Origin of the sequence: Streptomyces sp. BV286 (assembly GCF_019090165.1) — a bacterium.
Lineage (GTDB): Bacteria > Actinomycetota > Actinomycetes > Streptomycetales > Streptomycetaceae > Streptomyces.
Genome location: NZ_JAHRIB010000079.1, coordinates 1 through 57671, shown reverse-complemented (window position 1 = coordinate 57671; position 57671 = coordinate 1). Strand labels below are relative to the sequence as shown.

The following is a 57671-nucleotide window of genomic DNA, read 5'->3' as shown; positions in this document are numbered from 1 at the left end:
CAGCTCCGCGATGTCGTCGTCGCGTCGGTAGACCCGTTCCGTGGCCGTCGCCCGGTCGCCCGCGAACAGTTCCAGCAGGGAGCCGTCCACGAGGATCCGTACGGTGAGGGTCTCGGCCGGCGGGGTCGGCAGGAACAGGGGGGCCGTGCCGTCCGGGCGGGCGCGTGGCCAGGCCGTGCGGTCCAGGGTCACCGTGCCGGACGCCGGATCGAGCCGTACGGTCAGTTCGGCCCCGGACGCGGCCCGCAGCAGACTCACGGTCGCCGCTGAACGGGCGGTCACCAGCAGGTCGTACGCGTGGGGGAGCGGCCGGTGCGGTCCTGGTGCGGCCGTGAACGGGACGGCCGCTCGCAGGAGTTCGAGTTCCGGAGCCGGTACGACCCGTAGCGTGCCGTCCTCGTGGGTGTCCATCAGGCGTGGTGCGGTGAGGACTCCCGACCAGCCCGCGCGGGCCACCTCTTCCGGCGGGCGTGACTCCCAGGACCAGCCCCAGAGCAGGGCGCGGCCGGACACCGTGTCCTGGAGGACGGAGGGGGCGTAGAAGTCACGGCCGAGGTCCAGCGGGCCGCCGCCCGGACCGGCCGCGAACCTCGGTCCACCGTCCGGCTCCTCCACCAGATGACCCGTCAGGTACGCGGTGCTCAGCGGGTCGCCGTCCCACAGGGCCACCGCCAGCACCCAGTCGCCCCCGGCCGTCTCCCACAGCTGCGGACACTCCCAGCCGATCGCCCGCGTACCGAAGGCGCGGGCCGCCGCCGCGTCCCGGCCGTCCAGCAGGACCCCGGCGAACCGCCAGTCGTACAGGTCCTCGCAGTCGTACACCAGGACGGACGGGGTGCCGTCGGCGTGGCCGGCGCCCATCAGTGCCCAGCGGCGGCCGGCGAAGCGGAAGACGAACGGGTCCCGGAACATCGTCACGTCCAGGCCGGGGGGTGGGGCGGCGACCACCGGGACCGGCAGTTGCTTCCACTGCTGGAGGTCGTCGTCCTCCGCCACGGCGAGGCAGACCGCGCTCAGGCCCTGGTGGTCGCGGTCGATCCCGGAGTACACGGCTGTCGGTACGCCCTGGTCGTCCACCACGCAGCCGGACCAGCAGCCCGCCTCGTCCGGGCCGCCGGGCGTCGGCCGCAGGGCGATCCCGTGGTCGTCCCAGTGGGCGAGGTCGGGGCTGGAGGCGTGGCCCCAGTGGATGTTCGCGTGGACGGGTGCGTCGGGGTTGTGCTGGTAGAAGAGGTGGTACCGACCGCCCCAGCGCACGGGGCCGTTCGGGTCGTTCATCCAGTTGGACGGCGGCCGGACCCGGAAGCGCGGGCTGTGGGCGTCGGTCGGCCGGCTCACGGAACTCAACGATTGACTCCTGCGGATGTGATGCCCTCGCGCAGAGGGCGCTGGCCGACGACGAAGACGAGGACGGCGGGGAGCATGGAGAGGACGACTCCGGCGAGGACCACGGAGATCGAGCCGGTGCCGAGATTGCCCTGGAGGGAGACCAGGCCCAGGGGCAGCGTCAGGTTCTCGGTGGAGGTTTCGAGGATCAGCGGCCGGAAGAACTCGTTCCAGTGGTAGTTGAAGGCCAGGACGCCGACGATGGCGAGACCGGGGGCCGCCAAGGGGGCGTACACCGACCGGAAGACGCGCCACGGGCCCGCGCCGTCGATCATCGCCGCCTCGCCCAGGTCCTTCGGCATGCCCAGGAAGTACTGGCGCATCAGGAAGGTGCCGAAGGCCGTCGGGAAGGCGGGGATGATGAGGCCGAGGAGGGTGTCGGTCAGGCCCAACGTCTTCAGTTCCAGGAAGACCGGGACCATCGTGACCTGCAACGGCACCATCATCGTGGCCAGGACCAGCGCGAACAGCGGCTTCTTGAAGCGGAATTCCAGGCGGGCGAAGGCATAGCCCGCCAGGCCCGCGGTGATCATCTGGCCGGCCGCGATCAGCGCGGTCACCAGCGTGGAGTTCAGCGCGTACAGCCAGACGTCGATCTGGTCGAAGACCCCGCGGTAGGCGTCGACGGTGGGGTCCGTGGGGATGATCCTCGGCGGCAGGTCGAAGGACTCCGCCGGTGTGCGCAGCGATGTCGACACCGTCCAGATGACCGGGCCGAGCGTCAGCAGGGCGCACAGCGCCAGGCCCGCGATCCGGCCCCAGGGTGCCAGGCCGTGCCGTACGCGTGACGCGGTGGGGCTCGTGCGGGGACCCGGCATCGCACCCGGTGCCGAACCCGGCAGGGATTTCGAGAGGGAACTCGTACTCAACTGACTCACCCGGCTCACTGGTAGTGGACGTAACGCCGGCTGAGCCGGAACTGGAGTGCGGTGACCGCCATGATCAGAACGAACAGCAGGACGCCCACGGCGGACGCCTCGCCGAAGCGGAGCTGCTCGAAGGCCGTCTCGTAGATGACCATCACGACCGTGCGGGTGGAGTCGCCGGGGCCGCCCGCCGTGAGGACGTACGGCTGCTCGAAGACCTGGAGGGCGTTGATGATGCCGACCACGGACGCCACAAGGAGCGTGGGCGACAGCAGTGGCAGGGTGACGGCGAGGTGCTTGCGCACCCCGCTCGCGCCGTCCAGGGCGGCCGCCTCGTGCACCTCCTTCGGGATGTTGTTCAGGCCGCCGACGAACAGCAGGAACGAGAAGCCGAACTGCTGCCAGACGTACGCCAGGACCACGGCCGCCATCGCCCCGTTCTCCGAGGTCAGCCAGGGGACCGAGGGGATGCCGACCGTGCCAAGCAGCCAGTTCACGGGGCCGAAGTCCTGGTTGAACAGGTACTTCATCACCACCGAGATGGACGCGGCGGACAGCACCAGCGGGAAGAAGAACGCCGAACGGAACACGGACCGCAGCCACTTGGGCATCCGGCCGTTCACCGCGATCGCCAGCACGAGCGCGATCAGCAGCTGGAGTGCGACCGCGAGCACCATGAAGACGAGCGTGTTGCGGAAGGAGACGAGGACTGTTGAGTCAGTAAGGATTTCACGGTAGTTGGCCGCTCCGGCCCAGCGCGGGTCGTCGATCACGTCCCATTGGAAGAGGCTGAGGACGACCGAGCCGACGATCGGTACGACCGTGAAGACGACGATGCCGACGACGGTGGGCGCGAGGAACAGTACGGCGAGCAGACGGGTGCCCCGGGTGCGGGCGGTCGTGGCCGCGGGCCCGGATGCCTTACGGGCGCCGCGGGCCCTGCGGGGACGGGCGGGCTCCGGCCGGGCAGGCCTGATCTCGGTGTTCGTCACACTTCACGCTCCATGGCCTTCTCCAGGTCCCCCTGCAGCCGGCGCAGCGCGGGGCGCACCGCGCCGGGGCTCGCGAGGGCGGTTCCGGTGTGCTTGATCAGCAGCTGCTCGACTTCGTTGACCTGCGGCGGGGCCGGGATCGGGCCGGTGGAGGGGATCTTGTCGAGGGTGTCGTAGAAGACCTGCCAGTGGGCCGGTCCTGTCTCCCGGTAGCGGGCCTCGTCGACCATGGAACGGCGGGCAGGAGTGGTCTGGTTGGCTGCGAAGAGCTGGGTCATCACGTCCTTGCGGGCGGCGTACTTGATGAACTCCCAGGCCTCGTCCCGCATCTTCGACGTGCGCAGCATCGCGTACCCGGCGGCGCCGAACTGGTGACGCCGGGTACGCCAGCGGGGGAAGTGCCGCACGTCGTAGTCGGCCGGTTTCATGCCCGCCTCGTGCAGGCCGCCCGCCCAGAAGCCGCCCGCGGGTGTGACACCGACGCGGCCGGTGGAGAACACGCCGACGAGGTTGCGGCCGTCGCCGCCCTCCGGCCGGGTGCACAGGTCCTCCTGGATGAGGGAGGCGAGATAGTCGTAGACCTCCGCGACGCGGTCGGAGTCGGCCTGGGGTGTCGTCCACCGGTAGCCGCCGCCCCGGCCGCGCCGTTGTGCCTCGGGGTAGAAGGAGTTCCAGAGCCAGTCGCCCCCGGGAGCCCTGGACTCGGCGAGGAGGTTGGTGCCGCCCGCGAACAGCCAGGGGACCACGCCGCCCCACAGCCGGTTGGTCCAGAAGTACGGGGTGAATCCGGCGCCGTTGCTGCGTTTCATCGCGCGCAGCAGCGTCGTGAAGTCGTCGTGGGTCCAGTCGTTGTCGGGGAGGCCGGCGCCGGCGCGTTCCAGGACCCGGGTGTTGAGGTACATGTCGGCCGCGTTGAACTCGACCGGCAGCTGGTAGAGGCTTCCCTCGTACATCATCGACTCGACCAGTGAGGGATGGACGTCGGCGAAGTACGAGCGCAGCTCGGCTGCGTCCCGCTTCGCCCACCGGTCCAGCGGTACGCCGAGCCGCTGGGCGAAGAGCTGCACGCCCTCGGTGGCGACGTACACGAGGTCGGGCGCCGTGCCCGCGGCGATCTGGGTGAGGATCTTGGAGAAGAAGTCCGACCAGTCGTAGGCCTGTACGGGGTTGATACGGATCCTGATGTCGGGGTGGACTTCGCGGAACCCGTCGCGCAGGGCGCGTTGGGCGTCGGGGTTGAAGGCGGAGCCCAGGGTGGCGATGACGAGCGAGCCGTCGTCGCGACCGGGGATGTCGGCGGCGGTGAGGCGGTCCCAGCCGGCCGCGACACCGGCGACAGCGGCGGCTCCGGCGCCGTACGCGCCGTAGCGCATCAGGCCCCGGCGGGAGAGGAGCGAGTCGGTCATCGGCGAGCCTAACTCGTGTTAGTCGAGGTTGATTCCCCGATGATGAGAATCCCGTTGTGGCTCTGTCAAGGGGTGGGGACGGATGGGGAGTCACGTGAACGGAATGTGTGTGAAGGGTTGACCTTTAACGAGTTAGGTATACGGTTCCGGCCACCTGAGTCACACGAGCCGCGTCCCGACGGCGATGTCGGGGAAGGGAGCCGCACGATGCGTGACATGCCGAGGAGTTCGCTGAGTCCGTGGGGGACTCTGTCCAGGAGGTCGCTGCTGGCGGCCTCGGCCGCCGGTGCCGCCGGTGCTCTGCTTCCGGACTTCGTGAGACCGGCGATGGCGGCGCCCGCCGGGGCCACGGCGGCCGCGTGCACGGGCAGCTACCGCGCCGCGTACCACTTCACGGTCCCCGACCAGTGGATGAACGACCCGCAGCGTCCGGTCTGGATCGACGGCGAGTACCACTACTACTACCTCTACAACCCCGACTACTCGACGGGCGGCACGGCGGCCGGCACCGCCTGGCGCCTGGCCACCAGCACCGACCTCGTCTCCTTCACCGACCGGGGCGTCGCCGTGCCGAAGAACACGACCCCGAACGGCGATGTCTGGTCGGGTTCGGCGGTCATCGACACGGACGACACGGCGGGCTTCGGCGCGGGCGCGGTGATCGTCCTCGCGACCATGGCGCCCGACGACGTCACCCAGGCCCAGTACCTGTACTACTCGACGGACAACGGCCGCACCTTCACGCACCACGGCACCGCCCCGGTCCTCGCCAACCCCGGCGTACGGGACTTCCGCGACCCCAAGGTGATCCGCGACGAGGAGCGCGGGCGGTGGGTGATGCTGCTCGCCGAGAACGACAAGGTCGGCTTCTACCACTCCGCCGACCTCAAGGCGTGGACGTACGTCGGCGGCTTCATCAGGGGCGGCATCGGCGTCCTGGAGTGCCCCGACCTGTTCCGCATCCGGGCGCAGGACGGGACCTGGAAGTGGGTCCTGGGCGTCAGCGCCAACGGCAAGGGCTCCGGGCGGCCGAGCACGTTCGCGTACTGGACGGGTTCCTTCGACGGCACGGCCTTCACCGCCGACGTGTCCGATCCCCAGTGGCTGGACCACGGCTGGGACTGGTACGCGGCGGTCACCTTCGACAAGCGCGACACGAACGGAGTCCTGGACCCGGCCGCACGGTACGCGATCGGGTGGATGAACCACTGGGACTACGCGGGCACCACCCCCACGATGGAGTGCGACGGCTTCAACGGCACCGACTCGATCGTCCGCGAGATACGGCTGCGGCGCGCGTCATCGGGTGCGTACTACCTGGCGTCCCAGCCGGTGGCGGCCCTGGACGACCACGTCTCGCGCACGGTGGACCTCGGCGACCTCACGGTCGACGGCACGCGGCTGCTCGCGTACACGGGCACCGCGTACGAGCTGACCTGTGACATCACCTGGGACCAACTGACCGGTGCGGGGCTCCAGTTGCGGCGGTCGTCGGACGGCGGGCGGCACATCGACGCGGGGGTCTACGGCGACTACGCCTTCGTCAACCGCGGCTACACCGTGAGCCCCGACACCTCCGGCCGCTGGCAGGAGAGCCGGACGCCCTTCGACCTGTCCGCCCGCACGGTCCGCCTGCGCATCCTCGTCGACCGCACGTCCGTCGAGATGTTCGTCGGCGACGGCCGGTACGTGCACTCGACCGAGGCCTTCCCCGACCCGTCCGACACGGGGCTGGCACTGTTCACCATCGACGGGCAGGCGGTGTTCCGGAACACGGTGATCCGGGAGTTCACGGTCTGATCCGACGTGGGGCGGGCGGGGCGTTCGGGGCCGTCGGCGACGCCCGGCGTGCCAGGGCTCTTTGCCCGAGGCGGGCGAGACGTCTGCACCGCGGAAACAGGCCCGAGGCGTCACCTTGGGACGTGGGGTGGAGCCTCGCCCGTCTACAGGGGAGACACCCACGTCATCGTGTCCTTGGCCCGGGCGTCGCCGTCCGGGGTTCCGTTGTCGGACACCGTGAGCCGTACGCCGGGGCGGCCGTCCGGGAGTGTTGCCGTCGCGTCGACCGTGACCGCGACCCGCGTCGTGCCGGGGCGCCGGGACATGGTGGTGAGGGCGCCCCGGAGGGCGGTGAGGAGGTGCCCGGCCACCGTGTCCGTCACACGGGTGTCGACCGGACCGGTGAAGTGGACCGACGGCTGGGCGCCGAGGACCGGCGCGGCGCCCGCCGTCTCGCGGAGCACCCTGCCCCTGAAGCTGGTCGGGGCGTCGGCGGGCGGCTGCTGCAGGGCGAAGATCGCGGTACGGACCTCCTGGACGGTCGACCGGAGTTCGTCGACGGCCCGGCCGAGCGTCGCGTGGACCCCGGCGTCCTGCTCCTCCGCGGCCGCGCGGCGCAGTGTGGACTCCAGCATCATGCCGGTGGCGAAGAGCCGTTGGACGACCAGATCGTGCAGGTCACGGGCGATCCGGTCGCGGTCCTCGAAGACGGCGAGCCGCTCCCGGCGCTGCTGTGCGTCGGCCAGCACCAGCGCCAGCGCGGCCTGGGAGGCGAACTGCGTGGCCAGCAGCTTCTCGGCGGGGGTGTACGGAGGGTCGCCGCGCCGGCGCGGGAGGGCGAGGGTGCCGATGAGCCGGCCCGCGGTCTGCAACGGCAGCAGCATGCTCGGCCCGAAGCGGTGCCGTACGGGGGTCGTCATACGCGGGTCGGTCGCCGAGTCCTCGACGAACACCGGTTCCCCGCCGAGGAGTTGTTCCAGCACGGAGCTGCCCGGCGCGATGGTGGTGCCGACCAGGCCGCCCCGGCCGTCCGGCGCCGACGCGGTGACGATCTCCATACCGCCCTCGTCGGTGGGCTGGAGGATCACGCCGGCCGCCGCGCCGGCGAGGACACGGGCACGCTCGGCGACCGTCATCAGCGCGTCGGCCGCCGCCTCACCGGTGAGCAGCGCCGTCGTCACGGCCGCCGCACCCTCGATCCAGCGTTCCCGCCGGCGGGCCGTCTCGTACAGGCGGGCGTTGCCGATGGCGATGCCCGCCTGGGTGGCGAGCAGGCGTGCCACCTGCTCGTCCTCGGCGGTGAACGGGCCGCCGCGCTTCTCGGTGAGATAGAGGTTGCCGTACACCTCGTCCTCCACGCGCACCGGAACGCCGAGGAAGCTGTGCATCCTGGGGTGCCCGGACGGCATGCCGCACGAGCGCGGGTCGGCGGTCAGGTCGGTGAGCCTGAGCGGAGCGGGCTCGCGGACGAGCACGCCGAGCAGGCCCCGGCGTCCGTCCGGCGGATGCTCGATGCGTGCCCGCTCGGCATCCGGCAGCCCGGTCGTGCAGAACTCCGCCAGGCCGTGGTCCCCGGGGGCGAGTACCCCCAGGGCCGCGTACCGGGCGTCGGTCAGTCCGGCCGCGTTGTCGACGATGCGCTGGAGCGTGGCGCGCAGTTCCAGATCGCTGCCGACACCGAGGACGGCTTCGAGGAGGCGGGGGAGGGCGAGGGAGGGACGGGGAGCCGGCGCCTGGGCGGGGCGCTCGGCGGGGCCGGTGGGGCCAGTAGGGCCGGTGGGTTCCGTCATGCGGGGCGGCGGGGGCGGGCTCTGCGCGTACCGATCCGTACGGGCGCTCAGGCGGTCGACGTGTCGAGGACCAGCGGCTCGATCCTGCCCTCCAGCATCGCGCCCAGGCCGAGGACGGCGCACACGTCGGGCCGTTCGGCGATGTGTACCGGCATGCCCGTCGCGTGCCGCAGCATCTGGTCGAGGCCCGGCAGCAGGGCGCTGCCGCCGACCATCATGATCCCGCGGTCGGCGAGGTCGGCCACCAGGTCCGGCGGGCAGACGCGCAGCACCTTGCCGATGCCGTCGAGTACCGCGGTCAGCGGCGTCTGGATCGCGTCGCGCACGGCGGCCGTGTCGACCTGCACGGAACGGGCGAGGCCGGTGGCCACGTCCCGGCCGTGGATCTCGGTGGAGGCGGGGCCGTGCGGGGTGAGCCCGTTCCCGGAGAGGGCGAGCTGCAGCGGGCGTACCGACTGTGAGGGGAGCATCAACTCGTGCTGGTGGCGCAGGTGTTGGACGATGGCGTGGTCGATTGCCTCGCCGCCGACGGGGATGCGTGCGGCGGTCACGATCGAGCCGAGGGACAGCACCGCGACCTGGGTGGCGGCGGCCCCGCACACCATGATCATGGTGGCCTCGGGCCGTTCCACGGGCAGTCCGCAGCCCACACCGGCGGCGATGAGCGTGTCGACGAGTTCGACGCGCCGCGCCCCGAGTCCGACGAGCGTCTCGACGGCGGCGCGCTCCGCGAGCGGGTCGGCGTCGTGCGGGGTGCAGATGGCGGCCCGCAGCCGGGGCTTGCGGCGCAGGGCGCGGCGGACCTTGTCGCCGAGCAGCTGGCGCAGCATGCGCTGGGCCATCTCGATGTCGACGACCGTGCCGCCGGAGACGGGCCGCACGACGCGGATGTAGTCGGGCGTACGGCCCGTCATCTTCTCCGCGAACTCGCCGACGGCGATCAGGGCGCCGGTCTTCGTGTTCACGGCGGCGACGCTCGGCTGGTCCACGACGAGCCCGGCGCCCTTCACGAAGACACGTGTCCTCGCCGCCCCCATGTCTACGGCGAAATGGCAGCGGCGCAACTGCTCCAGGCTGGCGGTCATCGTGGGTCCTCCCGAGAGCACGGACGGTGGGACTCGGCCGGGCGGCGGTCCTCCTACGCATCGTGCGGGACCTGACGGGGTGTCGCCTTTCGGGGTGGGCCGGGCGGGGTGCCGCTGGATGGGTGGTCTTCGGAGGCGACGGGCGATCAGGTGACGGGCCGGCTCGGGTGGTGGCGCCCGGGGCCCGGGCGGAGGGCCGGAGGCCGGGTGGTGCCGGGACCCGGGTGATGACGGGCTCCGCGAGTGGTGACGGGCTCCGCGAGTGGTGGTGGCCGGGGCGGCAGGCGTCGCCCCTGACCGCCTACCCGGGGTACCTCACCGGTTGCACGATGCCGCGTACGACACCGAGGTCCACCAGGTCCTGTGGGCGGATGCGGAGCTGGTCAGCGGTGGCGCGCACCTCCTGCGGCGGTCGCTTGAGGATGGCGGCCGCCAGCTCCGGGGCGATGACGGAGAAGTAGCTGTCCGGCGTGGCCCACGTGTTGTCCGGTGCCGCGAGGGCCAGCGCGCCGCCCGAGCCGCCCTCACCGATCAGCAACGTGGTGACCGGGGTCTCCGCTGCCGCCACGGCTCCGAACAGGTCCGCGATGGCCGCGCCCGCGCCCTGCCGCTCCGCCTCCGCGTCGTTGGCGGCCCCCGGAGTGTCCACGAGTGTCAGGACGGGGATACGGAGCCGGTCCGCGAGCCGGATCAGCCGGGCGGCGGTGCGGTAGCCCGCGGGGCGGGTCGCCGTGCCCGTCTGGGCGGCGTAGGCGACCACCCGGCCGTCCTCCGCCCGTACGCCGACACCGCAGAGCATGCCGTCGTCGGTGCCGCCGCAGCGGTCGCCGCTGATCGGGGCACGCTCGGCGAAGTACGCGTCCAAGTAGGCCTGCGCCCGGGGTCGTTGGGGAGACCGCGCGTTGTGCACCGCCTGCCAGCCGGTGTCGGGGAGCGCGGTGCCGGCCAGGGCCGGGGGAGGGGGGACGGGGTCGGCCGACGGGTGGCTCAGCAGGCGCAGCCAGAGTGCCAGCGTCCCCGGCAGCTCCTGCTCGGGCACCACCGCGTCGACCGCTCCTGCCGCCAGTTGCGCCTGCGCGGTGTACGCGGCCGGGTCCGCGTCGGGCGGGCGGACCCGTGAGCCCGCGAAACCCACCTGTGCTCCGGGCAGCGCGAGGATCACGTCGGCTCCCGCGCCCAGGGTGGCCCAGCCGCCGCCCGTCGTCGGGTCGCGCAGCACGGCGACCTGGGGCAGGCGGGCCGCCCGGGTGAGCGCCGACTGACGTGCCACGCGCTGGAGTTGGACCAGGGCGCGCATGCCCTCCTGCATCCGGCTGCCGCCCGTCGCGACGAGGGAGACGACCGGCAGGCGGTGTGCACGCGCGTACGTGTACGCGGCCTGCAGGCGGTCACCCGTCCGCTCGCCCAGCGAGCCGCCGAGGAAGCCGAACTCGAAGGAGATCAGCACGGCGGGAGCCGTACCGACGGTGCCGGTACCGCAGACGACGGACTCCTCCTCGCCGGTGCGGTCCGCGGCCCGGGCGCGCGAGGCGTCGTACCCCTGCCAGGACAGCGGGCCGTCCGGCCGGTGCGTGCCCGCGGGAACGGGCAGGTCGGTGAAGTCGGCGGTGAGGAGACCGATCGCCTCTCGGGCCGTGAACCGCCGGGAGGCCTCAGTCATGAGTCAGCGCACGCTTCATGATCTTGCCCATGTCGTTGCGGGGCAGGGCGCCGAGACAGTGGACGACCCGGGGCCGTTTGTGGGGCGCGAGACGGACGGCCACGTGGTCGGCCAGCTCCGCGAGCAGCGGGGGGTTCTCGGCGTCGGCGGGGACGATCCACGCCACGATCCGCTCCCCGAGGTCGGGGTCCGGCTCGCCCGTGACCGCGGCCTCCCGCACGCCGGGGTGCTCCAGGAGGGCGTTCTCGATCTCACCCGCCCCGATCTTGTATCCGCCGCTCTTGATGAGGTCGGTGGCCTTGCGGCCGACGATGCGCACGTACCCGTCGGGGTCGCGCACCGCCATGTCGCCGGTGCGGAACCAGCCGTCCTCGGTGAAGGCCGCCGCCGTCGCGTCGGGCCGGTTCAGGTACTCGGTGAAGAGGTTCGGCCCGCGGACCTGGATCTCGCCCACGGTCTCCCCGTCGTACGCCGCCAGGGCCGTCGTCCCGTCCTCCTCCGTCAGCCGCAGTTCGACGCCGGGCAGCGGGACGCCGACCGTGCCGGCCCGGGGCTCGCCGTCCGCACGGACGCTGGTGTTCATCAGCGTCTCCGTCATCCCGTACCGCTCGATGACCCGCCGGCCCGTCGCCTCCGCGATCCGCTCGTGGTCGTGCACCGGCAGGGCCGCCGATCCCGACACGAGCAGCCGCGCCCGCGCCAGCGCCTTCGCGAGAGCCGGGTCGTCGGGCAGGGTCTCGGCGATCCGGTGGTACATGGTCGGGACCCCGAACAGCATCGTGGCGCCCGCACTCAACTCCCTGGTCACGCCCGTGACGTCGAAGCGCCCGAGATGCCGTACGGAGCCGCCGCGGCGCAACGGGCCGAGGATGCCCAGGATCAGGCCGTGCACATGGAAGAGGGGGAGGCCGTGTACGAGGACGTCGTCGCCGGTCCACTGCCAGGCGTCCGCGAGGGCGTCCAGGGTGGTGGCGACGGCCCGGTGGGGGATGACGGCGCCCTTCGGAGGGCCGGTGGTGCCGGAGGTGTAGACGACGAGGGCGGGGGCCTCCGGGGAGAAGCCGGGGGCGAGGACCTCGGCGGCGGCTGCCGCCGCCCGCGCGGCACGTACGTCGACGTCCACGTCGACACGCTCCAACGCAGAGAGGGCGGACGGCAGTTGGTCGCCCGCCGATGCGAGCACCAGCGTCGGCGCGCTGTCCGCCACGATGTGTCCCAGCTCGCTCCCGCCCGACTTCGGGTTGAGCGGCACGGCGGGGACACCGGCCAGCAGCGCGGCGACCACGGCGACCGCCGTCTCCAGGGTGGGAGTGGCCCAGACGGCGATCCGGCCCGCCTCCCCGATACGGGCGGCCAGCGGGGCGGCGGCCGTCGCGAGTTCGCCGTAGGTCAGGGAGCGGTCGCCGAAGCGCAGGGCCGACCGGTGCGCGGCGGTGCCGTCCGGGTCCGCCAGTGCCTCGGTCAGGGCCGGGAAGAGAGGGGACACGCGAGCGTACTCCTTGGTCGTCGGACGTGGTCGTCGGTCGTCGTTCGTCGACTGTCAGTTTCACTGGTCATCAGGGGCGGCGGGCGCCTGGGGCGGGGTGTCGGGGCATGGCGCCGTCCCGGGCGTCGTGCCGGGCGTCGTGCCGTGGGACGGGTCGCGGGCGTCGGTGTCACCCCCAGCCGGGTACCACCAGGGCGAGCCACACCACGGCCGGGACCACGGCCACCACGACCCCTCCGTACATCATCAGCTGCCGGAAGAAGCGTTCCCGGTCGACGTCGGGCGCCGCCGCCAGGACCAGGGCGCCGTTCGTCGAGAACGGGCTCACGTCCACCACGGTCGCCGACACCGCGAGCGCCGCGACCATGCCGACCGCCCCGATCTCACCCTGCGCGAGGAACGGCACGGCCAGCGGGATCAGCGCCCCCATGATGCCGACCGAGGAGGCGAACGCGGAGACCAGCGCGCCGATGTAGCAGAGCAGCACGGCGGAGAGCAGCGGGACGCCGATGTCGCTGACCCCCTCACCCGCCCAGTCGATCGTGCCCATCTGGTCGAGGACACCGACGTACGTCAGCACACCGCAGATCAGCAGGACCGTCGGCCAGGCGATCTGGGTGACGGCGTTGCGGCTGTCCTCGGGCCAGCAGGTGCTGAGCAGGACGGCAAGCGTGATGGAGGTGAGACCGGCGTCCAGGTCGAAGGCGAGCACGGCGACGACGAGGGCGACGAGCGCGGCGAGGGTGGCCGTGCGGGCCGGGTTGAGACGGGAGGTGTCCTCGTCGGTCTCCTCGTCGGTCTCCTCGGACGTGCCCTTCCCGCGCTCCCGCTCGCGCGCGTTCTCATCGGTGCCGGTGCCGGTGCCGGTGCCGGTGCCGGTGGTGGTGGCGGCGGCGGAACCAGCTCCGGCGCCCGAGCCGTTCGCGACCCTGCCCGCCTTCCCCGATGCCGTGGCCGTCTCCACGAGGACGCCGTCACCCCTCAGCTTCAGCCCTCCGAACAGGACGAACACCACGCCCGCGATCACGAGGTTGACGATGAGCGAGGCGAGGAAGAGGGCGACCTCGTTGCCGGGCAGACCCTCGCGCTCGACGATGCCGTTGACGATCGACCCGTAGATGCTGATGGGGGAGAAGCCGCCGCCCTGCGCGCCGTGCACCACCATGGCGCCCATCAGCAGTGGGCTGATGGAGTACCGCGCGGCGAAGCTCAGGGCGATCGGCGCCACGATGGCGACGGCGGCCGGGCTCACCGCACCGATCGCGGTCAGCGCGCCGGTCAGTACGAACATCACCCACGGGATCAGCACCACCCGTCCGCGCACGAGCCGGATGGAGGCGTGCACCAGCCAGTCGGTCGTGCCGTTGGCGCGGGCGATCGCGAACAGGTACGTCACACCGACGAGGACGACGAAGAGGTCCCCGGGGAAGCCGGCGAAGATCTTGTCGGCGTCGAGGTCCGCGACGAGTTCGCCGACTCCGAAGGCGGCGGCGAAGGCGAGGGCGCCCATGTTGATGGAGCGGGTGGTGGCGATCACGAACACCACGACGAGCACGAGGATCGATATCAGTTCGGCGGACATGCGGGCTCCCGTCTTTGGGTCCCTTGTCGAGCGGGCGGGCGGATGGGGAGGAGCTGGGGACGGAGAGAAGTGGCTGAGTGGCTGAGCCACTCGGAACCGGATCGCGGATTGGCCAAGTGGCTGGACCACATTGGGTCGTGGGGATAGGGAGCGTCAAGGGATCAGACGTAAATTGGCTCAGCCACTCATCCACTGGGCCACTTGTCCACTGGCCGCCTGGCTCGGGCGTCCCCGGTGTTACGCTGCGGCGGCGGGGGACGAACACCGCGCAAGAGGGGACAAGGGGGACGGGCATGAGCGACGCGCTGCGCCCGATGGCGGCCAAGCCCCGCCTGTACGAGCAGGTCCTCGACCGGCTGCGCAGTTACGCGGCCGAGGGCGGCCTGGGCGCGGGCGACCGGCTCCCGCCCGAGCGCGACCTGGCGACCCGGCTCGGCGTCAGCCGCGCCTCCGTGAAGCAGGCCATAGTGGTCCTGGAGGTCCAGGGTCTGGTCGAGGTCCGCCACGGCGGCGGCACCTACCTGGTCCGCGACACCCTCGACGCCGAACCGGTGGAGCAGCTCGTCGAGCGCCGCCGCAGGCTGCCCGACGTGCTCGACGCCCGCGAGGCCCTGGAGACCAAGCTCGCCGAACTGGCCGCCGAGCGGCGCACCGACGAGGACGTGGCGGCCATGGACTCCGCCCTCGTCCGGATGCAGGCCGAGATCGCGGAGGGCGGGCACGGCGTGGAGGGCGACCGCCTCTTCCACGCGGCGGTCACGGCGGCGGCCCACAGCACCATCCTCGCCGAGTTCATGCGTTCCATCGCCGACCAGATCACCGAGAGCCGCCACGAGTCGCTGCGCCAGCCGAGCCGCCCCACCCGCTCCCTGACGCAGCACCGCGCGATCTTCGACGCGATCGTCGCCCGGCAGCCGGGCCGGGCGGCCGCCGCGATGCGCAGGCACGTACAGACGGTGGCGAAGGTACGGCTGCTGGCCTGGGACCCGGACGGGAACGACGAACAGGGCGGGTGACAGGGCTCGTTAGGATCCCGTGCCATGAGCCCGCACACCCCCGCGCCGACCACGTCCCCGCCGCCGCTCCCGTCCCCGGCAGGCGGGCGGGAGCCGACCGTGCTCGCCACCTCCGGCGGTCACCGTGCCGGAGGCCGGACCATGGTGATGTTCGACGCCCTCGTGCACCATGCGGTCGAGCTGTCCGGTGCCCACGGCCGCCGCCCTCGCGTGATGTACGTGGGCACGGCGATAGGCGACGCGGAACACTTCACGGCACGTATGGGCGAGGCCGCCCGCGTGGCGGGTTTCGACCTCACACCCCTCCAGCTCTTCCCGATGCCCAACCTCGAGGACATCGAGGGCACCGTCCTCGACCAGGACGTCGTCTGGGTCATGGGCGGCTCGGTGGCCAACCTGCTCGCGGTCTGGCGGGTGCACGGCCTCGACGACATCCTCCGCAGGGCCTGGCACTCCGGGGTGGTCCTCAGCGGTGTCAGCGCGGGCTCGATCTGCTGGTTCCAGGGCGGCACCACGGACTCCTTCGGCCCCGAACTGCGGCCCGTGACCAACGCGTTGGGCCTTCTCCCCTACGGCAACGGCGTCCACTACGACACCGATGAGGGCCGCCGCCCCCTGATCCACGACCTCGTGGCCGACGGCACCCTCCCCACCACCCACTGCACGGACGACGGGGTGGGCCTCGTCTACCGCGGCACCGACCTCGTCGAGGCCGTCACCGAGATCCCCGGCAAGGGCGCGTACATCGTGACCCGCGACGGCGACGCGGCCACGGAGGAACGCGTGGAGCCGCGCCGCCTGCCGGGGATCTAGGACGCGTCCTCCGCCGGCCCCGTCCCCACCACGTCCGCCACCACGCAGCTCACGTTGTCCGGGCCGCCACGGTCGTTCGCCGCCGCGATCAGGGTGCGGGCCGCCTCGGCCGGTTCCGGGGCCGAGGACAGGAGTTCCTTGACGGTGGCCTCCGGCACCACCGCGGACAGACCGTCGGAGCACAGGAGGTAGCGGTCGCCGGCGCGGGCGTCGTGGAGACGCAGGTCGGGGGCCGTACCGGAGCCGCCGCCCGGCAACGCCTTGAGGAGAAGGGCGCGTTGGGGGTGGGCGGCGGCCTCCTCCGGCGTCAGGCGGCCCTCGTCGAGCAGCGACTGGACCATCGTGTGGTCGTGGGTGATCCGGAAGAGCTCGCCGTCGCGGAGCAGATGGGCGCGGGAGTCCCCGATGTGGACCAGGGCCAGCTGGGAGCCGGTCCACACCATCGCGGTGAGGGTCGTGCCGATGTCGTCCGCCGGGCCGGCCACCTCCCGGACGGCCGCGGTGGCGCCCTGGACCGCGTCCTCCAGGAGGTTGAGGACGCTGCCGGCGGGGAGCGGCTCGTCGTCCAGGAACTTCAGGGCCTCGACGGCGGCGACGCTCGCGGGGGCGCCCCCGGATCCGAAGCCGTCCGCGACGGCCAGGACGCGGGTGCCCGCGTACGCGGTGTCCTGGTTGACGGGGCGGACGAGGCCGGTGTCGGAGAGTGCGGCATAGCGGAGTTCCAGCATGGTGGTCTCCCTGCTCGGGGTGGATCTCGTGAGGTGGTCGACGAGGAAGGCAGCCAGGTCGCGGCGGGACGCGGTCTCCGCCTCGACCCGTGACCAGAAGGCGCGGATCTCCCGCGCCGCGGCCTGTGGACCGAGTGCGCGGACCTCGCGGATCTCGGCCAGCGGCATGCCCAGCCGGCGCAGCCACGCCACCAGGCGCGCCTGCTCCAGCTGCTCGGGCGCGTAGTAGCGGTAGCCCGTCTCCGGGTCCACCCGCGCGGGGCGCAGCAACTCCAGCTCGTCGTACAGCCGAAGCGCCTTCGGTGAGAGCCGGCACGCCTTCGAGAAGGCTCCGATCGTCAGCATCTCCATGCGCGCACCCCCGTGAGCGGCCGGCCGGTCGGTCGGCCGGTCAGTCGGTCTGCCGTTCCCTGTCGTGCCACCGATGCTGTGGCCTCACCGAAGGTGAAGGTCAAGCGGCCCGTTCCGGTTCCCGGGCCGGTTGTTAACCTGCGAGCGGGACCACCGGAGCCGACACACCCTGAGGAGCCTGCCGTGGCACGCACCACCGCCCGCATCGCACTGGTCACCTGCCGGGAGGTGCGGGAGTCCGGCTACGACCGTGACCTGCCCGTCCTCGCGGACGCGGTGCGGCGGGCGGGCGCGGACACCTCCGTGGTGTGCTGGGACGACCCGGGCGTCGAGTGGGGCGGCTTCGACCTCGCCGTGATCCGGTCCACCTGGGACTACAGCTGGCGGGCCGCCGAGTTCCTGGCGTGGGCCGACCGCTGCGGGGCCGCGACGACGCTGGCCAACCCGCCTCAGGTCGTGCGGTGGAACGCGGACAAGCGGTACCTGGGCGACCTGGCGGCCGCCGGGGTGCCCGTCGTCGAGACCCGCTACCTCGCTCCGGGCGACCCGGCCGACCTGCCCGCCGACGGCGAGTACGTCGTCAAGCCGACCTCGGGGGCCGGCGCCCGGTACGCGGCCCGCTACACCTCCGAGGACCACGAGGGCGCCGTACGGCACCTGGAGCGGATGCACGCCGAAGGGCTGACCGCGATGGTGCAGCCGTACGTACGGAGCATCGACACGGCGGGCGAACGGGCCCTCCAGTTCTTCGGCGGGCGCTTCCTCCACGCCATCCGCAAGGGCGCCGTCCTCGAACCGGGCACCGCGTACGACGACGACAAGGTCCCGCACCCGAACCTGCGGACCTGGGAGCCGAGCGCCGCCGAACTCGCCGTCGCCGAGCGGGCGTTGGCCGCCGTGCCCGGTGCGCCGGAGCTGCTCTACGCCCGCGTGGACCTGGTGGACGGCGACGACGGGGCGCCGCGCGTCATGGAGCTGGAACTCGTCGAGCCCAACCTCTTCCTCTTCCTGCACGAGGCCTCCGTGCCGGTCGTCGCCGAGACGGTCGTCAAAGCCGCCGCCCGGTGACGGTCCGGGGTCACGGCCCGGCGACCGTCACCCGCTGAAGCAGCCCCCAGGCGAACTCCGCCACGCAGTCCCGCCGCACGCCCGAGCCGTCCGGCGCCGTGAACGCAAGCCCCCACCGCGTCGGCGCCGTCCCCTCCAGCGGCCGCGCCGGTGCGAAGGCGCGGGCGGCCTCGTCGACCGTGCAGGACCAGGGCGTCAGGTCCTCCAGCGTGCGCATCCCGGGACCGGCGGCACCGGGCGCGCGGACCAGCCACTCGTTCCAGGCGACGCCGCCCGGGGCCACCAGCACCTCGAAGCGCAGGTCCGGCCAGAGGGGCACCGGCCACAGGAACGCCTCGCAGGACAGGTCGCCGATCCGCCGGGGCGCCACCGACTCCGCCTCGCCCAGGATCGAGCGGTACCGGGAGACCGCGCCCCGGCTCCGCGGCGCGTGCCGCATGGCCTGCCAACGACGGTTGGCCTCACGCATCTGCGCCACGGAGACGCCCAGCGCGTGACGGGCGTCCTCCACGAGGTCCGGGTTGTGGTCGGCCATGCGGCGCAGCAGGACGAGCTGGAAGTCGAGCGGGGTGAACGGGCCAGGGCTAGCCGGTCGCTTCGCGGGGGGCATGCGCCCCATCGTGTCGTACCCGCCATGCGTGCCGCTCGCCCGGGCGCCGGCCGTCCGGGAGGAACAGCACCGAGTTCACGTACCGGACGTATCCGGAGCCCCGGAAGGGCAGCACCCTGCGCAGCAGGCCATGCGTCACCACGTGCGAGGTACGCGCCTGGTGGGCCTCCAGGTCGAAGGAGGACAGCGGCACCCAGGTGTCGCCGGGCAGCACCCAGCCCTCGTAACCCCGCTCGGCGAGGTGGGACACCACCGGGTCGATGGGCTGGATGCGCGCCTCCAGCTCGATGAACAGGGCCGGGCGGTCGCGGGTGAGCAGGTTTCTCGCCCCGCGCAGCACCGCGAGCTCGTTGCCGTCCACGTCGATCTTGATGAATCCGACGTCGTGGAGGTTCAGGCTGTCCAGGGTCAGGCAGGGGACGTCCACGGACTGGGCGTGGATGTCCCGCCGGACGAGGGACGAGACGCCCCGGTCGCCCTGGTCACCGGCCGGCAGCCACAGGTGGGCCGTGCCGGACCGGTCGCTCGCGGCCGCGTGGACGACCCGGACGTTCCCGGGGGTCGCGGCGGCGAGCAGCCGGGCCAGGTGCGGGACCGGCTCGACCGTCACCACGCGGCGGGCCCGGTCCGACAGACGGCGTGTCCAGGGGCCGTACCAGCCGCCCACGTCCACCGCGGTACCGCAGCCGGGCGGGCAGAGGTCGCTGAGCCGGGCCAGTTCGGGCTCGAAGCGCGGATAGACGAAGCGGGCGGCCGCGGCGACCAGGCGCACCGGCACGAAGGGGGCCACGCGGGCTGCCAGGGTCATGGGGTCACCATCCCGGGGCTCTGGGGGTCGCGGGGGGAGCCGCTGACGTCGCCGTCCCCGGTGATGCGCAGCAGCAGCGCCTCGTGCTCGGTGTCCGTCACCTGCTCGCCGGAGGACGGGAGCAGCTGAGGGATGCCGTCGACGATCGGGTAACGGCGGCGCAGACGCGGGTTGTAGAGGGCGCCCTCCGTGCTCTCGGCGCCCTCAGCGCTCACCGTCTCCTTCTCGAGGAGATGCAGCGGCCCCTTGTCCAGCGGGCACGCCAGTATCCTCAGCAGCGGGTCGTCCGGATTCATCACTGATCAACTCCCTTTTGGGTAGCGAGGGTTGCGACTTGGCCGGTGGGTCGTGCTTGGGCATCGCGAGGAGCACGGAGACCGCCAGCGCCGTGCCGCCGATCCGCAGCGCCAGCCGCACCGGGTCCTCCGGCAGCGCCTCGCCGAACGCGAGCGTGCCGAGAACCGCCGTGAACAGACACGTCACCGTCGTGCACACCGGAACGATCAGCGAGGCCCGGCAGCGCTGCAGCGCGGCCTGCGACATGACCAGGCCGAACACACCGGTGAAGAGCAGGAGATACGGGTACGGGGAGCGCAGCAGACCGAGCACCGCGCCGCCGAACCCGCTCGCGGTGAGATAGCTCGACACGCCCTTGATGGCCAGCGAGCTGACCCCGTACAGCAGGCCCACCGCCACGCCGTACTCGACGCCCGTCGTCGGCATGCGGTGCCGGTGGCGGGCGCGGCGCTCGGCCGATCCGTACAGCCAGACCCCCAGCGCGAGCGACGGGACGCAGACGAGCAGGATCAGCGGGGCGGGGGCGCTGCGGCTGACCGTGTCGGAGCCCTCCTTCAGGGAGAGCACCACCATGAGGAGCGCCAGGAGGATCGCGCCGAGCGCGTACCGCTCGCGGCCCGAGGTCTCCTCGCCGAGCAGCACGGACGAGAGCAGGACGAGGATGACAAGGCCGGAGACGAAGATGCCCTGCGCGGCGGCGATCGGCAGGGTGCGGTAGACGACGAGCTGCGCGCCGAAGCCCGACGCCAGGGAGAGGGACCCGCCGATCCACAACGGGCTGCCGAGGACCAGCCGCAGGAGGCGGGCGGGCTGTCGCACACTCACCTCGGGCAGTGCCGCCAACGCCCGTTTCTCCAGCACGAATCCGGCGCTGTACAACAGGTTCGCCAGCAGGGCCGCGGCCACCCCCCACCACATGGTCTACGTCCTTCGCGCGTGCAGCAGGAGGATCGAGGCCACCGACGGGGCGCGGCACGCCAGCCGGTCCAGTGGTCGCAGCGGCCGGGGCACACCGTGGAAGGGCGCGCCCCGCAGCGCCGCGACCTCGAAGCCCGACGCGCTCACGAACTCCCGCAGCGCGCGGGCCGTGTAGAGCCGCAGATGGCCCACCACCTCCGAGCCGGGGCGGCCGTGGATCGCGCGCAGGCTCACCTCGGAGAAGACGGGCTGGACACCGGCGAGGAGCAGGGCGCGGTTGTACCAGGCGGCCAGGTTGGGTGTGGAGAGCATGAGATGACCTCCCGGGCGCAGGATCCGGTGGATCTCGTCGAGTGCCGCGTCCGGATCGACGAGGTGCTCGACGACCTCGCTGAACAGGACGGCGTCGGCGGAGGCGGACCTGAACGGCAGCCCGCCGTCGGTGAGTTCGCCGCGTACCGCGTACGGGAGGTGCGCGTGGGCGCGTCTGAGGGCGTCCTGGGACCAGTCGACGCCGACGATGCGGTGGCCGGCGAGGAGCGGTGCGGCCGTCGCGGCCGCAGAGCCGTCGCCGCAGCCGATGTCGATGACCGTGCGCGGACCGGACGTGGCCGGGCCCAGCGCGGCGGCGAGCATCCGGGCCTGGCGCAGGCTCCGGGGCGTGCCGGAGGCGACCGGGACGGCCGGATCCTCGTAGAAGTCCCGCAGGCCGTGCGGGGGCCGGCGGGGCGGGGCCGTGGTCATGGGGCACTCTCCGTGGCGTGTTCCGTCGCGTGCAGGTAGTGCTCGAAGAGGTCACGCAGGTGGCAGCCGTCACCGTGGCTCAGCAGGGCGCGGGACCAGCGCAGCGCCACGTGCAGGCGGCCCGCCGTGGAGGCCGTCGTCACCGTCAGGCCCCGCGGCATGCGGGCCGGCGCCGAGAACCAGACGGCGTGCGCCCGCCCCGCCTCCTCGCCGAAGTCGAGGGCGTACGGAACGCGGCCGATGTTGCTGAGCAGGGTGGTGGACGTCCAGGGCCCGGCGGCTCTCCGCAGCCCTCTGGTGAACGCGGCCCGCCAGGCCACCGGGACCACCGGAGCCGTCAACAGGGAAGCGCCATGGCCCAGTTGTGGCCGCGGCTGGGCCTTGAGCGCGCGGGTGCGGTCCGCCGTACGACGCAGCAGCGCGGCCATGTCCGAGGCGTCCAGCTCCTCGGGGGCGAAGGGGACCTCCACCAGACGGGTGCCGTTGCCGATCGGCATGTCCGTGCCGCGCGTGCGGTCGTCGACCGGCATCGTGATGCGCAGCGGGCGCGGGCGGGCGCCGTGCTCCCGGTTCCAGTGGGCGATCATCAGCGCGGTGGCGACCATGAGCTGGTCGTTCACGGTGTAGGGGGAGCCCTTGGGCCGGTGCGGGACGTTGAACTCGGCGACGAGCAGCCCGTTTCCGGGGGACGGCTCCGGGGCGCCGTGCGCCACCCGGGCGGGCGGCGCCCAGGTGGAGGGGGTGTCGACGGCGCTCGGGGTCTCGGCCGTCGTGCGCTTCGGGGGCGCCGCCGGGGAGTTGTCGCGGCCGCCGTACAGCTCCGCCGCGGTCGCCAGGACCCGCAGACACGCCGGACCGTCCAGGGCGGTGTGGTTGATGGTGAGGAACAGGACCGTGTCGTCGGCCTGCGGATCGCGGACGACCTCCAGGCGGATCGGCGGCGACGCCGAGAGGGGCGGGGCGTCGCGCAGCGCCCGGTCCCGGGCGTGCTTCAGCGCGTCCCGGTCCGGCTCCGGGAACAGCACGGCCTCCACGTCGGCGTCGGGGGTGAGCTCCCACTCGTACCGCCGCCCGTACCAGGGGCGCGCCGCCTCGCGCATCAGGATCCGGGGGTGGCGGTGCAGGGCCCCGGCGAACGCCCTGCGCAGGCGGTCCGGATCGAGGCGCCCCGGCAGGTGGACCTCGATGTGGACGGTCTCCGGTTCCTGCTGCTGGAGACAGTGGCGGGCGACCTCGTCCACGACGGGGAACGGGATGCGGGCGGGCGGCCCCGCGGGGCCGCCCGTGCCGTCACGGGCCGGGTGGTCCAGGGTGGTCATGTGGGTTCGCCTTCCCCCTTCTCCTCACGGCGGGCCGCCCTGGTGTCCTCGGGCTGTGCGGCCCCCGTCTCCTCGTCCCCCCGCTTGCGAAGCGGCATCCGCATGGTCGGCGGGTCGGCCTCGGCCGGTGCGGACCCCGGCCCGCGGGCCGACACGGTCGGGCCGGACTCGGGTGGCGGGGGCCCGGTCGGCGTGAAGGGCGGCGGCGGCGCCCCGGGTGCCCCTGACGGCGTCCCGGCCGGGGCACTCGCCCCGGGTCCCGCGTTCTCCCCCCGCCGCCGGCGCGGCAGGATCCCCGTCGGCGCCCCGGACCCCGGCGGCGGCAGCGTGCCCGCGCCGGGATGCCCGGCGCTCCGGCCGGCGCCGCCCCGTGTCCCGTACGAGGCCTCCCCGACCGACACCAGGCCGGCGAACAGCCCGATCAGTGCCAGCAGTTGGGCCGTGTGCCCGAACGCTCCGACGCCCTCGCCGACCGGCTCCCCGGAGCCCGTCGCGGCAACGATCCCGGCCCCGGCGAGCGCGAGGAACGCGATCGGCACCAGCAGCGCGTGCCGCCGCCGGGCCAGCAGCGCCAGGACCGGCACCAGCAGCGCGAAGAACCCGGCGATCACGATCCCCACCAGGGTGAGCACGACCGTGCCCAGGATCAGCCCGGGCGGGGGCGGCTCCGGCGACGCCTCGTCGGGGTTGGGGGCGTCCCGCCGGTACAGCACGAGCCCCACCAGCAGCAGGAGGGCGACCGCGCCGCCGATCAGCCCGGCCTCGTACAGCGTGGACGGCGCGTAGGAGAGCTTCACGGTGCCGCCCTCGCCCGCCGGGATCCGCCAGCCCTGCTGCCAGCCGTCGAGCCGTACCGGGTTGAGCTCCTTGCCGTTCAGCGTGGCCTTCCAGCCGTCGTTGAAGTTCTCGTACGTCGTCAGGTACGAGGCCGCGCCCGAGCCGACGGACACCTCGCGGCGGTCGCCGAGCCAGTCCTTGATGCCCAGTTCGCGGTCGAGCGCGGCCGGAGCGGTGACCGTGCCGCGGGTCAGCGTCACGTCGGTGACGGCCAGCGGCCCGGCGTCACCGGCCTCGACCCGGTGGGAGCCCGACCCGAGCGACAACTCGGCGTCGTCGCGGCCTTCCTGGCAGAGCGTCAGCTCCACGGGGCGCCGGTCCACGAGGTCCCGTACCGTCCCCTTGGCGCTCGTCTCGTACAACTCGTCGTCCACGGCGAGCGTCGGACCCTTGCCGCAGGGAAGCTCGAAGGTGCGCGACGACCTCGGCTGCGGGGTGCGGTACTCGTCCAGCGCGGGGACGTACGCCTCGGTGAGGCCGACCGGCAGCTGCAGGTCCTCGTCCGCGAGCGGGTTGTGGACGGTCATCGGGGCCGTCTCGGTGACGGTGATGTCGAGCCGGTCCGTGGTGATCGGGTCGAAGCGGATGTTGCCGTTCTCGTCGACACCGGCGATCGTCGAGCCGTTCGGTGAGCTGATGTTGACCTCGGTGGGCCGCGCGGACAGCCCTCCGGCCGGGGCGAGGACGATCTCGCCCACCGCCTGTTCGGCCGGCCAGCGCAGATGGATGGTCGGTTTGTCCCCGGCGATCCAGGCGGTCGTCAGATCACCGTCGGTGAGGTTGCGCGGCGACAGGCCGGTGCCCAGGAGGGCCGTCGAGTCGGCCGTCGCCAGGATCCGGTTCTGCTGGTCGGGCGCGACCTCGTACAGCAGCGCGTCCAGCGCGTCACTCGGCACGGGGATCGCGCTCGCCTTCAGCGCGTACGTGCCCGCGGACTCCGAGGTCCAGCGGCGGTGCAGCCCGACCTCCGTGCCCGTCGGGGAGAAGCCGCCCGGGTCGGTCGCCCGGTGCAGCGAGACGACCTCGGCGGCCGCGTCGCTGCGCTCGGCGTCCGTCGGCAGCCGCAGCATGCGCGTCACCTGGACGTCGGGAATCGAGACCTCGGAGAAGCCGGCGCCGGACAGCCCGGAGTGCCGGGCCGCCGAGTCGACGACGGTGATCCGCAGCCAGCCGCTCGCCCCCTCGGGGGCCTTGATGCGCTGCCGCTGGCCGTTGGCCTGGAGGGTGCTCGTCTCGGAACCGCGTTCCGTCTCCACCCGCACCCGGGTCGGCGCCGAACGCACGCTGTCCTGCGGCAGCGGGGTGACCTGGATCGAGTCGGGGATCTCCGTCTCGTCCGTGAAGTCGATCCGCAGCCACTCGCCGTCCGCCGAGCCCGCCGCGCCCTCGGCCCACGCCGTGTCCGGGTTTCCGTCGAAGGCGTTCACCGGGTCGTACTGCGGCAGGTGGAACAGCCAGTTGCCGCTCGACGAGGCGGTCACCGAACGCGCCCCGCGCAGCTCGGCCACCGTCTGGTGCCCGATCCCCTCCGTCGGCAGGATCTGGTGCGGTTTCTCCCCGGGGTTCTGGAAGCTGTCCGAGTGATTGCGTTCGTCGCGGGTGTACGTGTACGACGTGTTGGCGTTGACCAGGCCGAACCGGGTGTCGGCGCGCCGCAGCCCGTCTCCCAGCACCTGGAGGTCGGGGGCACCGAGACCGGGATGGTTGTCTCCGGTCAGCACGGTCGCCCGGTCCCGCATCGTCGGGTCGGCGGACAGCGGCAGCAGCGACTCGGGCCCGCCGGACACGACGGCCGTGTCGGCGACGGCCTTCAGCCCGGCCTGTCCGGGCCGCTCCACGTCCGGGCTCGCCGGCTCGTAGATCTCGACGGCCCGCTGCCGCGGATACAGCCCCTCTATCTGTATGGGGGTGCCCTCCGGGATGCGGCCGCCCGTCATCACCGGGCCGAAGCCGGTCACCCGGCGGTAGCCCGACTCCTCCAGGGTCCGCTTCACCGTCGCGCTCGGCACATAGCCGAGCTGGTCCGGGTCGAGGTCGTTGCGCACGACGACGTAGTGGAGGCCGGACCGGCTCAAGTAGTCGGCCAGGCCCGGGACTTCACCGCCCGTCAGCAAGGACTGCTCGACCGCGTCCATCGCCCGCCGGTTGCCCGCGGTGCCGAACGGCACGTAGTCCCGCTGGGCCCAGCGGGAGTCGGCGAGCACGTCGAGGGGCTGGTCGATGGGCGAGCCCCAGGTGTAGATGCCGTGCGCGGTGGCCGGTACGACCAGGGCGCGCGAGTCCGGCGAGTACTTCTTCAGCCAGTCGGCCGTGGACGACCAGTACGTGGGGAGCTGCTGGAACGAACCCGGCTGCAGGATCGACCCGTTGAGATAGGGCCAGGCGAGACCGGGGAGTACGAGGACCGCCGCGATCAGCGCGGCGAACCGGCGGCCGCGTACGGGACGGGCGCCCTGGGGCCGGGAGGCGACACCGACCAGGTGGATCAGCCCGAGGACCAGCGCGAGGGCAAGCCCCGTCTGGAACTTGTAGATGTTGCGGAAGGGGACGAGTCCCCCGTTCAGCCAGTCCTGGACCACGCCGTGGAAGGGCGCGCCGAACGAACCGCCGTAACCGGCGAGGGTGATGAGCGCGACCGACAGCACGGTCAGTACGAGCCAGCGCCGCTCGGGCATGTCCCGCCGGGCCAGCCCGGCCAGGCCGAGTCCGGCCGCCAGCGCCGAGGAGACGATGACGACCACCGAGGCCGCCACCGTCCAGCCCGCGGGCAGCCAGGCCTCGCCGAAGTGCAGGTACGCGACCCAGTTGCCGGCCCCGCGCAGGGTCTCCGTCGCCGACATGGTGTCCGTCGTGGTCTGCGAACTCTCCACGTACGGAAGGAAGTTCTCGCCGTAGATGCCCAGCATCAGCAGCGGGACCACCCACCACAGCGTCGCGAGGAGCACGCCCGGCACCCACCAGGCGATCAGCTTGCGCTGCCGGGGTCCGCGCGGACGGGAGAGCAGGTAGAGACCGACGGGCAGCAGGGAGGCCAGCGTGGAGGCCGCGTTGACGCCGCCCATGAAGGGGATGACCAGCGCCGAGCGCAGGGCGGCGACCCGGGCGCTGTGGCGTTCGTTCGTCAGCGGCAGCAGCACCCACGGCAGGAAGGCGCCGGGGAGCGCGGCCGCCGAGGTCGAGCCGACGACGACCGTGAACACCGGCCACAGCGCGTACGCCACCGCGCCGAGCAGCCGGGACGCGCCGCTGCCGATGTCCAGCCGCTCGGCGAGCCGCAGCGCACCCCAGAAGGCGACCGTCACGATGAGTGACATCCACAGCCGCTCGGCCAGCCACACCGGCAGGTTGATCAGCTCGGTCAGGCCGTAGTACGGCAGCATCGGGAACGCGTAACCGACGTACTGGTCCGCGATCCCGCCGAAGCCGCCCCGGTCGTGCCACAACTGGCCCAGGTCCGACAGGAACTGCCAGGGGTCGAGCGCGACCCCCAGCTTGGTGTCGAAGGTCTGCCTGCCCGGGTCCACGGCCAAGAACAGCACGAGGACCACGGCCCAGAATCCCAGCAGCCACCGCCGCGACCGGGGCCCCTGCGGAGGGCCGGGGTCCGGGGCGAGGGGGCGAGTCGTCGCCGGGGGAGGGGCCTGGACCGTGCTGGTCATGGACACCGCCGGAGGATGAGGAGGAGGTTCCAGGTCGCGAACTCACGCAGTCCCGGCGCCCTGGTCACGGCCTGGGCGAGGAACGGCCAGTAGCGGGAGCGCGCCGAGACGACCGTGACGTCGTCCCGGGCACGCACCTGCCGCAGGGTGGGTCCGATGTGCACGGCGAAGAGGTTCTCGCCGAGGGTGTGCTTGGCGGGCCTGCCCGTGCGGCGCGTGTAGCGGGCGCGGGCCCGGTCGGCGCCCAGGTAGTGCCAGGGCGCCCACTCGTGACCGCCCCAGGGGGACAGCCAGTTGGTGAACGACATGTAGATCAGTCCGCCGGGGCGGGTGACGCGGACCATCTCGCTGAGGAAGGTCTGCGGGTCGGCGACGTGCTCCAGCACGTTCGAGGAGAAGCACACGTCCGCCACACCGTCCGCGAGGGGCAGCAGATACCCGTCGGCGACGACGGACCCCTCCGGCGGCTTCGGGCCGAGCTCGTGCATGTCCGGCTCGAAGAGATAGCCGTGTGCGCCACGCCGCCGGAACTCCTCGGTGAAGTAGCCGCCTCCGCCGCCCACGTCCACGACGGTCCGGCCCTTCACCGGACCGTCGTACGCCTCCACCTGGTCGGCGGCGTCCCGTGCGAGCAGCGAGTAGCAGCCCTCGGGGTCGTCCTGTTCGTGGCGGAAGGCGCGGAAGAGGGCGAGGGAGCGGCGCAGCGAAGGGTCCCTGAAGCCCGTGCCCGGCCCCGGGGTCGGGTTCTTCCGCCGAGAGGTCATGGCGTCCAGCTCCGCACCGCCTCGGTCGCCACCGTCCTGAACTGACGTACGGTGCGGTGCCATCGGTACTGGGCGGCACGGTCGCCGGCCGCCTTGCCCATGAGGACGCGGCGCCGGGCGGACAGGGCGAGGGTGCACCAGGCCGCGGCGAACGAGGACTCGCCGCGGGCCAGCAGGCCCGTCTCGCCGTCCACGATCGAGTCGCGCAGGCCGGGCACGTCGAAGGCGATCGCGGGGGTCTCGCGGGCCGCCGCCTCCGTGACCACCAGGCCCCATCCCTCGACGGCCGAGGGGTGCAGCAGCAGCCAGGCGGAACAGAGCAGGCGGTGCTTCTCCGCCTCGGAGACATGGCCCCTGAACTCGACGCCGGGACCCGCGAGTTGCTGGAGACGTTCCCGTTCGGGTCCGTCGCCGACGATCACCAGCCGGCCGCCGGTGACCGGGCGGACCCGCTCCCACAGACGCAGCAGCAGGTCGATCCGCTTGTACTCGACGAGCCGGCCCATGGCCAGGAACATCGGCTCCGGCGAGCGTTCGGCGGGCGGGCCCGGTTCCTCCACGCCGTTGTGCACGACCCGGATGCGGTCGCGGTCGACCCCGATCGCGCGCAGCGCCTGTGCCGTGGACGGGGAGACGGCGACCAGCAGACCATGGCGCTGAGCGCCTGCCAGTGCCCAGTGTTCGAGTCTTCGGCCGAGCCGGGCGGCGGGTGCCAGCGGTCCGCCGAACCGCATCCGCCACAGGTCGGTGTGTACATGGTTGACCAGACAGAGGGTCGGCCCCCGGTGCCACAGCGGCGCCAGGTACGGCATGCCGTTGCAGACCTCGACGAGCAGGTCGCAGTCGCCGACCTGGCGCTGGAAGGCCGATCTGGCACGCAAATAGTGACCGAGGTCGCCGCCCGCCGACACGACACGGTAGTCGCGGTACGCGGCGGGGCCGCCACACAGCAGGGTCACCTGGTGACCGAGGTGCGTCAGGCCTTCGGCGAGTCTGTCGACGAGCAGTTCGGAGCCGCCCGCGGCTTCGTTGCCGAAGTCACGACGGGCGAGGAAAACGATTCGGCGCGGCTGTGGGGGGAGCGCCGGGTGTCGCTGCGCGGCGCGTGGGAAGGCGTCGCGCAACGACGAAGGCACGTGCTGGGGCATGGGTGCTCCAACTCGTCTCGGGGTGCGGATCCAGCGTGGGGGTGGGGGCGGGTACGGCTTAGTGCGTCGGTGGTGACGGTCTCCCGGTGCGGATCGGTCGAGGTCGGGGTGCGGCACGGGGCCTGTGGGGGGCCCGCCGCCGTGCGGTCGTACGGAGATCGCGCTGTGGAGCTGTCGGTTCCCGTGGTGCGGGGCTGTCGGCCCGGTGCGTTCCGGGTTCCGGTTTTGCGTCGGGCGAATCCCCGCGCCTTGGGTGCGTTCCGGTGCGGGAACCTGAAATTCCCGCGGCGAGAATCCGTATGGATCGGTGGAGCGGTCCGTGCGGAACGGTGCGACCTGTCGGCGCGGCCGTTCTGTGGGGCTGTGTCGTGGTGGTGGTGACGGGGTCGGGCTGTGACGGGCTTGTGGGTGTGCTGTGTTCGGGTGGGGTGGATAGTTTTCGCCCGCTGGTTCGATGCGGCTACTCACCGAAGTGACAAGTTCGGTGATTGTCGGGCTGACGTCTCATCACATTGTGAGCGGCTGCTGGGAACTCTCGGGCGAATCGGGATGCCGACGCCCGCGTACGACCAAAACGGCACCCACGACGGCGAGGACGAGGCCCGCCACACCCGTCCCCAGCGGCAGCGTCTGCCCCACCATGCGCAGCAGGCCGCTGTCCGTGTCGGCGAGGTCCACCTGCTCCTTCTGGGTCTCCGGGGTGAACGCGATCCGCTCGCTGTCGAGCAGGACGACGGCGTCCTTCTCGCCCCCGGGCGCCCGGAGCGTCTTGCGGGGGCCGATCGCCGCGTAGATGATCCGGCCCGTCCGCTGGTCGGCGACGAGCTCGATGCCGTGGTTGGCGTACCACTCCTCGGCAAGCACCTGACCTGCGTCCTTCTCGCCCACGATGGTGCCGGGCACCAGTCGGCTGCCGGTCTTGGTGGCGGGCACCGTGCCGGTGAACCGGAGGCCCTCGTACCCCTGGATCTTCTTCTTGCCCTGGTACTTCAGCGTGACGGTCGAACCGAGGGTGTTGTCCCACCAGATGTAGGAGCGTTTCTGCACGTCGAAGGGGAACTTCAGGTACGCCTCGCCCTCGTAGTAGGGCTTCTCGTCGCAGCAGTGGACCGGCTTGTTCGTCTTCCGGTCGGTCACCCAGCGCTCCATCGTCCACTGGAGCGAGTCGTGCGGGTCGGCCGCCGGCAGCGACTTGTCGGTGTCGACGGACGTGGACACGTCCCAGACGGCCCGGCCGCTCTTCTCGCTGTCGGCGACGTCGCCGCGGACCTGCCGGGTGATGGTGATCTTCTTGTTACGGACGGTTTCGATCTCGTCGGTGTCGAAATAGCTGCCCTTACCGGTGAAAACGGTCGTCGAGTCGATGTCGACGGGCGTGCGCTGCGCACGTGGTTCGACGTACCAGGCGAGCAGCGGGGACAGGACGAGCAGGAACACGCCCAGACCCAGGATGACCAGCGAGAAGGGTGTGGCAGTACGGCGCATCCGGGCACTCCAAGGGCTCGTGGTGACGCGGCACGCGGGTGTGCCGGCACGGTGGGGGAGGGTGCAGGTGCGGTATGGGCCGGGAACCGTAGGCGCACCCTTGACGAAGTGTCAATGCGTTGTCGAGACTGGGGGCTCGCCGGACGGGGCGAGGTTGGACCGGGTGACAAAGGGGACGTACCGCGCCTGAAGGGGTGCGGGACGGTGGCATGTGCGGCTCCGCCACGTGGGCGCCATCGGCCACGTACGGGCCGCGGATCGCGGCTGGAGCTCCCAGCGGAGTGCTCGGGTGGGAACGACCTCCGACAGAGAGGCTGACCCTCGATGCCCAGACTGCTCGCCGCCCTGCTGACCGTGGCCGCCGCCGCCCTGCTCGCCGTGGGCGCCGCCCTCGGGATCGTCGCGCTGCTCGACGCGACCCCGGACCAGCCGAACACGCCACTCATCACCTATGAGACGGCCGGCCGGGAGCGCTGACCATGGCCCTACGCCCCGGACCCGTCACGGTGCGCTCGGCCTGGCACGACGTCCCCCGCGTCCAGGTGCGGCAGTTCGCCGCGCTCGCGATGGCCGAGGCCCCCGCGCTCGCCGAGGAGATCCTCCGGGAGATCAGGCACGAGTATCCCCACCTGCCCGTCGTGCTCGACGACTCCGGCGAGCCGATGGCGCTCGTCGGGATCCGCCGGGCCATCGAGGTGTTCGTCCAGCACCTGGAGAACGCGGAGGGCAGACCGCGCGTCCACCCCGAGGTCTTCCAGGAGTTCGGCCGCGGCGAGGGGCTCAACGGCCGCAGCCTGGACTCGCTCCAGGCGATCTACCGGCTCGGCGTGCGGCTGGCCTGGCGCCGCTTCGCGGAGATCGGGCAGCGCGTGGAGATCCCGCCGCCCGCCATGTACGAACTGGTCGACGCGGGCTACGAGTACCTGGACGGACTGGTCGACCAGTCCGTCCGCGGCTACGCCGAGGCCGCCGCCCGGCAGGCGGGGGAGCGGCTGCGCCTGCAGCGCCGGCTGATGGAACTGCTGCTGGCCGAGCACCACCGAGGCGATCCGGCCGAGGCCCTCGCCGAGCGGGCCGCGCGGATCGGCTGGCCGCTGCCGGACAAGGTCGCGGTCGGCGTCCTGCTGCGGCCAGCCCGGGAGGCCGTCGCCCCCGCCGTGGGCCAGGGCGTGCTGCTGGACATGGAGTGCGAGCAGCCCCGGATGGTCGTGCCCGAGCCGGATGCCGCCGGCCGCCCGGAGCTGCTGCACCGGGCGCTCACGGGATGGGCCGGCGCGATCGGCCCGCCGGTCCCGCTGGCCGACGCGGCGAAGTCGCTGCGCTGGGCCGAGGCCGCGGTACGGCTGATGGAGCGCGGGCTGCTGCCGGCGGGCGAGGTGCTGTACTGCACCCAGCACACCGAGGCGCTGGTCCTGCTGCAGCCCGAGGAGCTCATCGACGACCTGGCCCTGCGGTGTCTGGAGCCGCTCGCCCACTGCGGTCCCACGCACGGCCGCCGGCTCGCCGAGACACTGCTGGCCTGGCTGGAGACGCGGGGCGGTGCCCCCGAGGTGGCCGCCAGGCTCGGGGTCCACCCGCAGACCGTGCGGTACCGCCTGAGGCAGATCCGGGAACTGTGGGGCGACGAGGTCGACGACCCCGACCGGCGCTTCGAGCTCGAACTGGTGCTGAGGGCCCAGCGGCTCCGGGGAGAGCTGGGCGACCCCCGCGCGCGGCGCTGAGGTTTCCGCACCTCCCCGCCCGCAACCGCTTTCCCACCCGTGACCGCACGCCCATTGCCCGGTCGGAGCGGTATGAGTAGCCTGTGTTCGCTATGCCGATCGGCTGTTGAAATTTCGAACACAAGGGAGGGGGCCAGTTGTGGGACGCCTCGTACCTGCCGTAACCAGGGCTCTCGACATACTCGAGCTCTTCCTCGACGGGGACGGCACACTCTCCGCCCCCGACATCGTGCGCCGGCTCCAGCTGCCGCGCACCACCGTGCACGAACTGGTGACCACGCTCGCCGCCCGCTCGTACATCACGCCCGTACCGGGTCAGCCCGGACGTTACCGCCTCGGCGTGCGCCCGTACCAGCTCGGCAGCCGTTATTCCGAGCAGCTGGACCTCGCGGCCGAGGGCCAGCAGGTCGCCCGGTCCGTCGCGGAGACCTGCGACGAGACCGTGCACGTGGCGATCCTGGAGGGCACGGACGTCATCTACATCGCCAAGGTCGACTCCACGCACGCCGTCCGCATGGTGTCCGCCGCGGGCCGCCGGCTCCCCGCCCACTGCACCTCCGTGGGCAAGATGCTGCTCGCCTCGCTGTCCGAGCCCGAGCTGACCTCGCGGATCCCCGAGGACGCCGACCTGGTCAGGATGACGCCGAACAGCATCACCGACCCGGCCGCCCTGCGCGAGGCCCTCACCGAGATCCGCGCCCGCGGTGTCGCGGTGGAGAACCGCGAGTCGAACCCCGACGTCAGCTGTGTCGCCGCCCCGGTCCGCGACCGCACCGGCCAGGTCGTGGCCGCGCTCTCCATCTCCGTACCGATGATCCGCTGGAGCGAGGACCACCGGGCCGAGCTGGAGCAGCTCGCCGCGAAGGGCGCCGCCGAGCTGTCGGAGCGGCTCGGACACCGGAGCGTCGGATGACACACCCCTACGAGGTGGCCGTCCCCGCGGAGGCGGCCCTCGGCGAAGGCCCCACCTGGGACGCCGACGCCCAGCGGCTGATCTGGATCGACATCCTCGGGTCCAGGGTCTTCACGTACGACCCGGTCTCCGGCCGTCGCACGGTCATGGCCACCGAGCAGCACGTGGGCGCCGCCAAGCCGCGGGCGGGCGGTGGCCTGGTCGTCAACCTCCGCGACGGAGTGGGCCTCTACGACCCCGCACCCGGCCCGGCCTCCGGCCCGGGCGGGAACCCCGCCGCGGGCTTCGGGGAATTCCGGTGGCTGCACCGGGAGGCCGTCCCCGGCCGGCGCGCCAACGACGCGGCGGTCGCGCCCGACGGGGCACTGTGGGCGGGCACCATGCGCTACGACGAGGCGCCGGGCGGCGGCTCGCTCTCCCGGGTCGACGCCGACGGCACGACCGTGACCGTCCTCGACGACGTCGCGGTGAGCAACGGCACGGGCTGGAGCCCCGACGGCCGCCTCATGTACTACATCGACTCACCCACGCGCCGGATCGACGTCTTCGACTTCGACGGCCGGCAGATCACCAACAGGCGCCCACTGGCGGGCATCGAGGAGGGCGACGGCTTCCCCGACGGCCTCACGGTCGACGCCGACGGCTGCGTCTGGGTCGCCCTGTGGGACGGCGGCGCCGTCCGCCGCTACACCCCGGCCGGCAAGCTGGACCGCGTCGTGGAGCTCCCCACCTCCCGCCCCACGGCGTGCGCGTTCGGCGGCCGGGACCTCACCGACCTGTACATCACCACGGCCCGCACGGGCCTCGACGCCCCGCACCCGCTGTCGGGCTCGCTCCTGGTGGTCCCGGGCGCGGGCAAGGGCCTCGTGCAGCCCGCGTTCGCAGGCTGACGATCCACCGCTGACAGACCGTGAAATCTGGTACTTTCACGGTCTGTTGAGCGGTGGGGGGACTCATTGGCGGTGGATCAGGGGGCGGCGGGACATCCGGTCCGGGAGACCGGCGCCGACCCGGACACGGCCCAGGAGCGCCAGGAGTATGAACTGGTCCTGGACACCGTGGTCACCTCGGTGTCGGAGTCCTACTACGCACAGCTCGTCCAGGCCGTCAGCGTCGCCCGGGGCCGTGCGCAGGCCGCCCAGTCCACTGTGACCCTCTTCGCCGGCGGACTCATGGCGGCACTGAGCGTCACCGCCCTTGCGAACCGTCCCCTGCCGACCCGCTGGATGGGCATCGCGTCCGTGACGCTCTGGCTCGTGGCGGCGGTCCTCTACCTCTACGCCGTCGCCTCGCCCGTCCCCGAGGACCCGGACAAGGAACGCAAGGTGGCGTCCCGCCAGGCGCTCCTCGACCGGGTGATCAGGAAGGTGCGGGACGAGGCCAAGGAGATCGACAAGCGCCAGACCCGGGCCAACCGGACCGCTTTCGTGGCGGTCGCGCTGAGCGTCCTCACCTTCGCGACGACGGTCCTGACCGACCCCGTACGCGAGACCGCCCGGGGCACGGTCGTCCTGGACCCGTCCTACGCGCCGGCCCTCAAAGCCCTGTGCTCGAAGGAGAGCGCCGCCACCGGGCAGGTGACGGGAAAGATCGTCAAGGACTCCCTGAGCGCGTCGTTCGTCGAGATCCAACCCGCCCCGGACGTCTGCGAGGTGCGGGGCGCCACGCTGCACCTGCCGCGCGGCAAGATCAGGGCCGTGAGGTGGCAGGATGCCTGAGCCGGAGACGAGCGCACACTTCCTGGTCCTGGGGCCGCTGCCCACGAGCGCCCCGGAGGGCGTGGGCCCGCACGCCGCCGTGCTCGCCGACCTCGCGAAGCTGCACGAGGCGGGGCACCGGCTCGACGGAATCATCGTCCTCGGGACGTCGGGCGACCCGGCGGTGGCCAAGGACCTCGTGACGGAGGTGCAGCTCACCTGCCTGGAGCGGGGCGACGATCCCTTCGTCACCTCCGTCCCCGGGCCGGCCGACCGACGCACCATGCCCGCCAAGCGGTCACTCGCCCGCGACCTGGCGGGCAACTGGGACCAGGTCGCCTCCGACCTGTGGCGCGGCGAGATGACCGAGGACATCGTCCAGCCGCTGCGCACCCAGGTCTTCCCCGAACTGGTCGCCTGGGACGAGGACAGCGCGTCCTCCCGGACCGGCTGGCATCCCGGCCTGTTGCCCGGCGACGGCTCCCTGCACCATGCGGTGGGCGAGCGGACGGTCGGCCTGGTCTGCGTGAACACCGTCTTCCGCATGGTGGCCGACGACGCCACCCCCGCTCTCGCGGGATGCTTCGAGGAACAGCTCGACCACGCGGTGGACGGGACGTTCGCGGACTGGGCCGGACGCAACGACCTGACCCTGCTGCTGGCCGGCCGCACCGGCACACTCCCCGAACTGCCGGGGGCGGCCGCACCGTTGCTGGCCCTCGCGGGGAGCGGGGAGCGGGACAGCAGGGGCTGGCACCTGCCCTTCGGCGAGACCGCTCCGGCACATCTCCTGCTCCGCGCCGACCTCGGGGCCGACCGGCCGGTGGTCGTCGACATCGCCACCGGCAGGCAGCTGCCGACCACCGTCCGCGTCCGTACGTCCACCGTGGCGCCCGGTGTGCCGACCGCCCGCAGACCGGAGGAGCCCTACGACGAGGGCCCGCTCCTCAACGACTTCTACCGGCATCTGTCGACCGGCCAGATGGTCCTCGCCCTGGTCTCGGGGCCGGACGAGGACGGCGCCGTCGACAGCGACGAGTTCAACCGCAGGCTTGCCGAGGCCGCCTTCGGCGCCATGCCCCGGTCGGAGCCCGCCCTCCACGAGACCTGGGCCGCCGCACGCCGACGACTCACCCCCGAACAGCTGGAACAGCACCTCAAGGCCCTGTCCGTCCCGCCGGGGCACGACGAGCACACGGTGTTCGGCCTGCTGCGCGCCCCCTGGTCCCGGCTCTACGACTTCACCGGCAGCGACGCGGTCTCCGTCGTGCGCGACGCCCGGCTGGCGGACACCGTGTCCCTGGTCGACGCCTGTCAGGAGCCGCCGACCGTCAAGCGGGGCGCCCTGGAGGTCATCGCCATGCACGGCCGCCCCCAGGGCGGTGTCCCGCAGGACTTCGGTGACGCGTGGTCCGTGCCGCCGACCGACGCGCGCAGCCTGTGGTTCCGGCGCTTTCGCGCGGAGCTGCTGACGCGGCCCGTGCTCTTCCTGGCTCTCTCCCCGAGCAGCCCCGCCCTGTGGGAGACCCTCCGGATGGCCGGCCGGGCCTCCGGCGAGCGTGAGTTCCCCGGCTTCCTCGTCACGCCGGACGGCACGGGCGCGGACCGGGCCCGGCTGCGCGAGGCGGGGCTGCGGCACATCCGTACGACACCCGCCGAGTTCGTACGGGACCGCCTGCGGGCCGGGAACCAGGCGTTGACCGACGGGCGGCGGGTCCTCACCGAGGAGTACGCCGGCACCCGCGACGGGGTGGGCATCGTGCGGGTCTCCAAGCTGGTGGACGAAGCACCCGCCGGTACCTGGGAGTTCCTGCTGGGCCGGGACCCGACGTGGGGCGACATCAAGGACAAGAACATCGTGGCCCAGCTCGCGCTGGCCGACGTCATCGAGGAGCGCGCCCAGTCCGTCGAGGGCGAGCGGCAGCAGATGATCCTGGTCAACGGCACCGCCGGTTCCGGCAAGACCACGGCCCTGATGCAGGTCGCCTACCGGCTCCAGAAGAAGGGCATGAACGTCGGCTGGGTGGATCGCGGCGCGTCCCTGTCGCCCCGGGAGATCGAACAGCAGGCGCGCAGCCAGCACTTCGACGCGATCTTCCTCGACGACGTCGACATGTTCACGCGCCGTGCCACCTCGCTCATGAAGAGCCTGAGCGACGACGCCCGCACCCTGGTGGTGGCGGCGATCAGGGTGACCGCAAGGTCGGAGATCGACGCCGACTTCCCCGCCGAAGGGGTCGACGCCGACCGGTTGTTGAGCGACAAGGACCTCAAGAAGATCATCAAAGTGCTCGACAAGAGCCCTGTCATCGGCGACTTCAACCAGCCCCGGTTCCTCCACCAGCGGGTGGCGAAGCTGAGGGAGAGGTGCGATCAGGGACTGCTCGCCGCGATGATCGAGGCGGTGAGCGGCGAGTCCCTGAAGGAGAAGGTGGCGAGCGAGTTCCAGGCGCTGAAGCAGCCGGCACGGGTCCCGTACGCGGTGGTGTCCTTCTCCGACTCCTCGCTGGTCTTCCAGCAGCGCGGCATCGACGCCGCGGACCTGGTGGAGATCGTCTCCCATCCGGACCCGCCGGGCCGGAGCCACTGGGACGCGGTGAACGAGCTCGTGGACATGAAACTGCTGGTGCGCACCGCCGACGGCCGGCTGCGCTGCCGCCAGCGCACCATCGCGGACACCCTCGTCCAGACCGTGCTGCGCCACCGCAAGGACGACCTGGAACTGGTCATCGCCAAGCTGCTGCTCTTCTACGCGGGACGCTCCTGGCACATCACGGACAACCAGCACCGTGACCGCAGCGCCATGATCAAGCTGCTCAACCACAACACCCTGCGCGATCTGGGCCTGACGGTCGAGGCGGTGCGGCGGATCTACGACGGGGCGCACACGTTCCTGAGCCGTGACCACCACTACTGGCTGCAGCGTGCCGAGTACGAGGCCGAGCAGGGCCGGCTCGATCTCGCCACGAACCATCTCGCGGCGGCGAAGGGCTGCCCCGACGGCGCCGACGACCGGCTCGTCGTCACCGCCGACGCCAAGGTGCGCCTGCGCCGCTCGATGCAGGTACCGGCGGACCGGACCCTGATCAGGGCGGCGGTCCGTGCCGTGCGCGACCTGTCCCAGGTGGCCACCACCTACAAGAAGGCGGCGCCGCACGCGTTCGTCGTGCTCGCCCGCGACGGCTGCCGCTGGCTGGAGCGGTGCGGCGAGGAGCTCACCCCGCAGGAGCACGTGGACGCCGTCGGCCTGATCCGGGACGGCATCGCGCTCGGGAGGAAGTGCCTGCCGACGAACAACCAGGTCGGCCGGGCGATGGACGAGTACGGTCCGAAGGCGGAGAAGCTCGGCGAGCAGGGGCCCGGCCTCATGGTCTGAGAGCGCGCGGGGGTCCGGGCAGGGCCGCCGAGGTGCGGAGCGACCCATTGACGGGAAAGAGCTTTCTGCCTACGGTCCGTTCGGCGTTGCGATCAGTAATCGATATGCCGAACAGTGCGCTCCGATCCGAAGGGAAACCATGCGTACCGCCCGCTTCACCCTCGACCCCGCCTTCACCGTCGGCGAGGTCAACCCCCGTCTCTTCGGATCCTTCGTCGAACACCTCGGACGCTGTGTCTACACCGGCGTCTTCGAGCCGGGCCATCCCGCCGCCGACGAGGCGGGGCTGCGCACGGACGTGCTGGAACTCGTCCGCGAGCTCGGCGTGACGGCCGTCCGCTACCCCGGTGGCAACTTCGTCTCCGGCTACAAGTGGGAGGACTCGGTCGGCCCGGCCGAGGAGCGGCCCCGTCGTCTCGACCTCGCCTGGCGTTCCACGGAGTCCAACCGCTTCGGGCTCGCCGAGTACATCGCCTTCCTGAAGAAGATAGGCCCCCAGGCCGAGCCCATGATGGCGGTCAACCTCGGCACCAGGGGGGTGGCCGAGGCGCTGGAACTCCAGGAGTACGCCAACCACCCCTCCGGAACCGCGCTTTCGGACCTGCGGGCGTCCCACGGCGACAAGGATCCGTACGACATCAAGATGTGGTGTCTCGGCAACGAGATGGACGGGCCCTGGCAGACCGGCCACAAGACCGCCGCGGAGTACGGCCGTGTCGCCGCCGAGACCGCCCGCGCGATGCGGCAGATCGACCCCTCCGTCGAGCTGGTCGCCTGCGGCTCCTCGAGCCAGTCCATGCCGACCTTCGCCGAGTGGGAGGCGACGGTCCTGGCGGAGACGTACGACCTCGTCGACTACGTGTCCCTGCACGCCTACTACGAGCCGCAGGACGGCGACGTCGACTCGTTCCTGGCCTCCGCCGTGGACATGGAGTCGTTCATCGAGAACGTCGTCGCCACCTGTGACCACATCGGTGCGAAGCTCAAGTCGAAGAAGAAGATCAACCTCTCCTTCGACGAATGGAACGTCTGGTACATGTCGGGGTGGCACGCGATCGAGGACTCCGCCGAGCGGGACTGGGCGGAAGCACCCCGCTTGCTGGAGGACAACTACAGCGTGATGGACGCGGTCGTCTTCGGGTCGCTCCTCATCGCACTGCTGCGGCACGCGGACCGGGTGACCGTCGCCTGCCTCGCCCAGCTCGTCAACGTCATCGCGCCGATCATGACCGAGCCGGGCGGCCCCGCCTGGCGGCAGACGACCTTCTTCCCCTTCGCGCAGGCCTCGCGGTACGGGCGCGGGCAGGTCCTCGACGTGCGCGTCGAGTCGCCGACGTACGAGACGAAGAAGTACGGGGAGGCCGACCTGTTGCACGCCACCGCCGTGCGGGCGGGGGACGGCTCGGTCACCGTCTTCGCGGTCAACCGCAGCCGGACCGACGCGCTGCCCCTCGAAGTGGCGCTCGGCTCGATGGGCCTGACCGCCGTCGTGGAGCACAGTGTTCTGGCCGACGCGGACCCCGACGCCCGCAACACCCTCGACGAGCCGGAGCGGGTCGCTCCGCGGGTCGTCGAGGGGACCACGCTGCAGGACGGCACCCTGGGCGCGGTTCTGCAGCCGTTGTCCTGGAACGTGATCCGGCTCGCCTGACGGCGGGGTTCGGGAGCCGCGGGTCTTTCGCCGGGCGCGCTCCGAGCTGTCCTCGAAGGGCGCGCCCCGCGTCCTTCGTGGGCGCGGCGAATGGTCTCCCCCGTGGACCATTCGCCGCCGCACCGTACGGAAGGCGGGGCGGCCCGCTTGTCGCTGTGTCGACAGATCGGGGTGGCCTTCCTTCCTTGAGCACGTTAGGAGGCGACGCCCTTCGAGGACCACCGTGCACGGTGATCAGATTCGGCCGGCGGGTGTGCACGCTGTCCAGCTGTCACCCGCAGGGCGTGGACGAGGTCGTGGGTGCCCGAACCGGTGGTCAACAGGTCGCGGTTGAGGAGGCGTTCGGCAGCGCGCAGGTGGGCGCGGACCGTGTTGCGGCTCAGGCCCAGGTGCGCGGCCGTTCGCTGGGCGTCGGTGTTGGCGTCGAGCCAGGCCGTCACCGTGAGGTACAGGTCGCGGTGCCGGGTGTCGTGCAGAGGGTGCAGGAAGGACTCCGCCCAGGCCGTGGCGGGGGAGGTGCGCAGGAGTTCGTCCAGCGGCGGCGCGACCAGCTGGACGCTGTCGGCGGGGTCGGCCTGCGGGGCGGTGAGGGACAGGGCCAGGTCGAGTGTGGCGCGGGTGCGGACCTCGCCGAGGTCGATGCCCAGCGCCTCCTCCGCCCGGCGGCAGTGGGCCGTGACGGTGGTGCGGCTCAGGTGCAGCAGCCGGGCCACGCCGGACCGGGAGAACGTCACCGCCAGGCGGACGACGTCCACGGTGGGCTTGGGGGCGGCCTGCAGCGGCTCCAGGTAGGCGCGCGCCCAGGCGAGGGCCGCCCGGTGGGGCAGGACGTGCGCCAGGGAGGGCCGCCCCCGGTAGGCGGCCAGCCGGCCGGGTGAGTTGCGGGCGACGGCGAGGGCGTGCACGGCCTCGCCGTATGCCTCGGCCGTGGCGGCGAGCGGGTGGGGTCTGCTGACGCCCAGCGCGTACCCGGGGTTCTCCCTGACCAACCGGCGCAGCATCTCGCCCTGCTGGAAATGGCCGCCGGAATCCGGGTCGTCGGAGACGGGGCAGATCAACTGCTCCCTGAACACCGGGCAGTTCACCATCAGACCCGGGCCGTGGTAGCCCGACGGGTCCAGATAGGTCCGGGCCAGCCGGTCGCGGTCGGCGGGCGGGCAGTGCAGGAGATGGACCCGTACGCGCTCCGCGTTCAGCAGCGGCGGGACGTCACCCGTGGTCATCCGGCGCGCCAGGGTGACGTCCCCGGCCAGGAGCGCGGTCAGGACCGCGAACCGCAGCTGGGCCGCCTTCGCCTCGTAGCCGCGTGCGCCGGTGTCGGCCTCCGACGCGCGGCTCAGCAGGTCGATGAGGCCGCCGGCCTGCGAGGCCAGTGCGGCCGCCTCCCGTGACAGCGCCGACGCGCTGACGGTCACGAGCACCGGACGCGGCTCGCGCCCGCCGAACGCTTCGAGGCGTACCTCCGACTCGCCGACCCGCGTCGTGGCCGCGGCCAGCCGCCCGCCGGCCAGGCGCTCCACGTGCTCCGTCAGCGCGCCCGTCATCCGCAGGGGATACCCGGCCGTGGCCGTCTCGACCGCGCCGCCGGGGCCGATCCACGCGGCCTGTGCCCCGGTCCGCCGGGCGAGCAGGCCCAGCACCTGAGCCGGGGTCCCTTGCCGCCGCACGAGCCGCAGCAACTCGTCGAGCGCCTCCCCGTGTCCCAGCACCTCCACAGCCGCACTCACCTTCCCGGCACCGCGTCCACCGTCCGACAGCGGCACCCTAGTAGGCCGACCTGTGGCGTTCATGCCACAGCGGTCGGTGCCAGCTTCCGCAGTTCGTCCAACGCCGCCGCGACGGCCGGGCGTTCGTGGCCTCCGGCCCGGGTGCAGGTGAGGAGTTTGCGGTGCGGGTCGCCGGTGCACCGCACACGGGTGATCGGCAGGTGCGGGGTCAGGTGGGCGAGCCGCGGGATGAGCGCCACACCGAGGCCGTGCGCGACGAGGTGGGCCATGACGTTCCAGTCCCTCGCCTGGTGGACGACGTCGGGGGTGAAGCCCGCGGCGCCGCACGCGGACAGCACGTGCGGGCGGCAGGGGCTGTCCGGGACCTGCGCGATCCAGTCCTCGCGCGCGGCCTCCGCCAGGTCCACCCGGCCGCGCCCGGCCAGCCGGTGCGTGTCGGGCACGACCAGGTCGAACGGGTCGTCCAGCAGCGGCTGTTGGTCGAAGCGCGCGTCTCCGAGCGGCGGGTTGCGCGGGGTCGCCTCGACGATGGCGAGGTCGGTCTCGCCCTCGAAGAGCAGGTCGAAGCTCTCCGGGACCTCCGCCTCCTGGATCCCGACGGCGAGCCGGGGATGGCGTTCGCGCAGATGGGCCGCCATCGGGGCGAGCAGCACCGAGATCGCCATCGGGAAACCGCTCACCCGCAGCAGCCCGGCCGGAACGGCGTGGTCGGCCCGCAGATCGAGCTCCGCGCGGTCCCAGCGGGCCTGGATCGCGTCGGCGTGCGTGATCAGGCTCCGCCCGGCCGGGGTCAGCCGTACGCCACGCCCCTGGGGCTCCAGCAGGTCGACCCCCAGCTCACGGGCGAGCTGGCGGACCTGCTGCGAGGCGGCGGAGGTGGTGAGGTGCAGGGCGCGGGCGGCGGCGGTCACCGTGCCGTAGTGCTCGACGGCCCGCAGGACGTGAAGCCGGCGCAGATCAATCATGCAGTCCACGCTTCAAGGTCAGGTCCAGAAAGTCAACCTGGACGTACACGGTGGTGCCGATACACGCTGGAGGTGTCGCGACGGTCCGCCCGGCCACTCCGCACGAGAGGTGCACACAGATGACCAGCACAGCCCACGTCCACGCCCATGGCAGGCCCGACGGCGACGCGTGCCCGCACTGCGGCTGGCCTGACCGTGCCGAGCCCTTCCAGGTGCTGTCCCGGCACGGCACGGGGGCCGGCCTCACCGTGTGGACCCGCTGTGGGTGCGGCTCGCTCCAGATGCGTGTCGTGGACGCCTGCGGTGTGCGTGTCGCCTCCCGTAGCCGGCCTGCCGACTCCCGCAGCCGGCCTGCCGACTCCCGCAGTCGGACGGCCGGTTCGGGGACCGCCGGTGTCGGGTCCGGGACGGTACGGGTTCGGTGACTTCGCCGCGGGCCCGGTGGGGGCTGATCGCGCAGTTCCCCGCGCCCCTGAGGGACGGGGCTGCGCCCCTGTCCCCACGCCGCTGGAGGACAGGGCTGTGACCCTGTCCTCCAGGGACAGCCGGTGACCGGCGTGTTCAGCTCGGTTCGACGCCCAGGGTCAGGGTGCCCGCGTAGCCCGCCGTCGTCGAACTGCCCAGCGCGGTCAGGGTCAGCAGTCCGGAGGCGGCCCCTCCCTCGTCGTAGATGGAATCCTGCGCGAGGGTCGTCCGCGGCACCGTGTTGACCGCGTACGCGGGCACCAGTGCCACCTTCGCGGTGATGCTCTCGGCGAAGAACAGCTGCCCGGTGTGCAGCTCCTGACCGCCCTCGAAGGACCCGTCAGAGGTCAGGGTGACGTCGGTGTGCACCTTCACGTGGATGTGGATGCAGCGGCCCCGGTACCAGCCCGGGTAGACGCTGGTGATCCTCGCGACGCCGTCGGAGCCCGTGAGGACCCCGCCGCGCAGGAACGTGCCGTTGTCCGGCTCGTCGTGCCCGTTCCCGCCGACGAACCCGGAGTACTCGCCGAGCGCGTCGCAGTGCCAGATCTCCACCAGCGCGTTGGCGAGCGGGGCGCAGGTGTCGTCGTCGACGACGGTGAGCGTGAGCTGAAGCGGAATGCCGGTCTTGTCCTCGCTGATGTCGGCGCGGACGAGCTGTCCGTCGAGGTAGTAGGGGCCTTCGGTCATCTCCTTGGTGAGGGTGCAGACCGCCGCGGCGGCCGCTGGTGCCTGGTCGGCGGCGGTGGAGGCCTCGTGGGTGGTGGCTCCCACGGCCAGTGCGGCCGCCGTGGTGCCCGTGGCGACGAGCAGGGTTCTGCGTCCGATCGATGCGTCTGTCATGAACACGGCACCGTAGAAGCGGAATCTGTCGACGCGCTGTGAGTTGGGCAAAATGACGGTCCGTCAAGTCCGTTGTGAGACAGCCGGGGCGTCGAAACACTTTCGATGCTTCCCGGGGCGCGGGATGCCGCGCGAACCATTGACGCGCAAGGGGTTCGATTCTACGGTCCCGTTCGAAGTCATGACCATCGTACGGAATATCGAACAACTCCCCCCATGCGCAGGAGGCCTCGCGTGAGCCGCACCTCCGACAACCCCCGCCGCGCGAGCCGCGGAACAGTGCTTCTCGCCCTTCCCGTGGCGATCCTGCTCGCCCTCGTCCCCGGCACCGCCTCCGCGTACCCGAACCCGGGCACCGTCACCGGGGCGACCGTCGTCCACGACCCGACGATGATCCGGACCCCGACGGGCCAGTACCTGCTGTACGCCACCGGCGGCGGCCTCACCCACAGGACGTCGGGCAACCGGACGGCCTTCGCCGCGGGCGCCGACGCCTTCCGTACCAAGCCCGGCTGGTGGTCCCAGTACGGGACCGAGGCCTGGGCGCCCGACATCTCGTACCACGGCGGCAGGTACCTGATGTACTACGCCGTCTCGACCTTCGGCTCGAACAGGTCGGCCATCGGGCTGGCCACCTCCACGACCGGACTGCCGGGATCCTGGAGCGACCGGGGGACCGTCCACACGTCCACCACCTCCAGCGACCACAACGCCATCGACCCGAACCTCTTCGTCGACGACGACGGCAAGTGGTGGCTGTCCTTCGGCAGTTGGTGGACCGGGATCAAGCTGATCCGGCTCGACCCGTCGACCGGCAAGCAGCTCGCCTCGGACACCGTCCGCCGCTCGATCGCCTCCCGCCCCACCGGCACCAAGGCGGTCGAGGCCCCCACGATCGTCAAGCGGGGCGGCCACTACTACCTGTTCGCCTCGTACGACACCTGCTGTGCCGGCGCCGGTTCGACGTACAAGGTCAAGGTGGGCCGGGCCACGAGCGTCACCGGGCCGTACCACGACAAGAACGGCGTCGCCATGACGAACAACGGCGGCACGCCCGTCCTGGAGTCGCACGGCCGGTACATCGGCCCCGGCGGCCAGTCGATCCTGGCGGACTCCGACGGCGACCTGATCGTCTACCACTACTACGACGGCCAGGACAACGGGACTCCCCGACTCGGCATCAACCTACTGAACTGGAGCAGCGGATGGCCCGTCGCCTACTGACCCTGCTGGCCGCACTGCTGCTCGCCCTGTCCCTGGGACAGTCCTCGGCGAGCGCGGCCACCTTCACCAACCCGGTCAAGTCGGTGAAGGGCGCCGACCCCTGGATCTCCTACCACGACGGCAACTACTACCTGGTGACGACGAGTTGGACCGACGTCATCACCATGCGCAAGTCGCCGACACTGGCCGGGCTGTCGACCGCGCCCAGCGTGCAGGTGTGGAAGGGGGACGCGGCCTCGCGCTGCTGCAACATCTGGGCGCCCGAGCTCTTCTACTCCGGCGGCAGGTGGTACCTGTACTTCGTGGCCGGGCAGAACGTCTCCGACTACAACCAGACGCAGCGCACCCACGTCCTGGAGAGCGCGGGCTCCGACCCGATGGGCCCGTACACGTACAAGAACCAGCTCAACAGCGCCTGGATGCTGGACGCGAGCGTCCTGAACGCCAACGGGCAGCTGTATCTGCTGGGCAGCGCCATGGGCGGCGGGACCCAGAACCTCGTCATCGCGCCGATGTCCAACCCGTACACGCTTCAAGGGTCCTTCTCGACGATCTCGACACCGACGTACGACTGGGAGAAGTCGGGCGGGACGGTGAACGAGGGGCCGGAGGTCCTGCAGCGCGGCGGCGTGACGCGGATCATCTACTCGGCGAGCGGATGCTGGACGCCCGACTACAAGCTCGGACAGCTGACCCTGACCGGCTCGAACCCGCTCGCCGCGTCCTCCTGGACGAAGAAGTCCACGCCGGTCTTCCAGCGCAACGACGCCGCCGGGGTCTACGGGCCCGGCCACAACGGCTTCTTCAACTCGCCGGACGGCACCGAGAGCTGGATCGTCTACCACGCCAACGACAGTGCGGGCGACGGCTGCGACAACGGGCGCACGACGCGGGCCCAGAAGTTCACCTGGAACGCCGACGGTTCGCCGAACCTCGGTTCGCCGGTCGCGCTCGGGACGAGCATGGCCGGGCCGTCCGGGGAGCCCTCGGCCACGTCCACGACGTACACGCTCACCAACCGCAACAGCGGTAAGTGCCTTGAGGTGGCGGGGGGTTCGGGTGCCGACGGGGCCAATGTCCAGCAGTACGCCTGCAACGGCGGCAACCACCAGAAGTGGCGGGTGGAGGACCGGGGCGACGACACGAGCCGGCTGGTGAACGTGGCGTCCGGCAAGGTGCTGGACACGGCCGACTGCTCGTCCGCCGACGGGGCCGATCTGCGGCAGTGGAGCTGGCTGGACAACACCTGCCAGCGGTTCCGGTTCCTTGCCACGAGCGGGGGTTACGTGCGGGTGGTGAACCAGGCCACCGGCAAGGTCGCGGATGTCGCCGACTGTTCCGGGGCCGACGGGGCGGACGTCCGGCAGTGGACGTGGTTGAACAACACGTGCCAGCAGTGGCGGTTCAACGCGGCCTGACGGTCGGCGCGGTGCGGGTGGGCGGGGGCTGGACGCACAGTTCCCCGCGCCCCCGGAAAAGTGGGGAGCGGGCCCGCGCCTCCCCTCCGGGCGCGGGCCCGCTTGGTTCCCCGAGGCGGGCGGTGGTCAGCCGACCCGGTTGACCGCGCCGGCCGCCGGCCATCCGGCGCCGTTGGAGGCGGCGGCGGGCGCGTTCGGCCAGCCGGTGGGCTGCTGCGGCACCGGCTGGGGCATCTGCTGCTGTTGCGGCATCTGGGGCTGGGGGTACCCCTGTGGCTGCGGTTGGGGCTGGCCCTGGGGGGTCACGGCGGTCAGCCCACCGGGCATGCCCGTCGTGCCGCGCGTCTGGGCGGCGGTCAGCGGCTGGGGCTGACCGACCATCCCGTTCGCGGCGGCGACCAAGGGCTGCTGTCCGGGCATCCCGTTGGCCGCCGCGACGAGCGGTTGGGGCTGCCCGGCCATGCCGTTACCCATCCCGTTGCCCATGCCGTTACCCATCCCGTTGGCTGCCGGGGCGAGGGGCTGGCCTGCCATGCCGTTCGCGGCGGCGACCAGGGGCTGGGGCTGACCGGGCATCCCGTTCGCCGCGGCCGTGAGCGGTTGGGGCTGGCCTGCCATGCCGTTCGCCGCGGCGGCGAGCCCCGGGTATCCCTGGCCGTTGGTCGAGCTGACGAGGCGGTCGACCGCCGCCGTACCCGAGCTGTAGTTGGTCCCTGTGCTCAACTCGGGCACGGCGGCTCCCCTCCTGGTCCCGTAGAGCACCGATTCCAGGCCGGACACCAGGCGACGGACGTCGACCTGGGGGCGCACCACGAGCCGCAGGAAGCGGCTGGAAGAGCCGATCTTGTTGCCGCACTCGCGCACCAGGATCCGGTGCTCGGTGAGCAGCCGGTCCCGGACCACGGTGCCCTCGGCGCCCACGGGGAGGCGCACGAAGAGGAAGTTGCCCTGCGAGGGGTAGACGGTGAGGCCGGGCAGGGTGGAGAGCTGGCGTGCCATGTCGAGCCGGTCGCGGCGCACCATGTGCAGGCTCTCCACGTACTCGGGACCGTGGTCCCTGAGCATGAACACCACGGTCTCCGCGAAGGCGTTGAGGTTCCACTTCGGGAGCATCGAGCGGATGCGGCCGGCCAGACCGGGGTTGGCGACCATGTAGCCGAAGCGCACACCGTGCAGTCCGAAGTTCTTGCCGAGGCTGCGCAGCACGATGACGTTGGGGCGCATCACCGCCTCCTCGACGACGCTCGGTTCGTTCTCCGCGTCGGCGAACTCCAGGAACGACTCGTCGATGACGATGAGGTCCAGGTCCGCGAGCGCGTCACAGAAGGCCAGGATCGTCTGCTTGGGCAGGAAGCCGCCGTCGGGGTTGTTCGGGTTGCAGATGACGGCCGCGCGGGTCCCGCGGGAGCGGATGAACTGGATGTACTGCGCCGGGTCGAGGGCGAAGCCGTTGCTCTCCTGGAGGGGGAACATGTCAACGCGCTTGCCCGTCTCCAGCGGCTGGTCGGTCCAGCGGCCGAAGGTGGGGACAGGGATGGCGAGGGACTCCCGGACCAGCAGGTGGTCGATCCAGGTGATGAGTTCGGTCGACCCGTTGCCCATGGCCACGCACTGGGGCGGCAGCTGGAGCAGGTTGCACAGTTCCCCGGTGATGGTGTCCGCGCTGCTCGGGTAGTACGTGATGATGTCGCGCAGCCGGTGCGTCAGTTCGTCGAACATCGCCGGCGTGGGGAAGTACGGATTGCACGGGATGCAGAAGTCCAGCGGACCCGCCTCCCCGCTCTCGCGTGCCAGCGCGGCCATCGAGGGGCTGTGCGCGCCGGTGCGGAACAGCGAGGTGACATTGTCGGCCATGGACCCTCCGTCCTTGAGGGGCGGCCCGAGCGGGGATACGCGGGCCGCTCCTTAGTACGGGCGGCTGTGTGTCTCTGTTCAACGACTGTGTATCGATGTGGAAGTTGTGAACCGGCTGTGAAGGACGGTCACAGGTTGAACGAGTGGATCGTCGTCGACCGGTACGTTCCGCCGGGCCTGAGCACGGTCGTCGGGAACTCCGGGCGGTTCGGCGAGTCGGGGAAGTGCTGGGTCTCCAGGCACAGCGCGTCGCCCTGCCGGTAGGTGCGGCCGCCGGGGCCGACGAGGGTGCCGTCCAGGAAGTTGCCGGAGTAGCACTGCAGGCCGGGCTCGGTCGTGGCGACCTTCAGGGTGCGGCCGGACACCGGCTCGCGGAGGGTCGCGACGTGCTCGGGCAGCTGCGTGAGTCCCTTGTCGAGGACCATGTTGTGGTCGATGCCCTTGGCGTACAGGAGTTGTGGATCCGCCTGCCGCAGGTCCGCCCCGACCGTCTTCGGCCGACGGAAGTCGAAGGCGGTGCCCGTGACGTCGGCGAGTTCGCCGGTCGGGACGAGTGCGGCGTCGACCGGCGTGTAGCGGGACGCGGCGATCATCAGTTCGTGGTCGTGGACGGAGCCGCCGCCCTCACCGGCGAGGTTCCAGTACACGTGGTTGGTGAGGTTGACGACCGTGGTCCGGTCGGTGGTGGCCTCGTAGTCGACGCGCCAGTCGCCGTTCGCGGTCAGGGTGTAGGTGACCTTCGTCGTCAGCGTGCCGGGGTAGCCCATCTCGCCGTCCGGGCTGGTGCGGCGCAGGACCAGGCCCACGTCGGAGGCGGAGGTGAACTCCTCCACCTCCCAGATCCGCCGGTCGAATCCCTCGGGCCCGCCGTGCAGGTTGTTGTCGCCGTCGTTGACGGGGAGCCGGTGGTCCTCACCGTCGAGGGTGAACCGGCCCTTGGCGATGCGGTTGCCGTACCGGCCGACGAGGGCGCCGAAGTACGGGCTGGACGTCTCGTACGCCTCGACGGTCCCGAAGCCCAGCGAGACGTTGGCGTACCGGCCGCGCCGGTCGGGGAGTTCCAGGGCCTGGACGATGCCGCCGTACGAGAGGACCTTCAGCCGGGTGCCGCCGTTCTCCAGCGACCAGCGGTGGACCTTCGTTCCGTCGGAGAGTTCGCCGAAGAGTTCTTTCACCGGTTCCTGCTCTTCCCGAGACGTGGGTGGTTCCTGTCGCGCACACAGAAAACGGGGCCCCGCGGACCGTGTGTCCGCGGGGCCCCGTCCGCCTGTTACGAACCGACCTTGCGCTTGTTCCAGACGTCGAAGCCGACCGCCGCGAGCAGCACCAGGCCCTTGATGACCTGCTGCCAGTCGCTGCCGACGCCGACGAGGTTCATGCCGTTGTTGAGGACACCGAGGACGACACCACCGATGATCGCGCCGAGGACCGTGCCCACGCCGCCGCTCATCGACGCGCCGCCGATGAACGACGCGGCGATCGCCTCCAGTTCGAAGTTCACACCTGCCTTCGGCGAGGCCGCGTTGAAGCGGGCCGCGAAGACCAGACCGGCCAGCGCCGCGAGCATGCCCATGTTCAGGAAGACCAGGAAGGTGACCTTCTTGTCCCGGACACCGGACAGCTTCGCCGCGGGCAGGTTGCCGCCGATCGCGTACACGTGGCGGCCGATGACGGCGTTGCGCATCACGTAGCCGAAGCCCACGACGAGGACACCGAGGATGATCAGTACCACCGGGGCGCCCTTGTAACTGGCGAGCATCAGCGTCACGGTCAGGACGGCGGAGACCAGCGCCACGAGCTTCAGCAGGAACAGCTTGGCGGGCGGCACGTCGAGGTCGAACTCCTGCTGCCGCCTGCGGTCACGGACCTCCTGCAGCACCACGAACGCGATCACGGCGAAGCCGAGCAGCAGCGTGAGGTTGTGGTAGTTGGTGTCCGGGCCGACCTCCGGAAGGAAGCCGTTGGAGACCTTCTGCAGACCCTCGGGGAACGGGCCGATGGTCTGGCCCTCCAGGAAGATCTCGGTCAGACCGCGGAAGAGCAGCATGCCGGCGAGGGTGACGATGAAGGACGGTATGCCGAGGTAGGCGATGAAGAACCCCTGCAGGGCCCCCGCGGCGGCGCCCAGGAGCAGGCACAGCACCACGGCCACCGGCCAGGCGACGTCGTGGTTGACCATCAGTACGGCCGCCACCGCGCCCACGAAGGCGGTGAGGGATCCGACCGACAGGTCGATGTGGCCCGCGATGATGACGAGCATCATGCCGATCGCGAGGATCAGGATGTAGCTGTTCTGCAGCACCAGGTTGGAGACGTTGCGGGGCAGCAGCAGGTCGCCGTCCGTCCACACCGCGAACAGCACCACGATCAGACCGAGAGCGATCAGCATGCCGTACTGCCGCATGTTGCGGCGCATACCGTCGATCATCAGCTGAAGCAGGCCGTCGCCCCCGGTCGAGTCGCCCTTGCCGGCGGGCGCCGGCGCGGGGGACTTGGCGGTCACGTTCGTGCTCATCGGTCTTACCTCTTGTCCTTCGTCATCTGGCGCATCAGCACTTCCTGCGTGGCCTCGGCCCGCGGGACCTCTCCGGTCAGCCGACCGGCGGCCATCGTGTAGATGCGGTCGCACATTCCGAGCAGTTCCGGCAGCTCGGAGGAGATGAAGACGACCGCCTTGCCCTCGGCGGCCAGTTTGTCGATGACCGTGTAGATCTCGAACTTGGCGCCCACGTCGATCCCGCGGGTCGGCTCGTCCAGGATCAGCACGTCCGGACCCGCGAAGATCCACTTGCTGAGGACGACCTTCTGCTGGTTGCCGCCCGACAGCTTGCCCACCGGCTCGAAGACGGTCGGCGCCTTGATGTTCATCGACTTGCGGAAGCCCTCGGCGACCTGCCGCTCCGCGTGCTCGTCGACGACACCGCGCTTGGCGACCTTCCCCAGCGCGCTGAGGGAGATGTTCCGGTTGATGGTGTCGATGAGGTTGAGGCCGTAGTGCTTGCGGTCCTCGGTCACGTACGCGATCCCGTGGCCGACCGCCTCGGGCACGGTCTTCGTACGGATCTCCGTGCCGTCCTTGAGGACGGTGCCGCCCGCGTACCGGCCGTAGGTGCGGCCGAAGACGCTCATCGCGAGCTCGGTGCGCCCGGCGCCCATGAGCCCGGCGATACCGACGATCTCCCCGCGGCGCACCTGGATCGACACGTCGTCGACGACCTTGCGCTGCTGGTCGATCGGGTGGTGGACGGTCCAGTTGCGGATCTCCAGTGCCGGAGCCGTGCCCACCTCCGTGTCGTGCGGGGTGCGCTCCGGGAAGCGGTGGTCGAGGTCGCGCCCGACCATGCCGCTGATGATCCGGTCCTCGGTGGTCTCCGCGGCCTTCACGTCGAGGGTCTCGATGGACCGCCCGTCGCGCAGGATCGTCACCGAGTCCGCGACCGTCTCGATCTCGTTGAGCTTGTGCGAGATGATGATCGAGGTGATGCCCTGGTCCTTGAGACCCAGGATGAGCTCCAGGAGCTTGCCGCTGTCCTCGTCGTTCAGAGCCGCCGTCGGCTCGTCGAGGATCAGCAGCTTCACCTTCTTCGACAGCGCCTTCGCGATCTCGACGAGCTGCTGCTTGCCCACGCCGATGTCGGCGACGCGGGTGTCGGGGTGATCGCTCAGCCCGACGCGCCGCAGCAGCTCCGTCGCGTGCTTCAGCGTCTCGCTCCAGCTGATGAACCCGCGCGTGGCGTGCTCGTTGCCGAGGAAGATGTTCTCCGCGATGGACAGGTACGGCACCAGGGCAAGCTCCTGGTGGATGATCACAATGCCGTGCTGCTCGCTCGCCCGGATGTCCTTGAACTGGCAGGGCTCACCCTCGAAGAGGATGTCGCCCTCGTAGGTTCCGTGCGGGTGGACGCCGGAGAGGACCTTCATGAGGGTCGACTTTCCGGCGCCGTTCTCCCCGCAGATGGCGTGGACCTCGCCCGGTCGGACGCTCAGGGAGACGTCCGACAGCGCCTTGACGCCGGGAAAGGTCTTGACGATCGAGCGCATTTCCAGGACGGGTCCCGCCATGGTCGTGCCTTCCAATCCTTAGAAAACGGCGGTTACTTGAGGTCGCTTTCCTTGATGTAGCCGGAGTCGACGACAACTTCCTTGTAGTTGGACTTGTCGACGTTCACCGGCTCCAGCAGGTACGCGGGAACGACCTTCGAGCCGTTGTCGTAGGTCTTGGTGTCGTTGGTCTCGGGCTTCTTGTCGTTCAGCACCGCGTCGACCATCTTCGCGGCGACCTCGGCGAGCTTGCGGGTGTCCTTGTAGACGGTCTGCGTCTGGTCACCGGCGATGATCGACTTCACCGAGGCGACCTCGGCGTCCTGGCCCGTGACGATCGGCAGGGGCTTGCTCTTGGAGCCGTAGTCGTCCGACTTCAGCGCGGAGAGGATGCCGATGGAGATGCCGTCGTACGGCGAGAGCACCGCGTCGACCTTGGCGCTCTTGTACGCGGAGGTCAGCAGGTCGTCCATGCGCTTCTGGGCGGTGCCGCCGTCCCAGCGCAGGGTGGTGACCTGGTTCAGCTTCGTCTGGCCGGACTTGACGACCAGCTGCTTCTTGTCGATGTACGGCTGCAGGGCGTTCATCGCGCCCTTGAAGAAGTACTGGGTGTTGTTGTCGTCGTTCGAGCCGGCGAAGAGCTCGACGTTGAACGGGCCCTTCTTCGAGCCGTCCTTCAGGCCGAGCTTCTCGACGATGTAGCCGCCCTGCAGCTCGCCGACCTTCTCGTTGTCGAACGACGCGTAGTAGTCGACGTTCGGCGAGTTGAGGATCAGGCGGTCGTAGGAGATGACCGGGATGTCGGCTTCCTTGGCCTGCTGGAGAACGTTGTCGAGCGACTTGTTGTCGATCGCCGCGATGATCAGGGCGGAGACGCCCTGCGTGATCATGTTCTCGATCTGCGAGACCTGGGTGTCCGGGTCGTCCTCGCCGTAGGCCAGCTTGGTCTTGTAGCCGGCCGCCTTGAGGTTCTTCTCCACGTTGGCGCCGTCGGCGATCCAGCGCTCGGAAGACTTGGTGGGCATGGCGATACCGACGGTGGAGCCCTTCGTGTCCGCCTTGTCGCCGTCACCACTGCCGCCTTCGCTGTCCTGCCCACAGGCGGAGAGGGTGAGGGCGAGGGACGCTGCCGCGGCTATGGCGGAGAGGGCTGCCTTGCGATTGCGCATGATCATCTTCCTTGATGCTCTGGACGGGGCTCGGTCTCTGGAGGTGCGAGGAGTGGAGCGAAGAACGACCGAGAGAGGTGTGTGGGATTGTGTTCGGCCGCGTCGTCTTTTGTGAAGGGGGTGTGTTCGGAACGTTATGAGGGAATGTCAAACCGTTGGAGTGTTCCCGGCAGGCGCGAGCCGAGCGGCGCCATGTCGCCGTCCGCCCCGTGCCGGGCCAGCAGGTCCAGGGCGAGCCGGCCGCGCCGCACCCTCTCCCGTGCCGTGGACAGCGTCACGTCCCTCATGTGGTGGCCGTACGGGTAGAGCCCGGGAGCCTTGGACAGCCCGAACTTCAGGTACAGCGGCGCGCCGCGGCGGATCAGCTCGGCGACCTCGTACATGCGTACATAGCCTCCAAGATCGTCGGGCGCCTCGATGTACATGTCCATGGGGGCTGCGCTGACCCTGCGGATCTCCGTCAGGTGGTCCAGCGTGAGATCGCTGGGCACGTTGATGGAGTCCCCGCCGAGCTGCTCGTACACGGCGTACGCGGCCGGGTTGACCGGACCGATGAGCGCCGAGACCTTGAGCGTGGTGTCGGCCGGGATGATCCCGGCGACACGGGCCCTGTGCAGAGTCCACAGCACGCCCTCGTCAGCCACGAGGAGGCACTTTACGCCCAACTCCGTTGCACGGATGGCGTCTTCGACGCAGCCGGCCACCGCATCGTGACCGCGGGCGCGCAGACCGCCGCCCCGCGAGTCGGTACGGGTCGAGCCGCCGATGTCCCATGTGCCGCGCGGGCCGGTGAAGAGGCAGAGCTCGATGTCACGCTCCGCGGTGGACTCGACCATCTCGGTGATCTCGTTGTCGGTCAGCATCCAGACGCCGCTGCCCTGGCTGATCCGGTGGATCGGCACGTCGAGCCGCGAGGCCTCCTTGAGGACCACGGCCAGTGCCTCGGGCCCCTCGCACGAGGGGATCTCGGTGCGCCAGCGGCCGCCCTCCGGGAAGGCGTGCGGTGAGGCGTCGGCGGGGGACAGGGCGGGCGCGCCCAGGCCGAGCGCGGCGAGCGCCTGCTCACCGGGTCGACGGGCCGCCTTGGGAGAAGCGTCGGTCACTGGCTTTCCTTAGCTCTGGCGAAGTATGTGGGTGTTCGACATGCCGGACGTGGTTCGTGGCGGTGGATGTACGCCGGTACGGAGTCGTCAGGTACTCCGTACCGGCGTACGCATCGGGGGTCGGCGGCAGGGGCCCTAGGGCCGCAGCAGTACCTTGCCGACCTTCGGATCGCCGGACCCCACCAGCTCGATGGCGTGGGCGAACTCGTCCAGCGGCAGCTCGTGCGTGACCAGCGGAAGCGGATCGAGGAGACCCGCGCCGAAGACCCGCACCGTGTGCGCCCAGGCCTCCGGCGGTGCACCGAACACGGTGTGCACCTCCAGCTGCCGTACGACGAGGTCGGTGGGGTCCAGGCCCTCGGCGCCCGAAGCGGGGATGCCCGTGAGGACGAGCCGCCCGCCGCGCCTGAGCAGGGAGGCGGCGGTCGTCGCGGCGGTCGCCGACCCGGCGGTCTCGATCACCACGTCGAAGTCGTCGGGCAGTTCCTGGTCCCGGGTTCGGAAGTCGCTGGCGCCGAAGGTCCTCGACAGCTCCTCGCGGTCCGGGCGGGTGCCCACCACCAGGAGTTCCGAGGGCGAGCCCGCCTTCAGGAACTGCACGGCGAACATGCCGAGCGTTCCGGTGCCGACGACCGCGACCCGCTCACCCGGCCGCGCGTTCGCCTTGAGCGCCGCCGCCGCGATGCAGGCCGCGGGCTCCAGGAGCGCGGCCGCGGTCAGGTCGGCGTCCTCCGGCAGGACGTGCAGCAGCCGGGCGGGCAGCGTGAGCGTGGTGGCCATGGCGCCGGGCTGGGTGAAGCCCGTCTCCTCGTAGCCGGCCGTGCACAACGTTGTCTCGCCTTCGTGGCAGCGGTCGCAGACCTGGCAGTTGCGGAAGCCCTCGCCCACCACCTTGCGGCCCACCAGGCCCTCGGGGACCCCGGTGCCGACCGCCTCCACCGTGCCGGACCACTCATGGCCCGGCGTCAGCGGGTAACGGACGTACCCCTCGGGGCGGTTGCCCTGGTACACCTCGCGGTCGCTTCCGCAAATCCCGCTCGCGTGGACCCGTACGAGGGCCTCGCCCGCCGCGGGCGCCGTGGGCTCGTGGGGGGCCAGCCGGTGCTCGCCCGGCCCCTCGATCACCACGGCCTGTGCTGCGGCGCTCATGACGGCTCCGTGTCCGTGAGGCGGGTCGCGGCGCCGCAGGGGCGGTGGCCCCTCAGGTCCGCCGATGCGGCGCGAGGCCGGTGCGGCGCGTGATCCGTGCCGCGGGCGGTCGCCGTCACTTGTCGCCGCCCTTCGGCTTGCGCTGCTCCCAGCCGTCCGCCCACAGGTCGAAGCGGGCCTGCTGCTGCGGGAACTCCGCCGCCGCGTCCGTGTCCAGCTCGACGCCGAGACCGGGCTCGTGCGACAGCTCGAAGTAGCCGTCCACGACCTGCGGGGCGCCCTTGATCACCTTCTTGATGTCCGCGTCCGCGAAGTCGTTGAAGTGCTCCAGGATCTTGAAGTTCGGCGCGGTGAAGCCGACCTGGAGGGAGGCGGCGGTCAGGACCGGGCCGCCCACGTTGTGGGGCGCCACGAGTACGTAGTGGGCCTCGGCGGTAGCCGCCAGCTTCCGCGTCTCCCAGATGCCGCCGATGTGGCCGACGTCCGGCTGGATGATGTCCACGGCCTGGCTCTCGAAGAGCTCGCGGAACTCGATGCGGTCGTGGATGCGCTCACCGGTCGCGACCGGCATGTCGACCTTCGCCGCCACCTTCTCCAGGGCCTTCAGGTTCTCCGGCGGGACCGGCTCCTCGAGCCAGGCCGGCTTGAAGGGCGCGAGCTCGCGGGCGAGCCGGATCGCGGTGGCCGGCGAGAAGCGGCCGTGCATCTCCAGCATCAGCTCGGCCTCGGGGCCGATCGCGTCACGGACCGCCTCGATCAGCGAGACCGCGTACAGCGACTGCTCGTGGTCGAGCTCGTAGTGGCCCGTCCCGAACGGGTCGATCTTCAGCGCCTTGTACCCGCGCTCCATGACCCCCTGAGCGGCCTTGTGGTACGCCTCCGGAGTGCGCTCCGTGGTGTACCAGCCGTTCGCGTACGCCTTCACGCGGTCGGTGACCTTGCCGCCGAGCAGCTGCCACACGGGTACGCCGAGGGCCTTGCCCTTGATGTCCCAGCACGCCATCTCGATCACGGCGATGCCGGACATCACGATCTCGCCGGCGCGCCCGTAGTCGCCGTACTTCATGCGGCGCACGAGGTCCTCGACAGCGAAGGGGTCGGAACCGAGAATGTGGTTGACCTCCGCCTCCCGCAGGTAACCGAGCAGCGCGTCGGTGTGCCCCAGCATGCGGGTCTCACCGATGCCGGTGATGCCGTCGTCGGTGTGCACCTGGACATAGGTCAGGTTGCGCCAGGGCGTCCCGACCACGTGTGTGCTGATTCCGGTGATGCGCACTGAAATTGCCCCTTGTACTCTTCGGACCTGTTCGAAATTTCGTCACACGTTCGAAATCCTGGCGTGACAGTAAGGATGAGGCGGTGGCAGTGTCAATGGGTCGAACACATAACGGTTTCGACGCGATGCGCTGAGAAGGCGGCGAATGGTCCGGCGTGTCCTCAACTCGCCGCGCCGGAACGGGCGGTTCGCCACAGAACTTTCACAGGGCCGCCTGTGAACGTGACCTGCGCGGAGTTTAGTCTTCCGGCGTCATGGACTACTGCGACCCGTGCCAACGGCACCTCAATGGCGCCCTCGCTTGCCCGGGGTGCGGTACATCGGCCGAAGCGTGCCGGGAGTACGCGGCTTCCCTGAACGATCGTGAGAACGTCGACGAGCGCGACGAGCGCGGCGAGCGCGACGACCCGTCGGACGAGGGCGCCGAACCCGAGGGCGGCGCCGGTCGCCGGTCCGGGTCCCGGCGGCGCGGGAGCCGCGGG

At 71.5% G+C, this 57671-nt stretch carries 44 protein-coding genes and 2 pseudogenes (1 of these 46 running past the window's edge); 15 read left to right on the top strand and 31 right to left on the bottom strand.

From position 1 onward, the window contains the following. The 4 genes from KUF83_RS10925 to KUF83_RS10910 all read right to left on the bottom strand — a co-directional run. Positions 1-1338 carry the 5' portion of a glycoside hydrolase family 32 protein gene (locus KUF83_RS10925; protein ID WP_217454510.1) on the bottom strand. It extends 63 nt beyond the left edge of the window, so only the first 1338 of its 1401 coding nucleotides appear in the window; it begins with the start codon at positions 1336-1338; its stop codon lies beyond the left edge, outside the window. A gap of 5 nt (positions 1339-1343) precedes the next feature. Next, entirely contained in the window at positions 1344-2204 is an 861-nt protein-coding gene (locus tag KUF83_RS10920) for a carbohydrate ABC transporter permease (protein WP_217454509.1), read from the bottom strand. Between the two features lie 65 nt (positions 2205-2269). Further along, the gene (locus KUF83_RS10915; protein ID WP_217454418.1) at positions 2270-3244 is read right to left on the bottom strand and encodes a carbohydrate ABC transporter permease; all 975 of its coding nucleotides are present in this window, start codon (positions 3242-3244) and stop codon (positions 2270-2272) included. After that, a complete protein-coding gene (locus KUF83_RS10910; protein WP_217454417.1) occupies positions 3241-4650 on the bottom strand; it encodes an extracellular solute-binding protein in 1410 nt (469 codons plus the stop codon). The genes KUF83_RS10915 and KUF83_RS10910 overlap by 4 nt, the downstream gene beginning before the upstream one ends. Before the next feature lie 207 nt (positions 4651-4857). On the opposite strand from KUF83_RS10910, the gene KUF83_RS10905 reads away from it, so the two are divergent. Further along, positions 4858-6450 (top strand): glycoside hydrolase family 32 protein, encoded by a 1593-nt coding sequence (locus tag KUF83_RS10905; RefSeq protein WP_254643666.1) that lies wholly within the window; start codon positions 4858-4860, stop codon positions 6448-6450. 143 nt (positions 6451-6593) lie between these two features. On the opposite strand, the gene KUF83_RS10900 is transcribed toward KUF83_RS10905, so the two are convergent. The 5 genes from KUF83_RS10900 to KUF83_RS10880 all read right to left on the bottom strand — a co-directional run bounded on the left by KUF83_RS10900 (position 6594) and on the right by KUF83_RS10880 (position 14032). Continuing rightward, positions 6594-8219 carry a GAF domain-containing protein gene (locus tag KUF83_RS10900; protein WP_217454416.1) on the bottom strand — a complete coding sequence of 542 codons (1626 nt, stop codon included), beginning with the start codon at positions 8217-8219 and terminating at the stop codon, positions 6594-6596. A 47-nt stretch (positions 8220-8266) separates the two neighbouring features. Further along, the gene (locus KUF83_RS10895) at positions 8267-9304 is read right to left on the bottom strand and encodes a rod shape-determining protein (RefSeq protein WP_217454415.1); all 1038 of its coding nucleotides are present in this window, start codon (positions 9302-9304) and stop codon (positions 8267-8269) included. A gap of 301 nt (positions 9305-9605) precedes the next feature. After that, positions 9606-10964, bottom strand: coding sequence for a carboxyl transferase domain-containing protein (locus KUF83_RS10890; protein WP_217454414.1), 1359 nt, complete (start codon positions 10962-10964; stop codon positions 9606-9608). Beyond that, positions 10957-12450, bottom strand: coding sequence for an acyl-CoA synthetase (locus KUF83_RS10885; RefSeq protein ID WP_217454413.1), 1494 nt, complete (start codon positions 12448-12450; stop codon positions 10957-10959). The genes KUF83_RS10890 and KUF83_RS10885 overlap by 8 nt, the downstream gene beginning before the upstream one ends. A gap of 169 nt (positions 12451-12619) precedes the next feature. After that, positions 12620-14032 carry an SLC13 family permease gene (locus KUF83_RS10880; protein WP_217454412.1) on the bottom strand — a complete coding sequence of 471 codons (1413 nt, stop codon included), beginning with the start codon at positions 14030-14032 and terminating at the stop codon, positions 12620-12622. A gap of 293 nt (positions 14033-14325) precedes the next feature. Between KUF83_RS10880 and KUF83_RS10875 the strand changes: the two genes are divergently transcribed. Both KUF83_RS10875 and KUF83_RS10870 read left to right on the top strand, forming a co-directional pair. Further along, complete coding sequence (locus KUF83_RS10875) at positions 14326-15048, top strand: FadR/GntR family transcriptional regulator (RefSeq protein WP_217454411.1); 723 nt, start codon at positions 14326-14328, stop codon at positions 15046-15048. Positions 15049-15189: 141 nt separating this feature from the next. Next, positions 15190-15861 (top strand): peptidase E, encoded by a 672-nt coding sequence (locus tag KUF83_RS10870; protein ID WP_217454507.1) that lies wholly within the window; start codon positions 15190-15192, stop codon positions 15859-15861. Here the strand turns inward: KUF83_RS10870 and KUF83_RS10865 are convergent. Then, positions 15858-16940: a MerR family transcriptional regulator gene (locus KUF83_RS10865; RefSeq protein WP_217454410.1), complete on the bottom strand. Its 1083-nt coding sequence runs from the start codon at positions 16938-16940 to the stop codon at positions 15858-15860. The two genes, KUF83_RS10870 and KUF83_RS10865, sit on opposite strands and share 4 nt — an antisense overlap. Positions 16941-17123: 183 nt before the next feature. Here KUF83_RS10865 and KUF83_RS10860 point away from each other — a divergent pair, with 183 nt between their 5' ends. Further along, on the top strand, positions 17124-18008 hold the full coding sequence (locus KUF83_RS10860; protein ID WP_374106041.1) for a RimK family alpha-L-glutamate ligase: 885 nt from the start codon (positions 17124-17126) through the stop codon (positions 18006-18008). A gap of 10 nt (positions 18009-18018) precedes the next feature. Here the strand turns inward: KUF83_RS10860 and KUF83_RS10855 are convergent, their stop codons facing one another. From KUF83_RS10855 to KUF83_RS10810, 10 genes are all read right to left on the bottom strand, one after another. Further along, entirely contained in the window at positions 18019-18627 is a 609-nt protein-coding gene (locus tag KUF83_RS10855; protein WP_217454409.1) for a hypothetical protein, read from the bottom strand. After that, entirely contained in the window at positions 18593-19426 is an 834-nt protein-coding gene (locus KUF83_RS10850) for an FkbM family methyltransferase (protein WP_217454408.1), read from the bottom strand. Before KUF83_RS10850 ends, KUF83_RS10855 begins: the two co-directional genes overlap by 35 nt. Then, positions 19423-19722, bottom strand: coding sequence for a Trm112 family protein (locus KUF83_RS10845; RefSeq protein WP_217454407.1), 300 nt, complete (start codon positions 19720-19722; stop codon positions 19423-19425). The genes KUF83_RS10850 and KUF83_RS10845 overlap by 4 nt, the downstream gene beginning before the upstream one ends. Further along, positions 19631-20641: a hypothetical protein gene (locus KUF83_RS10840; protein ID WP_217454406.1), complete on the bottom strand. Its 1011-nt coding sequence runs from the start codon at positions 20639-20641 to the stop codon at positions 19631-19633. Before KUF83_RS10840 ends, KUF83_RS10845 begins: the two co-directional genes overlap by 92 nt. Before the next feature lie 3 nt (positions 20642-20644). Continuing rightward, a complete protein-coding gene (locus KUF83_RS10835; RefSeq protein WP_217454405.1) occupies positions 20645-21385 on the bottom strand; it encodes a class I SAM-dependent methyltransferase in 741 nt (246 codons plus the stop codon). Continuing rightward, positions 21382-22704, bottom strand: a complete 1323-nt coding sequence (locus tag KUF83_RS10830; protein WP_217454404.1) for a condensation protein — start codon at positions 22702-22704, stop codon at positions 21382-21384. Before KUF83_RS10830 ends, KUF83_RS10835 begins: the two co-directional genes overlap by 4 nt. Next, positions 22701-27200, bottom strand: coding sequence for an alpha-(1->3)-arabinofuranosyltransferase (locus KUF83_RS10825; protein ID WP_217454505.1), 4500 nt, complete (start codon positions 27198-27200; stop codon positions 22701-22703). Before KUF83_RS10825 ends, KUF83_RS10830 begins: the two co-directional genes overlap by 4 nt. After that, complete coding sequence (locus KUF83_RS10820; protein ID WP_217454403.1) at positions 27197-27964, bottom strand: class I SAM-dependent methyltransferase; 768 nt, start codon at positions 27962-27964, stop codon at positions 27197-27199. The genes KUF83_RS10825 and KUF83_RS10820 overlap by 4 nt, the downstream gene beginning before the upstream one ends. Next, a complete protein-coding gene (locus KUF83_RS10815) occupies positions 27961-29112 on the bottom strand; it encodes a glycosyltransferase family 4 protein (protein ID WP_217454402.1) in 1152 nt (383 codons plus the stop codon). The genes KUF83_RS10820 and KUF83_RS10815 overlap by 4 nt, the downstream gene beginning before the upstream one ends. Positions 29113-29619: 507 nt before the next feature. Next, positions 29620-30597, bottom strand: a complete 978-nt coding sequence (locus tag KUF83_RS10810; protein ID WP_217454401.1) for a DUF3068 domain-containing protein — start codon at positions 30595-30597, stop codon at positions 29620-29622. 324 nt (positions 30598-30921) lie between these two features. On the opposite strand from KUF83_RS10810, the gene KUF83_RS10805 reads away from it, so the two are divergent. From KUF83_RS10805 to KUF83_RS10775, 7 genes are all read left to right on the top strand, one after another. After that, the gene (locus tag KUF83_RS10805) at positions 30922-31074 is read left to right on the top strand and encodes a hypothetical protein (protein ID WP_217454400.1); all 153 of its coding nucleotides are present in this window, start codon (positions 30922-30924) and stop codon (positions 31072-31074) included. A 2-nt stretch (positions 31075-31076) separates the two neighbouring features. Beyond that, entirely contained in the window at positions 31077-32318 is a 1242-nt protein-coding gene (locus KUF83_RS10800; protein WP_217454399.1) for a helix-turn-helix domain-containing protein, read from the top strand. Between the two features lie 139 nt (positions 32319-32457). Next, positions 32458-33231: an IclR family transcriptional regulator gene (locus tag KUF83_RS10795; RefSeq protein WP_217454398.1), complete on the top strand. Its 774-nt coding sequence runs from the start codon at positions 32458-32460 to the stop codon at positions 33229-33231. Next, positions 33228-34121 carry an SMP-30/gluconolactonase/LRE family protein gene (locus KUF83_RS10790; RefSeq protein WP_217454397.1) on the top strand — a complete coding sequence of 298 codons (894 nt, stop codon included), beginning with the start codon at positions 33228-33230 and terminating at the stop codon, positions 34119-34121. Before KUF83_RS10795 ends, KUF83_RS10790 begins: the two co-directional genes overlap by 4 nt. A gap of 66 nt (positions 34122-34187) precedes the next feature. Further along, the gene (locus KUF83_RS10785) at positions 34188-34949 is read left to right on the top strand and encodes a hypothetical protein (protein ID WP_217454396.1); all 762 of its coding nucleotides are present in this window, start codon (positions 34188-34190) and stop codon (positions 34947-34949) included. Further along, entirely contained in the window at positions 34942-38304 is a 3363-nt protein-coding gene (locus KUF83_RS10780) for an ATP-binding protein (protein ID WP_217454395.1), read from the top strand. The genes KUF83_RS10785 and KUF83_RS10780 overlap by 8 nt, the downstream gene beginning before the upstream one ends. Positions 38305-38443: 139 nt before the next feature. Then, a complete protein-coding gene (locus KUF83_RS10775; protein ID WP_217454394.1) occupies positions 38444-39955 on the top strand; it encodes an alpha-N-arabinofuranosidase in 1512 nt (503 codons plus the stop codon). Positions 39956-40149: 194 nt separating this feature from the next. Here KUF83_RS10775 and KUF83_RS10770 read toward each other — a convergent pair whose 3' ends face one another. Further along, positions 40150-41682 (bottom strand): helix-turn-helix domain-containing protein, encoded by a 1533-nt coding sequence (locus tag KUF83_RS10770; RefSeq protein ID WP_308402969.1) that lies wholly within the window; start codon positions 41680-41682, stop codon positions 40150-40152. Between the two features lie 59 nt (positions 41683-41741). Next, a complete protein-coding gene (locus KUF83_RS10765; RefSeq protein ID WP_217454392.1) occupies positions 41742-42647 on the bottom strand; it encodes a LysR family transcriptional regulator in 906 nt (301 codons plus the stop codon). 119 nt (positions 42648-42766) lie between these two features. On the opposite strand from KUF83_RS10765, the gene KUF83_RS41890 reads away from it, so the two are divergent. Beyond that, on the top strand, positions 42767-43072 hold the full coding sequence (locus KUF83_RS41890) for a hypothetical protein (RefSeq protein ID WP_254643665.1): 306 nt from the start codon (positions 42767-42769) through the stop codon (positions 43070-43072). A gap of 136 nt (positions 43073-43208) precedes the next feature. Here KUF83_RS41890 and KUF83_RS10760 read toward each other — a convergent pair whose 3' ends face one another. Then, complete coding sequence (locus KUF83_RS10760; protein WP_217454391.1) at positions 43209-43955, bottom strand: intradiol ring-cleavage dioxygenase; 747 nt, start codon at positions 43953-43955, stop codon at positions 43209-43211. A 216-nt stretch (positions 43956-44171) separates the two neighbouring features. On the opposite strand from KUF83_RS10760, the gene KUF83_RS10755 reads away from it, so the two are divergent. Next, positions 44172-45179: an arabinan endo-1,5-alpha-L-arabinosidase gene (locus tag KUF83_RS10755; protein ID WP_217454390.1), complete on the top strand. Its 1008-nt coding sequence runs from the start codon at positions 44172-44174 to the stop codon at positions 45177-45179. Continuing rightward, positions 45161-46597: a family 43 glycosylhydrolase gene (locus KUF83_RS10750; RefSeq protein WP_217454389.1), complete on the top strand. Its 1437-nt coding sequence runs from the start codon at positions 45161-45163 to the stop codon at positions 46595-46597. Before KUF83_RS10755 ends, KUF83_RS10750 begins: the two co-directional genes overlap by 19 nt. Before the next feature lie 126 nt (positions 46598-46723). Here the strand turns inward: KUF83_RS10750 and KUF83_RS10745 are convergent, their stop codons facing one another. The 8 genes and pseudogenes from KUF83_RS10745 to KUF83_RS10710 form a co-directional block, all read right to left on the bottom strand. Next, entirely contained in the window at positions 46724-48451 is a 1728-nt protein-coding gene (locus KUF83_RS10745) for a histidinol-phosphate transaminase (RefSeq protein ID WP_217454388.1), read from the bottom strand. A gap of 128 nt (positions 48452-48579) precedes the next feature. Next, positions 48580-49672 (bottom strand): annotated as a pseudogene (locus KUF83_RS10740) (aldose epimerase family protein). 49 nt (positions 49673-49721) lie between these two features. Continuing rightward, the gene (mmsB, locus tag KUF83_RS10735) at positions 49722-50966 is read right to left on the bottom strand and encodes a multiple monosaccharide ABC transporter permease (RefSeq protein ID WP_217454386.1); all 1245 of its coding nucleotides are present in this window, start codon (positions 50964-50966) and stop codon (positions 49722-49724) included. Between the two features lie 5 nt (positions 50967-50971). Beyond that, positions 50972-52513 (bottom strand): multiple monosaccharide ABC transporter ATP-binding protein, encoded by a 1542-nt coding sequence (gene mmsA / locus KUF83_RS10730; protein WP_217454385.1) that lies wholly within the window; start codon positions 52511-52513, stop codon positions 50972-50974. Positions 52514-52545: 32 nt separating this feature from the next. After that, entirely contained in the window at positions 52546-53661 is a 1116-nt protein-coding gene (chvE, locus tag KUF83_RS10725; protein ID WP_217454384.1) for a multiple monosaccharide ABC transporter substrate-binding protein, read from the bottom strand. A gap of 134 nt (positions 53662-53795) precedes the next feature. After that, on the bottom strand, positions 53796-54764 hold the full coding sequence (locus tag KUF83_RS10720) for a hypothetical protein (RefSeq protein ID WP_217454383.1): 969 nt from the start codon (positions 54762-54764) through the stop codon (positions 53796-53798). Positions 54765-54899: 135 nt separating this feature from the next. After that, entirely contained in the window at positions 54900-55913 is a 1014-nt protein-coding gene (locus KUF83_RS10715) for a zinc-binding dehydrogenase (RefSeq protein ID WP_217454382.1), read from the bottom strand. 115 nt (positions 55914-56028) lie between these two features. Further along, the gene (locus tag KUF83_RS10710) at positions 56029-57189 is read right to left on the bottom strand and encodes a mandelate racemase/muconate lactonizing enzyme family protein (protein WP_217454381.1); all 1161 of its coding nucleotides are present in this window, start codon (positions 57187-57189) and stop codon (positions 56029-56031) included. Between the two features lie 254 nt (positions 57190-57443). Here KUF83_RS10710 and KUF83_RS10705 point away from each other — a divergent pair. Next, positions 57444-57671, top strand: a pseudogene (locus KUF83_RS10705) (hypothetical protein); the annotation flags it as partial.

Coding starts and splice junctions, on each gene's coding strand:
- KUF83_RS10920 (WP_217454509.1), bottom strand. CDS start 2,204: ATGCCGGGTCCCCGCACGAGCCCCACCGCGTCACGCGTACGGCACGGC.
- KUF83_RS10910 (WP_217454417.1), bottom strand. CDS start 4,650: ATGACCGACTCGCTCCTCTCCCGCCGGGGCCTGATGCGCTACGGCGCG.
- KUF83_RS10905 (WP_254643666.1), top strand. CDS start 4,858: ATGCGTGACATGCCGAGGAGTTCGCTGAGTCCGTGGGGGACTCTGTCC.
- KUF83_RS10900 (WP_217454416.1), bottom strand. CDS start 8,219: ATGACGGAACCCACCGGCCCTACTGGCCCCACCGGCCCCGCCGAGCGC.
- KUF83_RS10895 (WP_217454415.1), bottom strand. CDS start 9,304: ATGACCGCCAGCCTGGAGCAGTTGCGCCGCTGCCATTTCGCCGTAGAC.
- KUF83_RS10890 (WP_217454414.1), bottom strand. CDS start 10,964: ATGACTGAGGCCTCCCGGCGGTTCACGGCCCGAGAGGCGATCGGTCTC.
- KUF83_RS10880 (WP_217454412.1), bottom strand. CDS start 14,032: ATGTCCGCCGAACTGATATCGATCCTCGTGCTCGTCGTGGTGTTCGTG.
- KUF83_RS10875 (WP_217454411.1), top strand. CDS start 14,326: ATGAGCGACGCGCTGCGCCCGATGGCGGCCAAGCCCCGCCTGTACGAG.
- KUF83_RS10870 (WP_217454507.1), top strand. CDS start 15,190: ATGGTGATGTTCGACGCCCTCGTGCACCATGCGGTCGAGCTGTCCGGT.
- KUF83_RS10865 (WP_217454410.1), bottom strand. CDS start 16,940: ATGGAGATGCTGACGATCGGAGCCTTCTCGAAGGCGTGCCGGCTCTCA.
- KUF83_RS10855 (WP_217454409.1), bottom strand. CDS start 18,627: ATGGGGCGCATGCCCCCCGCGAAGCGACCGGCTAGCCCTGGCCCGTTC.
- KUF83_RS10850 (WP_217454408.1), bottom strand. CDS start 19,426: ATGACCCTGGCAGCCCGCGTGGCCCCCTTCGTGCCGGTGCGCCTGGTC.
- KUF83_RS10845 (WP_217454407.1), bottom strand. CDS start 19,722: ATGAATCCGGACGACCCGCTGCTGAGGATACTGGCGTGCCCGCTGGAC.
- KUF83_RS10840 (WP_217454406.1), bottom strand. CDS start 20,641: ATGTGGTGGGGGGTGGCCGCGGCCCTGCTGGCGAACCTGTTGTACAGC.
- KUF83_RS10835 (WP_217454405.1), bottom strand. CDS start 21,385: ATGACCACGGCCCCGCCCCGCCGGCCCCCGCACGGCCTGCGGGACTTC.
- KUF83_RS10830 (WP_217454404.1), bottom strand. CDS start 22,704: ATGACCACCCTGGACCACCCGGCCCGTGACGGCACGGGCGGCCCCGCG.
- KUF83_RS10825 (WP_217454505.1), bottom strand. CDS start 27,200: ATGACCAGCACGGTCCAGGCCCCTCCCCCGGCGACGACTCGCCCCCTC.
- KUF83_RS10820 (WP_217454403.1), bottom strand. CDS start 27,964: ATGACCTCTCGGCGGAAGAACCCGACCCCGGGGCCGGGCACGGGCTTC.
- KUF83_RS10815 (WP_217454402.1), bottom strand. CDS start 29,112: ATGCCCCAGCACGTGCCTTCGTCGTTGCGCGACGCCTTCCCACGCGCC.
- KUF83_RS10810 (WP_217454401.1), bottom strand. CDS start 30,597: ATGCGCCGTACTGCCACACCCTTCTCGCTGGTCATCCTGGGTCTGGGC.
- KUF83_RS10805 (WP_217454400.1), top strand. CDS start 30,922: ATGCCCAGACTGCTCGCCGCCCTGCTGACCGTGGCCGCCGCCGCCCTG.
- KUF83_RS10800 (WP_217454399.1), top strand. CDS start 31,077: ATGGCCCTACGCCCCGGACCCGTCACGGTGCGCTCGGCCTGGCACGAC.
- KUF83_RS10790 (WP_217454397.1), top strand. CDS start 33,228: ATGACACACCCCTACGAGGTGGCCGTCCCCGCGGAGGCGGCCCTCGGC.
- KUF83_RS10780 (WP_217454395.1), top strand. CDS start 34,942: ATGCCTGAGCCGGAGACGAGCGCACACTTCCTGGTCCTGGGGCCGCTG.
- KUF83_RS10775 (WP_217454394.1), top strand. CDS start 38,444: ATGCGTACCGCCCGCTTCACCCTCGACCCCGCCTTCACCGTCGGCGAG.
- KUF83_RS10765 (WP_217454392.1), bottom strand. CDS start 42,647: ATGATTGATCTGCGCCGGCTTCACGTCCTGCGGGCCGTCGAGCACTAC.
- KUF83_RS41890 (WP_254643665.1), top strand. CDS start 42,767: ATGACCAGCACAGCCCACGTCCACGCCCATGGCAGGCCCGACGGCGAC.
- KUF83_RS10760 (WP_217454391.1), bottom strand. CDS start 43,955: ATGACAGACGCATCGATCGGACGCAGAACCCTGCTCGTCGCCACGGGC.
- KUF83_RS10755 (WP_217454390.1), top strand. CDS start 44,172: ATGCGCAGGAGGCCTCGCGTGAGCCGCACCTCCGACAACCCCCGCCGC.
- KUF83_RS10750 (WP_217454389.1), top strand. CDS start 45,161: ATGGCCCGTCGCCTACTGACCCTGCTGGCCGCACTGCTGCTCGCCCTG.
- KUF83_RS10745 (WP_217454388.1), bottom strand. CDS start 48,451: ATGGCCGACAATGTCACCTCGCTGTTCCGCACCGGCGCGCACAGCCCC.
- mmsB (WP_217454386.1), bottom strand. CDS start 50,966: ATGAGCACGAACGTGACCGCCAAGTCCCCCGCGCCGGCGCCCGCCGGC.
- mmsA (WP_217454385.1), bottom strand. CDS start 52,513: ATGGCGGGACCCGTCCTGGAAATGCGCTCGATCGTCAAGACCTTTCCC.
- chvE (WP_217454384.1), bottom strand. CDS start 53,661: ATGCGCAATCGCAAGGCAGCCCTCTCCGCCATAGCCGCGGCAGCGTCC.
- KUF83_RS10715 (WP_217454382.1), bottom strand. CDS start 55,913: ATGAGCGCCGCAGCACAGGCCGTGGTGATCGAGGGGCCGGGCGAGCAC.